The organism is Robertmurraya kyonggiensis (assembly GCF_005116465.1).
GTDB lineage: Bacteria > Bacillota > Bacilli > Bacillales > Cytobacillaceae > Robertmurraya > Robertmurraya kyonggiensis.
This window is the reverse complement of sequence record NZ_SWBM01000004.1, coordinates 230,687-288,357: the sequence shown is the minus strand read 5'-3', so window position 1 is coordinate 288,357 and position 57,671 is coordinate 230,687. Positions and strand designations below refer to the sequence as shown.

53 protein-coding genes, 1 pseudogene and 2 other annotated features (2 of these 56 running past the window's edge) are annotated in these 57,671 nt (G+C 38.0%); of the genes and pseudogenes, 42 read left to right on the top strand and 12 right to left on the bottom strand.

From position 1 onward, the window contains the following. The 4 genes from FA727_RS17340 to FA727_RS17325 form a co-directional block, all read left to right on the top strand. Positions 1–944 carry the 3' portion of an MDR family MFS transporter gene (locus FA727_RS17340; protein WP_136832826.1) on the top strand. The gene continues 250 nt to the left of window position 1, outside the view, so the window shows 944 of its 1,194 coding nt (coding positions 251–1,194); its start codon lies beyond the left edge, outside the window; it ends in the stop codon at positions 942–944. Positions 945–1,080: 136 nt separating this feature from the next. Beyond that, positions 1,081–1,301 (top strand) — a binding site (T-box leader). A 105-nt stretch (positions 1,302–1,406) separates the two neighbouring features. Continuing rightward, a complete protein-coding gene (gene leuS, locus FA727_RS17335) occupies positions 1,407–3,821 on the top strand; it encodes a leucine--tRNA ligase (RefSeq protein WP_136832825.1) in 2,415 nt (804 codons plus the stop codon). A gap of 609 nt (positions 3,822–4,430) precedes the next feature. Further along, a complete protein-coding gene (locus FA727_RS17330; protein ID WP_136832824.1) occupies positions 4,431–4,739 on the top strand; it encodes a rhodanese-like domain-containing protein in 309 nt (102 codons plus the stop codon). A gap of 63 nt (positions 4,740–4,802) precedes the next feature. Beyond that, positions 4,803–4,991: a sporulation protein Cse60 gene (locus FA727_RS17325; protein ID WP_136832823.1), complete on the top strand. Its 189-nt coding sequence runs from the start codon at positions 4,803–4,805 to the stop codon at positions 4,989–4,991. A 17-nt stretch (positions 4,992–5,008) separates the two neighbouring features. Here the strand turns inward: FA727_RS17325 and FA727_RS17320 are convergent, their stop codons facing one another. Beyond that, positions 5,009–6,283: a BaiN/RdsA family NAD(P)/FAD-dependent oxidoreductase gene (locus FA727_RS17320; protein ID WP_136832822.1), complete on the bottom strand. Its 1,275-nt coding sequence runs from the start codon at positions 6,281–6,283 to the stop codon at positions 5,009–5,011. Between the two features lie 263 nt (positions 6,284–6,546). On the opposite strand from FA727_RS17320, the gene FA727_RS17315 reads away from it, so the two are divergent. Then, a complete protein-coding gene (locus FA727_RS17315) occupies positions 6,547–8,166 on the top strand; it encodes a putative polysaccharide biosynthesis protein (protein WP_136832821.1) in 1,620 nt (539 codons plus the stop codon). Between the two features lie 45 nt (positions 8,167–8,211). On the opposite strand, the gene FA727_RS17310 is transcribed toward FA727_RS17315, so the two are convergent. After that, the gene (locus FA727_RS17310; RefSeq protein ID WP_246010404.1) at positions 8,212–8,406 is read right to left on the bottom strand and encodes a hypothetical protein; all 195 of its coding nucleotides are present in this window, start codon (positions 8,404–8,406) and stop codon (positions 8,212–8,214) included. Between the two features lie 149 nt (positions 8,407–8,555). On the opposite strand from FA727_RS17310, the gene FA727_RS17305 reads away from it, so the two are divergent. Beyond that, entirely contained in the window at positions 8,556–9,275 is a 720-nt protein-coding gene (locus FA727_RS17305) for a pseudouridine synthase (protein WP_136832820.1), read from the top strand. A gap of 121 nt (positions 9,276–9,396) precedes the next feature. Here the strand turns inward: FA727_RS17305 and FA727_RS17300 are convergent, their stop codons facing one another. Continuing rightward, positions 9,397–9,618: a DeoR family transcriptional regulator gene (locus FA727_RS17300; protein WP_136832819.1), complete on the bottom strand. Its 222-nt coding sequence runs from the start codon at positions 9,616–9,618 to the stop codon at positions 9,397–9,399. A gap of 388 nt (positions 9,619–10,006) precedes the next feature. Here FA727_RS17300 and FA727_RS17295 point away from each other — a divergent pair, with 388 nt between their 5' ends. The 4 genes from FA727_RS17295 (at position 10,007) to pepV (ending at position 14,741) form a co-directional block, all read left to right on the top strand. Continuing rightward, positions 10,007–11,281 carry a M48 family metallopeptidase gene (locus tag FA727_RS17295; RefSeq protein WP_136832818.1) on the top strand — a complete coding sequence of 425 codons (1,275 nt, stop codon included), beginning with the start codon at positions 10,007–10,009 and terminating at the stop codon, positions 11,279–11,281. Between the two features lie 95 nt (positions 11,282–11,376). Continuing rightward, the gene (locus FA727_RS17290; RefSeq protein ID WP_136832817.1) at positions 11,377–12,090 is read left to right on the top strand and encodes an ABC transporter ATP-binding protein; all 714 of its coding nucleotides are present in this window, start codon (positions 11,377–11,379) and stop codon (positions 12,088–12,090) included. Then, positions 12,083–13,264 carry an ABC transporter permease gene (locus FA727_RS17285; RefSeq protein ID WP_158318907.1) on the top strand — a complete coding sequence of 394 codons (1,182 nt, stop codon included), beginning with the start codon at positions 12,083–12,085 and terminating at the stop codon, positions 13,262–13,264. The genes FA727_RS17290 and FA727_RS17285 overlap by 8 nt, the downstream gene beginning before the upstream one ends. Before the next feature lie 79 nt (positions 13,265–13,343). Further along, a complete protein-coding gene (pepV, locus tag FA727_RS17280; RefSeq protein WP_136832815.1) occupies positions 13,344–14,741 on the top strand; it encodes a dipeptidase PepV in 1,398 nt (465 codons plus the stop codon). A gap of 120 nt (positions 14,742–14,861) precedes the next feature. Here the strand turns inward: pepV and FA727_RS17275 are convergent, their stop codons facing one another. Both FA727_RS17275 and cysK read right to left on the bottom strand, forming a co-directional pair. Further along, the gene (locus tag FA727_RS17275; RefSeq protein ID WP_136832814.1) at positions 14,862–15,743 is read right to left on the bottom strand and encodes a TIGR01777 family oxidoreductase; all 882 of its coding nucleotides are present in this window, start codon (positions 15,741–15,743) and stop codon (positions 14,862–14,864) included. 258 nt (positions 15,744–16,001) lie between these two features. Beyond that, a complete protein-coding gene (gene cysK / locus FA727_RS17270) occupies positions 16,002–16,937 on the bottom strand; it encodes a cysteine synthase A (RefSeq protein WP_136832813.1) in 936 nt (311 codons plus the stop codon). Between the two features lie 186 nt (positions 16,938–17,123). Between cysK and thpR the strand changes: the two genes are divergently transcribed. The 4 genes from thpR (at position 17,124) to FA727_RS17250 (ending at position 20,639) form a co-directional block, all read left to right on the top strand. Beyond that, positions 17,124–17,684 (top strand): RNA 2',3'-cyclic phosphodiesterase, encoded by a 561-nt coding sequence (thpR, locus tag FA727_RS17265; protein ID WP_136832812.1) that lies wholly within the window; start codon positions 17,124–17,126, stop codon positions 17,682–17,684. Between the two features lie 24 nt (positions 17,685–17,708). Next, positions 17,709–18,662: a nuclease-related domain-containing protein gene (locus FA727_RS17260; RefSeq protein ID WP_136832811.1), complete on the top strand. Its 954-nt coding sequence runs from the start codon at positions 17,709–17,711 to the stop codon at positions 18,660–18,662. 15 nt (positions 18,663–18,677) lie between these two features. Continuing rightward, positions 18,678–19,625, top strand: coding sequence for a diacylglycerol/lipid kinase family protein (locus tag FA727_RS17255; RefSeq protein WP_136832810.1), 948 nt, complete (start codon positions 18,678–18,680; stop codon positions 19,623–19,625). A 231-nt stretch (positions 19,626–19,856) separates the two neighbouring features. Then, positions 19,857–20,639, top strand: coding sequence for a phosphotransferase family protein (locus FA727_RS17250; protein ID WP_136832809.1), 783 nt, complete (start codon positions 19,857–19,859; stop codon positions 20,637–20,639). On the opposite strand, the gene FA727_RS17245 is transcribed toward FA727_RS17250, so the two are convergent. Beyond that, positions 20,636–20,905, bottom strand: a complete 270-nt coding sequence (locus FA727_RS17245; protein ID WP_136832808.1) for a YtzH-like family protein — start codon at positions 20,903–20,905, stop codon at positions 20,636–20,638. The genes FA727_RS17250 and FA727_RS17245 overlap by 4 nt on opposite strands. A 157-nt stretch (positions 20,906–21,062) precedes the next feature. Here FA727_RS17245 and trmB point away from each other — a divergent pair, with 157 nt between their 5' ends. The 3 genes from trmB to FA727_RS17230 all read left to right on the top strand — a co-directional run bounded on the left by trmB (position 21,063) and on the right by FA727_RS17230 (position 23,194). Then, positions 21,063–21,701, top strand: coding sequence for a tRNA (guanosine(46)-N7)-methyltransferase TrmB (trmB, locus tag FA727_RS17240; RefSeq protein ID WP_136832807.1), 639 nt, complete (start codon positions 21,063–21,065; stop codon positions 21,699–21,701). A gap of 158 nt (positions 21,702–21,859) precedes the next feature. After that, positions 21,860–22,255 (top strand): hypothetical protein, encoded by a 396-nt coding sequence (locus tag FA727_RS17235; RefSeq protein ID WP_136832806.1) that lies wholly within the window; start codon positions 21,860–21,862, stop codon positions 22,253–22,255. Between the two features lie 99 nt (positions 22,256–22,354). Continuing rightward, positions 22,355–23,194 (top strand): YtnP family quorum-quenching lactonase, encoded by an 840-nt coding sequence (locus FA727_RS17230; RefSeq protein ID WP_136832805.1) that lies wholly within the window; start codon positions 22,355–22,357, stop codon positions 23,192–23,194. A 227-nt stretch (positions 23,195–23,421) separates the two neighbouring features. Here the strand turns inward: FA727_RS17230 and FA727_RS17225 are convergent, their stop codons facing one another. Next, entirely contained in the window at positions 23,422–23,736 is a 315-nt protein-coding gene (locus tag FA727_RS17225; protein ID WP_136832804.1) for a PepSY domain-containing protein, read from the bottom strand. Positions 23,737–23,908: 172 nt separating this feature from the next. Here FA727_RS17225 and FA727_RS17220 point away from each other — a divergent pair, with 172 nt between their 5' ends. The 8 genes from FA727_RS17220 (at position 23,909) to murC (ending at position 33,345) form a co-directional block, all read left to right on the top strand. Continuing rightward, entirely contained in the window at positions 23,909–24,976 is a 1,068-nt protein-coding gene (locus FA727_RS17220) for a M42 family metallopeptidase (RefSeq protein ID WP_136832803.1), read from the top strand. Between the two features lie 18 nt (positions 24,977–24,994). Then, positions 24,995–25,501 carry a DUF84 family protein gene (locus FA727_RS17215; protein WP_136832802.1) on the top strand — a complete coding sequence of 169 codons (507 nt, stop codon included), beginning with the start codon at positions 24,995–24,997 and terminating at the stop codon, positions 25,499–25,501. A gap of 172 nt (positions 25,502–25,673) precedes the next feature. After that, positions 25,674–26,183 carry a hypothetical protein gene (locus FA727_RS17210; protein ID WP_136832801.1) on the top strand — a complete coding sequence of 170 codons (510 nt, stop codon included), beginning with the start codon at positions 25,674–25,676 and terminating at the stop codon, positions 26,181–26,183. A 178-nt stretch (positions 26,184–26,361) separates the two neighbouring features. Continuing rightward, the gene (locus FA727_RS17205; RefSeq protein ID WP_136832800.1) at positions 26,362–27,384 is read left to right on the top strand and encodes a PTS sugar transporter subunit IIC; all 1,023 of its coding nucleotides are present in this window, start codon (positions 26,362–26,364) and stop codon (positions 27,382–27,384) included. Continuing rightward, complete coding sequence (locus FA727_RS17200; protein ID WP_136832799.1) at positions 27,381–27,692, top strand: thioredoxin family protein; 312 nt, start codon at positions 27,381–27,383, stop codon at positions 27,690–27,692. Before FA727_RS17205 ends, FA727_RS17200 begins: the two co-directional genes overlap by 4 nt. 102 nt (positions 27,693–27,794) lie before the next feature. After that, positions 27,795–28,595 (top strand): DUF1444 domain-containing protein, encoded by an 801-nt coding sequence (locus tag FA727_RS17195; protein WP_136832798.1) that lies wholly within the window; start codon positions 27,795–27,797, stop codon positions 28,593–28,595. A gap of 172 nt (positions 28,596–28,767) precedes the next feature. Continuing rightward, the gene (locus FA727_RS17190; protein WP_136832797.1) at positions 28,768–31,425 is read left to right on the top strand and encodes a DNA translocase FtsK; all 2,658 of its coding nucleotides are present in this window, start codon (positions 28,768–28,770) and stop codon (positions 31,423–31,425) included. Positions 31,426–32,037: 612 nt separating this feature from the next. Then, positions 32,038–33,345 carry a UDP-N-acetylmuramate--L-alanine ligase gene (murC, locus tag FA727_RS17185; protein WP_136832796.1) on the top strand — a complete coding sequence of 436 codons (1,308 nt, stop codon included), beginning with the start codon at positions 32,038–32,040 and terminating at the stop codon, positions 33,343–33,345. 504 nt (positions 33,346–33,849) lie between these two features. Here murC and FA727_RS17180 read toward each other — a convergent pair. Further along, positions 33,850–34,965 (bottom strand): aminopeptidase, encoded by a 1,116-nt coding sequence (locus tag FA727_RS17180; RefSeq protein WP_136832795.1) that lies wholly within the window; start codon positions 34,963–34,965, stop codon positions 33,850–33,852. 205 nt (positions 34,966–35,170) lie between these two features. Between FA727_RS17180 and FA727_RS17175 the strand changes: the two genes are divergently transcribed. Genes FA727_RS17175 through ytxJ form a run of 3 tightly spaced genes read left to right on the top strand, consistent with a single transcriptional unit; the run spans position 35,171 to position 36,463 of the window. Then, positions 35,171–35,635 carry a DUF948 domain-containing protein gene (locus FA727_RS17175; protein ID WP_136832794.1) on the top strand — a complete coding sequence of 155 codons (465 nt, stop codon included), beginning with the start codon at positions 35,171–35,173 and terminating at the stop codon, positions 35,633–35,635. Positions 35,636–35,665: 30 nt separating this feature from the next. Further along, a complete protein-coding gene (locus FA727_RS17170; RefSeq protein WP_136832793.1) occupies positions 35,666–36,109 on the top strand; it encodes a YtxH domain-containing protein in 444 nt (147 codons plus the stop codon). A gap of 24 nt (positions 36,110–36,133) precedes the next feature. Next, on the top strand, positions 36,134–36,463 hold the full coding sequence (gene ytxJ, locus FA727_RS17165; RefSeq protein WP_136832792.1) for a bacillithiol system redox-active protein YtxJ: 330 nt from the start codon (positions 36,134–36,136) through the stop codon (positions 36,461–36,463). Here ytxJ and FA727_RS25105 read toward each other — a convergent pair. Both FA727_RS25105 and FA727_RS17160 read right to left on the bottom strand, forming a co-directional pair. Beyond that, positions 36,456–36,536: pseudogene (locus tag FA727_RS25105) on the bottom strand (hypothetical protein); the annotation flags it as partial. The gene ytxJ and the pseudogene FA727_RS25105 sit on opposite strands and share 8 nt — an antisense overlap. After that, on the bottom strand, positions 36,499–38,661 hold the full coding sequence (locus tag FA727_RS17160) for a cell division protein FtsA (RefSeq protein WP_136832791.1): 2,163 nt from the start codon (positions 38,659–38,661) through the stop codon (positions 36,499–36,501). The pseudogene FA727_RS25105 and the gene FA727_RS17160, both read right to left, overlap by 38 nt. 232 nt (positions 38,662–38,893) lie before the next feature. On the opposite strand from FA727_RS17160, the gene FA727_RS17155 reads away from it, so the two are divergent. Further along, complete coding sequence (locus FA727_RS17155; protein WP_136832790.1) at positions 38,894–39,970, top strand: bifunctional 3-deoxy-7-phosphoheptulonate synthase/chorismate mutase; 1,077 nt, start codon at positions 38,894–38,896, stop codon at positions 39,968–39,970. A 216-nt stretch (positions 39,971–40,186) separates the two neighbouring features. Continuing rightward, positions 40,187–41,185, top strand: a complete 999-nt coding sequence (ccpA, locus tag FA727_RS17150) for a catabolite control protein A (protein ID WP_136832789.1) — start codon at positions 40,187–40,189, stop codon at positions 41,183–41,185. A 56-nt stretch (positions 41,186–41,241) separates the two neighbouring features. Here ccpA and acsA read toward each other — a convergent pair whose 3' ends face one another. Beyond that, the gene (gene acsA, locus FA727_RS17145; RefSeq protein ID WP_136832788.1) at positions 41,242–42,960 is read right to left on the bottom strand and encodes an acetate--CoA ligase; all 1,719 of its coding nucleotides are present in this window, start codon (positions 42,958–42,960) and stop codon (positions 41,242–41,244) included. A gap of 219 nt (positions 42,961–43,179) precedes the next feature. Here acsA and FA727_RS17140 point away from each other — a divergent pair, with 219 nt between their 5' ends. From FA727_RS17140 to FA727_RS17125, 4 genes are all read left to right on the top strand, one after another. After that, on the top strand, positions 43,180–43,812 hold the full coding sequence (locus tag FA727_RS17140; RefSeq protein ID WP_136832787.1) for a GNAT family N-acetyltransferase: 633 nt from the start codon (positions 43,180–43,182) through the stop codon (positions 43,810–43,812). A 40-nt stretch (positions 43,813–43,852) separates the two neighbouring features. After that, positions 43,853–44,500 carry an acetoin utilization AcuB family protein gene (locus FA727_RS17135; protein ID WP_136832786.1) on the top strand — a complete coding sequence of 216 codons (648 nt, stop codon included), beginning with the start codon at positions 43,853–43,855 and terminating at the stop codon, positions 44,498–44,500. Then, positions 44,497–45,666, top strand: a complete 1,170-nt coding sequence (locus tag FA727_RS17130; RefSeq protein ID WP_136832785.1) for an acetoin utilization protein AcuC — start codon at positions 44,497–44,499, stop codon at positions 45,664–45,666. The genes FA727_RS17135 and FA727_RS17130 overlap by 4 nt, the downstream gene beginning before the upstream one ends. Before the next feature lie 289 nt (positions 45,667–45,955). After that, positions 45,956–47,365 (top strand): tetratricopeptide repeat-containing diguanylate cyclase, encoded by a 1,410-nt coding sequence (locus FA727_RS17125; protein ID WP_136832784.1) that lies wholly within the window; start codon positions 45,956–45,958, stop codon positions 47,363–47,365. Between the two features lie 196 nt (positions 47,366–47,561). Here FA727_RS17125 and FA727_RS17120 read toward each other — a convergent pair whose 3' ends face one another. Beyond that, positions 47,562–50,450: a transglycosylase domain-containing protein gene (locus FA727_RS17120; protein ID WP_136832783.1), complete on the bottom strand. Its 2,889-nt coding sequence runs from the start codon at positions 50,448–50,450 to the stop codon at positions 47,562–47,564. Positions 50,451–50,586: 136 nt separating this feature from the next. Then, positions 50,587–50,816, top strand: a binding site (T-box leader). Between the two features lie 51 nt (positions 50,817–50,867). On the opposite strand from FA727_RS17120, the gene tyrS reads away from it, so the two are divergent. The 8 genes from tyrS to spoVAC form a co-directional block, all read left to right on the top strand. After that, positions 50,868–52,124: a tyrosine--tRNA ligase gene (gene tyrS / locus FA727_RS17115; protein WP_136832782.1), complete on the top strand. Its 1,257-nt coding sequence runs from the start codon at positions 50,868–50,870 to the stop codon at positions 52,122–52,124. A 179-nt stretch (positions 52,125–52,303) separates the two neighbouring features. Further along, positions 52,304–52,843, top strand: coding sequence for an NfeD family membrane protein (locus FA727_RS17110; protein ID WP_136832781.1), 540 nt, complete (start codon positions 52,304–52,306; stop codon positions 52,841–52,843). A gap of 27 nt (positions 52,844–52,870) precedes the next feature. Next, positions 52,871–54,391 (top strand): flotillin lipid rafts scaffold protein FloT, encoded by a 1,521-nt coding sequence (floT, locus tag FA727_RS17105; protein ID WP_136832780.1) that lies wholly within the window; start codon positions 52,871–52,873, stop codon positions 54,389–54,391. A gap of 261 nt (positions 54,392–54,652) precedes the next feature. Beyond that, the gene (locus tag FA727_RS17100; protein WP_136832779.1) at positions 54,653–55,534 is read left to right on the top strand and encodes a helix-turn-helix domain-containing protein; all 882 of its coding nucleotides are present in this window, start codon (positions 54,653–54,655) and stop codon (positions 55,532–55,534) included. A 49-nt stretch (positions 55,535–55,583) separates the two neighbouring features. Next, the gene (locus FA727_RS24135) at positions 55,584–55,736 is read left to right on the top strand and encodes a hypothetical protein (protein WP_158318906.1); all 153 of its coding nucleotides are present in this window, start codon (positions 55,584–55,586) and stop codon (positions 55,734–55,736) included. A gap of 1,167 nt (positions 55,737–56,903) precedes the next feature. Beyond that, the gene (locus FA727_RS17095) at positions 56,904–57,110 is read left to right on the top strand and encodes a DUF1657 domain-containing protein (protein ID WP_136832778.1); all 207 of its coding nucleotides are present in this window, start codon (positions 56,904–56,906) and stop codon (positions 57,108–57,110) included. An 80-nt stretch (positions 57,111–57,190) separates the two neighbouring features. After that, entirely contained in the window at positions 57,191–57,646 is a 456-nt protein-coding gene (locus FA727_RS17090) for a YhcN/YlaJ family sporulation lipoprotein (RefSeq protein ID WP_136832777.1), read from the top strand. Between the two features lie 17 nt (positions 57,647–57,663). Then, a protein-coding gene (gene spoVAC, locus FA727_RS17085; RefSeq protein ID WP_136832776.1) for a stage V sporulation protein AC crosses the window boundary here: on the top strand, positions 57,664–57,671 show its start. Its footprint extends 472 nt past the window's final position; 8 of the gene's 480 nt are visible here — the first part of the coding sequence; the start codon lies at positions 57,664–57,666; its stop codon lies beyond the right edge, outside the window.

The window sequence follows — 57,671 nt, the reverse complement described above, 5'->3', positions numbered from 1 at the left end:
CAGGGTTAACGATATGGCACGATTGGTTACCATATGTTATTTTACTTACGATTATCGGATTCGGATCTGGGATTATCTTTCCTTCCATGTACGCGATGGCGGGTTCAGTTTGGAAGGAAGGGGGAAGAAAGGCTTTTAATGCCTTATATGTTGCACAAAACTTAGGTGTTGCGGTAGGGTCAACACTCGGTGGGATCGTTGCCTCTTTTTCATTTGAATGGATCTTTTTAGCGAATACACTCATGTATTTCATCTTCTTATTCATTGCCCTTTTTGGATATAGAAAAATTAAATCAGGTTCTCAAGTGCAGCCAACAGTTTTTTTAGAGAGACAACCAATTAAGGATTACACGAAGCTGTACGCAATACTCACACTATGTGTAGGCTATCTTTTATGTTGGGTCGGATATGTTCAATGGCAAGCGACGATTTCTACGTATACACAGGAGCTGAATATTTCTTTAAAGCAATATAGCTTTTTGTGGACTGTGAATGGTGCTTTAATTGTTTTAGGTCAGCCGATTTTAAATCGTGCATTAAAATCGTTCGAGAAAAACTTGAAGTTGCAAATGGTTATTGGAATGCTGATTTTTATTGGGTCATTTATGGTAGCTGCGAAAGCAGTAGCCTTCTCTGGCTTTATGACTGCAATGGTGATTTTAACTATCGGGGAAATGCTTGTATGGCCTGCTGTTCCAACAATTGCTTCTAAGCTTGCTCCAAAAGGGAGAGATGGCTTTTATCAAGGAATTGTAAATAGCACTGCCACAGGGGGAAGAATGATAGGGCCTGTACTCGGTGGTTTGTTAGTGGACTTATACGGAATGCCAATGCTGTTTACTGTACTGATTTTCTTAATGGGGATATCCATAGTGACGACTGTATTTTACGACAGAAAACTTAAGGTGACGTCACAGAAAGAGCCGGTCGTTTTTCGAAATTGATTCGATTTTTCCAGCATTCATGTATATTTTTCCGAAATTCTTGGAAAAAAGATTAACAAGGTAAGAACATTCTCGAAGAATTCGACATACACTTGCATATGTAACGTAAATTTAATACAATATTTTTAAATAAATTTAAATGACAGTGATAAGGAATAGTAATGGTGTAAGAAACCCGTATTAGAGAGTTGACGGCTGGTGAAAGTCAACCGGGACCATCATGAACTCGCCTTTGAGTCGCAAGTGCGAATTTTTAGTAGTGCTTGCCGTTGGCCGCGTTAAGGATGAATGAAGCGAGTGACATGGTCACTAATGTGGGTGGTACCGCGGGAGATATATAATCCTCTCGTCCCTTTTAGGGATGAGGGGTTTTTTTGTACAAAAAATTCTTGTAGTCGACTACAGCCTGTCTCGTCAGTACATATGGCAATATATTTTATCTATTTTTAGGAGGAACGAAAGATGAGCTTTCATCATCAAGAAATTGAAAAGAAGTGGCAAAACTTCTGGGAAAACAACAAAACATTCAAGACGAGCGAAGAAAAAGGGAAAAGAAAATTTTATGCCCTTGATATGTTCCCGTATCCATCAGGTGCCGGTCTTCACGTAGGTCACCCTGAAGGCTACACAGCAACTGATATTCTTTCAAGAATGAAGCGTGCTCAAGGCTATAATGTCCTGCATCCAATGGGGTGGGATGCATTCGGTCTTCCAGCAGAGCAATATGCTTTAGATACAGGAAATGACCCAGCAGATTTTACAAAGCATAATATTGAAACATTTAAGCGCCAAATTAAAGCGTTAGGCTTTTCTTATGATTGGGATCGTGAAGTGAATACAACAGATCCTGAATATTACAAGTGGACACAATGGATCTTTTTAAAGCTATATGAAAAAGGTCTTGCTTATATTGATGAAGTTGCGGTGAACTGGTGTCCAGCTCTTGGAACAGTTCTTGCAAATGAAGAAGTTATCGATGGAAAAAGTGAGCGCGGTGGACATCCAGTTGAGCGTCGTCCTATGAAACAATGGATGTTAAAAATTACGGCTTACGCTGACCGCTTACTTGAAGACTTAGAAGAATTAGATTGGCCAGATAGCTTAAAAGAAATGCAACGTAACTGGATTGGACGTTCTGAAGGTGCTGAAGTGACTTTCCAAATTGATGGTCATAATGAAACATTCACGGTGTTCACAACACGTCCGGATACATTATTTGGTGCTACTTACGCTGTTATTGCGCCTGAGCATGATTTAGTTAGTAAAATTACAACGGCTGACCAAAAAGTAGCGGTAGACACATACTTAGACCAAGTAAAAACAAAGAGTGATTTAGAGCGTACGGACTTAGCGAAGGATAAAACAGGTGTCTTTACTGGTGCATATGCGATTAATCCTGCTAATGGAGAAAAAATGCCAATCTGGATCGCCGATTATGTCCTTGCAAGTTACGGTACGGGTGCGATTATGGCAGTTCCAGCTCATGACGAACGTGACTACGAATTCGCACAAAAATTTGATTTACCAATTATTGAGGTTGTTGCTGGTGGCGATGTCACAAAAGAAGCTTATACTGGTGACGGAGAGCACGTAAATTCTGATTTCTTAAATGGTTTGAATAAAGAAGAAGCCATTGCAAAAATGATTTTCTGGCTTGAAGAAAAAGGCATTGGAACAAAGAAAGTAACCTACCGACTACGTGACTGGTTATTCAGCCGTCAGCGTTATTGGGGTGAGCCAATTCCAATTATTCATTGGGAAGATGGCACAATGTCAGAAGTCCCTGAAGAAGAGCTTCCATTAACGCTTCCTGTGACAAAAGAAATTAAGCCTTCTGGAACAGGTGAGTCTCCTTTAGCGAATATCGCTGACTGGGTTAATGTAGTAGATCCGAAAACAGGTAAAAAAGGTCGAAGAGAAACAAACACAATGCCACAATGGGCAGGTAGCTGCTGGTACTATTTACGTTATATTGATCCGAAGAACGATCAAGCATTAGCGGATAAAGAGAAATTAGCAGAATGGTTACCTGTTGATATTTATATTGGTGGGGCAGAACATGCGGTACTTCACCTTCTATATGCTCGTTTCTGGCATAAGGTTCTTTATGATATCGGTGTTGTTTCAACAAAAGAGCCGTTCCAAAAGCTATTCAACCAAGGGATGATCCTAGGTGAAGGTAATGAAAAAATGAGTAAGTCTAAGGGGAATGTTGTGAACCCTGACGATATCATCGAAAGCCATGGTGCAGATACGTTACGCCTTTATGAAATGTTCATGGGTCCATTAGATGCATCGATTGCATGGTCAACGAACGGTCTTGACGGCTCACGTCGTTTCTTAGATCGAATTTGGCGTTTGTTAGTGGAAGAGGATGGCAGTTTGAGTCCGAAGGTAAAAGATAGTGAAGATACCCTTTTAGAAAAGGTTTATCACCAAACTGTGAAAAAGGTTACTGAGGATTTTGAGGGATTACGCTTTAACACAGCGATTTCACAGCTTATGGTCTTCATTAATGAAGCTTACAAGGCAACAGTTTTACCAAAACGCTATGTGGAAGGCTTTGTGAAGATGCTTGCTCCAATCGCTCCTCATATTGCGGAAGAGCTTTGGTCGAAACTTGGTGGAACTGAAACGATTTCTTATGAAGCATGGCCAGCTTTTGATGAAGCGAAGCTTGTAGATGATGAAGTCGAGATTGTTGTCCAAATCAACGGCAAGGTAAAAGCGAAGTTGATGGTTCCAGCCGATGCGAACAGAGAAGCCCTTGAAGAGATTGCAATGGGTGATGTAACGGTGAAAGAGCAAATCGACGGAAAAACAGTACGAAAAGTAATTGCCGTTCCTGGAAAGCTTGTAAATATCGTAGCGAATTAATAAACCAGAAATGCAGTCCGATTGGGGCTGCATTTTTGTTTGGATGAATATGTCATAAGTACAAGATTTCTGTGGAGTTGAAAAAAGCTGTTTTCATGGGGAGCGTTCATGCGGACACTAATTGAGGTCGTGCTTGGATTAGTGTCTTCATGGACTCTTCATGCGGACACAAATTGTGTGCTGACTTGGATTAGTGTCTTCATGAGCACTTCATGCGGACACAAATTGTGTGCTTGCTTGGAATAGTGTCTTCATGAGCACTTCATGCGGACACAAATTGTGTGCTTGCTTGGAACAGTGTCTTCATGGACTCTAATTGTGGTCTGGCTTGGATTAGTGTCTTCATGAGCTCTTCATGCGGACACTAATTGCTGGTCGGCTTAGATTAGTGTCTTCATAAGCTTGTCATGCAGACAAGAATCTATTGAAAAACAAAGACCTTGTCCTCATGCCAGCTCCTATGAGAAGATTTCCCCAAAAAAGGTATCTATTCCTTCACTGGAATCACTACACAAGCGTATGATTTTTTTCCATTCGACACTATGTGATAAAATAATCCTACCGTTTACAAAGTGAAAAGATTAGAAAACAAAAGGAGCTTATAAATAAATGGAACCAATTAATATCATCACAACAGAAGAGCTAGAAAAGAAAATCGAAAATGGCGAGGAATTGAACCTGATCGACGTTCGTGAAGACGAGGAAGTTGCAGAAGGAATGATTCCAGGGGCAAAGCATATTCGCATGAACGATATCCCAGCACGCCTAGATGAACTTGATAAAGACAAAGAGTATATCTTCATTTGTCGCTCAAGTAGACGAAGCGAAAATGTTTGCTATTATTTACAAGACCAAGGATATAAAGTTACTAATATGGTTGGCGGTATGCTTGACTGGAATGGCGAAATTGTATTTTAAGCAAGTTATAGAACTCTTCTAATCTGTCCATAATGGTTAAAAAAGGATTGGGAGAGAGGAACAATGATCCAGGTTAAATTATTTGATCAGGAACATGAAAAAGACTTAGAGAAAGTAATGAATCGTTTTTTAGAACGATTAGATGAAAAAAAGCTACTCGATATTAAATACAACATTGCAGCATTACCTGAGGATGATGAATCGCCAGAACAGATTTATTGTTTTTCGGCAATGGTCATCTATAGAAAATAAGGAGTTTGACATAATCGTCAAACTCCTTTCGTTTTCGCAAAAATAGCTGCATTCGTGCCAGCCAATCTTCCAGTCACGAGGGCAGATGTAATATTGTATCCTCCTGTATACCCGTGGATATCGAGGATTTCACCGCAAAAATAAAGTCCGTTCATTTTCTTAGAAGCCATTGTTTGCGGCTCGATTTCTTTGACAGAAACACCACCACCTGTGACAAAGGCCTTTTCGATTGGTAACGTACCATTTACCTTAAATTCAAACTGCTTACAGCTATGTGTAAAGGCACGAATTTTCTCAGCGGATAGATTAGCTCCTTGAGCAGCCGGGTCAATGCCGTTTCTTTCTAAAAGGAATAATAAATATCGTTCAGGGACTAGCCCTTTTAAAATATTCTTTATACTTTTTTTCGGTTCGGCTTTGACAAGAGCCATGAATTCTTGGAAAAGGGGTTCCTCTTTTTTATCCGGAAGGACATCTAGACTCATCGCCACTTCTTTTAGGTCCCATTTTTTCTTCGCCTTCACGATAAATTGGCTACAACGAAGAACAGCTGGACCGCTCACGCCAAAATGAGTAAAGATCATATCCATTTGATGCGTAATAAGAGCTTTTCCTTTTGGGTTTAAAACACTTAAAGCTACATCTCGCAAAGATAATCCTTGTAGTACTTTTTCTTTGATAAACGGCTCGGAGGAAGTTAAGGGAACTTCGGTCGGATATAAATCAGTTATCGTGTGACCGGCCTTTCTCGCCCAATCATACCCGTCGCCTGTAGAGCCCGTGTGTGGGACAGATTTGCCACCTACGGCAATAACAACAGCTTTTGTCTCATAGCTGTCTCCATCTTTAAAATGAACAGAGGCAGTGTGATCATCCTGATATTTAACATCGGCAACAGGAGAATTCGTTTTAATATGTACCTTTAGGTCCTTCAACCGATTCAGCATGGCATCGACAACAGACTGAGCTTTATTTGAAACGGGAAACATTCTACCGTGGTCTTCTTCTTTCAGCTCTACCCCTAGCTTTTCAAAGAAAGAGATAATGTCTTCATTATTAAAGATCGAAAATGCGCTGTGTAAAAAGCGACCGTTCCCAGGAATATGCTTGATGATTTCATCAATCGGAAGTCGATTGGTAACGTTGCATCTTCCTCCACCTGATATGGCTAATTTTCGGCCGAGCTTGTCTCCTTTATCGACTAAAAGTACCCGTGCACCTTGTTCACCCGCAGCGATGGCCGCCATTAGACCAGAGGGACCACCACCGATTACTATCACGTCATATTGCATACATTCTTCTCCTTAAAAATTTATGTAAATAGCCATTAGACTTTTTCTAATTTAAATCCAATCATTATATTATAAAACAAGGATTATTGTAATGAAAGTCTGCCCGTTTATCTTAAAACGGGTTTTATGGAAAGAATAAAGATAATATGTTTTTAATTTTAGTAGCAGTTATTCTTAAAGAAGTGTAAACTGTTTAGTTGTATAATTTATTTATTTATTTATTTATTTTGATTCTAGCTGATTTCTAATTAGGATGGGATGTTATGTCTTCAAAGCTGTTAAGAGGAACTTTTATCTTAACCTTAGGTACTTTTATATCAAAATTTCTAGGCTTGTTCTATGTTATTCCGTTTTTTGCATTAGTAGGTGAGGAAGGAACAGCCCTTTATAATTACGCTTATATCCCTTATACGATTTTTATTAGTATTGCCACCGGAGGGATTCCGGCATCAGTTTCTAAATTTATTTCAAAATATAATGCGATTGAAGAATATGAAGTTGGAAGAAAGTTATTTAAGACAGGACTCCTTTTGATGGGGATTACCGGCATCATTTCCTTTCTTATTTTATATGCAGCTGCCCCAAGCTTAGCAGGCACGGTCATCACGGATCCTGCATTTTTGGCTCATAAGGATGATGTGACAACTGTTATTAGAGCGGTGAGTTTTGCTTTAATCATCATTCCTTTAATGTCCATTATTCGTGGATACTTTCAAGGGCATCAATCGATGGAACCGACAGCTATCTCTCAGGTTATCGAACAAATCGTGCGGATTGTATTCGTTCTTGTAGGGGCATATGCCGTTTTACATTTGCTTAATGGATCGCTTGTTACAGCAGTTAGTGTCTCCGTTTTTGCGGCCTTTATTGGAGGATTAGGGGGGCTCGTGGTTCTCTTATGGTATTGGTATAAGAAGAAGCCAGAGTACGATGCACTTTTACTAAATGATAAAAGAACTGTTGATATCTCGGTCAAAGAGATTTACAAAGAAATTCTCTTGTATTCAATCCCGTTTGTCTTAGTGGGAATTGCCAATCCACTATTTCAATTTATTGATCAGTTAACTTTTAATAAAACGATGGTTGCCATTGGATATAAATTTAAGGATGCAGAATATGCATTTTCGATCTTAAACTTCCAAGCACAGAAGCTCGTGATTATTCCTGTTTCTCTTGCAACGGCCTTTTCTCTAACATTAGTGCCGGCAGTTACAAGATCCTTTACGGAGCAAGACCAGCAGGGGTTGAATCGTCAATTAAATCAAACGTTCCAAGTACTTATGTATTTGACATTGCCAGCTACTTTAGGTCTTTCTTTATTAGCAGAACCTTTTTATACGGTGTTCTATGCGGCTGATGCGTTAGGGACGGAAGTGCTACAGGCATATGCACCAATTGCAATTTTATTTGCTCTATACGCGGTCACAGCAGCAATTTTACAAGGGATTGACGCGCAAAAGTTTAACATCCTTAGTTTATTAGTTGGTATTCTCATTAAGCTAAGCTTGAATATTCCGTTGATCAAATTAATGGAAACGAAGGGTGCGATCTTAGCAACAGCGCTGGGATACGGAGCAGCGATACTAATCAATTTATTTGTTATCAAAGCATTTTCAAAGTATCGATACCGTCTTGTATTTAGAAGAGGTATGTTAATCGTTATTTTCACTGTCATTATGTATGTTGTGACAATGCTTGTGTACAGACTACTTTCTATGTTCTTATCGCCTGAAGTAAAATGGGAAGCACTAGTGATGATCATTATTTGTGCGGCAGTTGGAGCTGGAATTTATTTTTACTTAGGCTTAAAGACGAAACTAGTGAATTTCTTATTTGGTTCGCGAGTCGATCGGATTTTAGCAAAATTACGAATAAAAGTGTAGCAAACTTTTGCAGGTCCCCACTTGAAGTGGAGACCTGTTTTTTCACTAGTAATTATCACTGTAAATTCCTAGTCTTCTTTCGATTCGCTCCACTCGTCGCTCAAGACGTTCTAATTGACGTTCGAACCTTTCGTTTTGACGCTCTAATTGATTAAGACGGCGCTCGATATTTCCGCCGCCACCTCCTGGAAACCCAGGAAATCCTGGGATAAATTGTTGTCCCTGTTGTCGATAGTACAAATTGCACACCTCCTAAGTGGGGGATTAAGGATAGGGATTTCGTTATGAGGATGACTAAAAATACGCTTAGTCGTGATAATAGTCTATGAAAAGCAGATTTAATTGTAAGGGCTCTTGCCCACGATATACGAATGAAATGAGGGCTCGTTATGAGAATTGATAAAATGTTGGCCAACCTTGGTTTTGGCAGTCGAAAAGAAGTGAAAAAGCTTTTAAAAGATGGAGCGGTTAAGGTCAATGACCGAGTCATAAAGGATGCCAAGGAGCATGTGGAACCTGAGAAAGATACAGTTACCTTACATGGTGAGGCTGTAGAATATAAGGAATTTATTTATTTGATGATGAACAAGCCTCCAGGTGTCATCTCTGCAACAGAAGACAATCACGATCAAACAGTGATTGATTTATTAGAGATGGAGGACGCCGTTTATTCACCTTTTCCAGTAGGTCGATTAGATAAGGATACGGAAGGACTGTTGCTGATAACAAATGATGGACAGTTATCTCATCGCTTGTTATCTCCAAAAAAGCATGTTCCAAAAACTTATTTTGCGGTGATTGATCAAGAGGTAACGGATGAGGATGTTGAAGCATTTAGACAAGGTGTCGTCTTGGACGATGGGTATGAAACAAAGCCAGGTGAGCTGAAAATATTGAAGTCTGGCCCACGTTCTGACATCGAATTAACGATTACAGAAGGAAAGTTCCATCAAGTAAAAAGAATGTTTGAGGCAGTTGGAAAAAAAGTCGTCTATTTGAAACGTTTATCGATGGGACCGTTAGAGCTTGATGAATCATTAGAACTTGGTGAGTATCGTGAGTTAACCGATGAGGAGATTCAAAGTTTGATGGAGTATGAAGTGAAATAGAGAGTTCTGGAATTCGGCAAAAGATACTAATATAAATACCGAAAATCCCCAAAATTGAACCAAAAAAATCGCCTACCATTTCGAGTAGGCGATTTGAATTTAGAAGTATCAATTGAGGTCATTAAGAGGTTATTCTTACTTTCTTCTGTGTCGTTGTCCACTTGCCTCGGCTAGGACTTTTTACTAAGTCATTGTAAGCCAAGACATTCAAATCTCGTTGGATCGTCCGAGGAGTTGTACCAAATTCTTCTACAAGCTCTTGCGTTGTGACAATTCCCTGCTGATTAATAAACATGTAGACGGATTTGATTCGGTTTATCATCCGGTTAGTCGAAGGTTTCAAAAAACCACTCCCTATCCTTTTTTCAAACCAGTGGCATATCCTACAGTTGACAGCTTATTATGAGAACTGCTTCTCATACATATGTAATCTTCTTCTCCCTAGACAACCCCTTTATTCATTTCTACTATTAGGTTAAACCCTTAAAAACAATTCTAAACTTATTTTCAAATAATTTCTACTTTATTACGAAAATTTTACATTGTGTTAAATCTGAAAATTCCCTCCTTTGTGTTAGCCTCAGTTATACATATGGCGTGAGACAGGCTAAATATGAACGAAAATTGAATATTCTTATAATTTGACGAATCATTTTTTCCTCTATCATATTTTCGTTTGCTAATATATAATGGATGTCATATTTGTCATTTATTAGGAAAGGGAGATGGGTTTGGACTCGACTTTAGAAAATCAACTCGTTCACAGGAAAGAAAATATTTATTTAGGCTTTGTTATGCTATTTAGCATCCTCGCGTATTTATTTTTGGCCTTTTCAATTGTAGGTTTAATCGTTATTGCACTTATTTTGTTTTTTTCTCTTGTTCTCCATGGTTTTTATATGGGAGGAGTTAGACGTAATGGCGTCAAACTAAGTGAAGAACAATTCCCAGAACTGTATCAAAAGGCGGTTACCGTTGCAAAGGATATGGGATTATCGAAAATCCCTGACATCTATGTGATGGAATCTGAAGGTGTTCTTAATGCGTTTGCCACAAGATTTTTCATGAAGGACATGGTCGTTCTTTATTCGGGTATTTTTGATTTGATCGAAAAACATGGGGAAAAAGAAGTTCTCTTTGTACTGGCTCATGAATTTGCTCACTTGAAACGTAAGCATGTTCTTATAAGTCTATTAATATTACCGGCGTTATGGGTACCTTTTTTAGGAAATGCTTATTTAAGAGCTTGTGAATATACGTGTGACCGTTATGCAGCTTACTATATTCAATCTTTAGAGGCTGCAACAAATGGCTTATTAATGCTGGCAATTGGTAAAGAACTTTACTCAAGGGTGAATAAAGAGGCTTATATGAGACAGCTACAAACAGAATCTGGCTTTTTTGTATGGTTCAATGAAAAAATGTCAACGCACCCACATTTACCAAAAAGGGTGTACGAGCTTTCCAAATGTTTCACTCCTGATACAACAGAAGTATTAAAAGAGCCTAAGGGAAGAGTTTGGCTTGGTCTTGGAGTGGCAATTCTCTCCATTATTATCGTGATAACGGGTGCGTTTTTTGCTGTCAAGGCAGTAAAGAATATTGACCTATTTTCTCAACTGATGATGGAAGTGGAAGGAACCACGCCTCTTATGAATGCGGCAGTGGATAATGATGTAGAACAACTTAGTCTGCTTCTTGAAGAGGGAGAAGATATCAATGCAACTGATGTAGATGGTTCGACAGCCCTTCATCTTGCAGTCACTAACTTTTCCTATGAAGCTGCAGAATTTCTCTTGGAGCAGGGGGCTGATCCAAATACGATTAATGTTTACGACACAACGCCTCTGATGGACGCTGTATTTTATGATGATGTGGAAATGGCCCGAATTTTAGTAGAAAACGGTGCTGACGTAAGTATGCAAGATTCTTATGGTTCGACTGCTTATGACTATGCTGTTGATTATGAGAATGAAGAATTAATAAAAATGTTAGAATTAAATTAGTTGGTATAAGGCTGTCCTTAGGGATGGCTTTTTTCTTTGAAAAAGCAAACTTTTTCCATTTCTGTTCGTATATAAAATATAGGAGGAGAGTTGCTATGAGTTTACTAACCGTAGATATAAAGCAAGCGGGTTATGAAAAAGAGAAGTCAGTCATACAAGATATTCAATTCTCATTAGAAAAAGGAGAGTTGATCGGCTTAATTGGACCAAACGGCGCTGGAAAAAGTACGACCATTAAAACAATATTAGGATTAATGGGATTCGTGGAGGGAGAAGCTGTTTTTCAACAAGAGGAAAAATATGCTTACATTCCAGAAAGACCGATTTTTTATGATGAACTAACCTTATGGGAGCATTTAGATTTTGTTGCAGCTGTGGAACAATTAGATCAAAAAGAGTATCAACAACATGTTGTGGAACTTCTCCATTTGTTTAAGTTATATGATGTTGCGCACCAGTTACCTTCCACTTTTTCGAAGGGAATGCAACAAAAGGCAATGTTAATTTTAGCGTTAATCACTAAGCCGTCTGTATACATCATTGATGAACCATTTATTGGACTTGATCCAAGTGCTGTTAAGATGCTTTTAACATCGATTGAAGAAGAGAGAAAACGTGGTGTGGGGATCATTATGTCTACGCACGTACTAGATACTGCAGAGAAGGTATGTGATCGATTTTTACTAGTGAACGAGGGGAAATTAGCTGCTTCAGGAACATTACAAGAAATCCAACAACAGTGTGGACTAGAGGATGCGTCGTTATTTGATTGCTTCTACCACATTTCAGAGGGACAAAATAATGACTAGTTTTCAATTGTTTCGTCGCCGTTTGACGCAAGATTGGTTGTTTCAGATAAGGACGTTTCGTTCCATTGCAGATTGGACAATTTGGCTATATTTGATTATCCCTACGATTGTGGTATCTATTTTCATTTATCGTTCATGGTGGATTGATGGAGCACCAACGTGGATGGCATGGATGCCAGTAAGTTTCATTTTTCTTCTGGGGTATTTTTTCTCCTGGACGGGAGCGTATCGGTTTTATACGGATGAAGCCGACATGGTGTTTCTCATTAAGAAGGATTCACTATTTTATGGCCTTAGAAAATGGGGATTCTTTTACTCTTTGATTTTTCAAGCAATGAACACCCTTGTAGTAGTAATCGCACTACTTCCATTTTTAATTCAGTATTCTCAATTAACATTCAAGCATGCATTCTATTATTTTTTCTTTTTGCTGGCGATGAAATATTTTGTTATGTACTTGAAATTTTATCTCAAGAAAATACAAAGTAAAATGAAAAGGATCATCGTGACAATACTAGCGTTTATTTTGTTAAGCTGGTTTGCTAAAATCATTTCATTCCTTTGGATAAGTGGGAATTTTGGGATTGTAATTATCATTTCGATGGTGGTTGGTTTCGTCAGCACGTACTTCTATTATCCTTTGGTAAAGAAAAAATCGTTGTTTAGTATAGAGCTAGCAATTGAACAAGAAGAAAAGTTAAAACTCCTTCAGGCTATCCACCAAATGTCGTTTGATATCGAAAAAACGAAAGTGTATTCAAGAAAAAAGCCATGGTTATTTCGAAATTCCAAACGGATTTTCAAAAAGAGAACTTCGAGAAATGGATTTCTCGAGTTATTTATCAAAGTATTCATTCGAAACACTTCCTACATATTAACTTATATGCAAATCTGCTCGGCAACCGTGGCTGCGCTAATCATTGTACCCCCTATTTGGATGAAGGTTATCATTTTCATAGGGTTTCTACTAATGATGTGGATTTGGTTAGGGATTACATGGGAGCGTGTTGTTCTTTCGCATCCTTTTTCGAAAAAATATCAAGGTTATGATGCCTATTTTTTGGCAAGGAATTGGGCTATAGGAGTATTGTTCATCTGTGCAATTCTCGTAGTAGGATTGTTTGCGGGGAGCGGATATTTCTTGGTCAATCAAATTTCGTTTCCACAAGTATAAGATTAGCGGATACAAAGTTCGATTTTTCACCTGAAATATGCCATATTATAGATATAGATTGATGTTTGGAGGAATTACGATGGATTGGATGAAGGAAGTTACTGATAGAAAAGAAGCCATAATAAAAGATACTCAGGAGTTATTGAAAATTAAGAGTCTTTTAGATGAAGAAAATACAACGCCAGAGGCTCCACTTGGAGAAGGGGTCAAAGAAGCATTGCAATTCATGCTTGATCTAGGCGAGAAAGATGGATTTACAGCGAAGAATGTAGGCAATTTAGCGGGGCATTTGGAATTTGGGCAGGGAGAAGAGCTCGTGGGCATTCTTTGCCATGTCGATGTCGTTCCTGAGGGAGATGGCTGGACAAGCGATCCTTATGCAGCTGAGATTCGTGATGGGAAAATATTTGCTCGTGGCGCGATTGATGACAAAGGACCGACAATGGCTGCTTATTATGCAATGAAAATTGTAAAGGACCTTGGTTTGCCATTGAATCGTCGTGTGCGCATGATTATTGGAACTGATGAAGAAAGCAATTGGCGTTGTGTTGATCATTATTTTGAAAATGAAGAAATGCCATCATTCGGGTTTGCTCCAGATGCCGATTTCCCAATTATTTATGCAGAGAAGGGAATTGCAGACTACGATTTAGTGCAAACAGCTCAAGATTTTGAGCTGAATGCCCCGATTGTGGTGGAATCTTTCGAGTCGGGAAGACGTCATAATATGGTCCCTGATTATGCGAAAGCTGTGTTAACAGGGGAAATGAAAGATTTACATAAACGTTTTGAAAGCTTTTTAGAAGAAAAAGGTCTTGTAGGTAAACTTGAAGAGCAAGACGGACGAGTAACTTTAGAGGTTGAAGGCGTTTCTGCTCACGGAATGGAGCCGAACAAAGGGAAAAATGCTGGATTATTTTTAGCCTTATTCCTGGCAGAGGAAGAAATTGATGCAAAGGCTGCACACTATTTTCAATTTGTGAAAAAATTCTTTTTTGAGGATTCACGTGGAAAAGGATTAGGAATTGCTTATACAGACGATATTACAGGTGATTTAACGATTAATGTTGGGAAGCTTTTTTATAGCAAGGAGCTTGGAGGAAAGCTAGGACTTAACATGCGTTACCCTGTCACAACAAACTTACAAGAAACAAAGGCGAAGCTTGAGGACAAGGTTGCTGGCGAAGGTTTCAAAATTGAGAACTTCTCGAATTCTAAGCCACATCATGTGGATGAGAGCGACTTCCTCGTTCAAACTCTAAAGAAAGTCTATGAGGAGCAAACGGGAGAAAAAGCCGAGCTTCTTTCAATTGGTGGAGGAACCTATGCCCGCTCATTAAAATCAGGTGTTGCGTTTGGCCCGCTGTTCCCAGGAAGAGAAGACATTGCTCACCAAAAAGATGAGTATATGATTATTGATGACCTTCTTAAAGCCACGGCTATTTATGCTCAAGCGATTTATGAGTTGGCGAAATAAGTAGCAAACAAGATCGCTTGGATAAAAATCCAAGCGGTCTGTCTTTAGGTCATCTTGTTTAACTAAAGTTGTTTGTTATAAGTTTAACCCTTCACAATCTAATTTATAGAACATCTCAATTTACAAAATGTCTTGCAAGGTCTTATCAAGAGTTCCAAAGGTAAACGTGTAACCTTCACGTTCTAACCGTTCTGGAAGAACCCACCGACTTTTTAATACCAATTCTGTTTCAGTTTTAATTAGCAATGAGCCAATTTCCAACATCCATTTGGGTGATGGTATACCAAATGGAACATTCATAGTTTTTCTTAGTTCTTCCATCAATTTACGATTACTAACAGGTTGTGGTGAAGAGCAATTAAAAACACCACTTAAACCTTCTTTATCTTTCAAAAAGAGAACGATTTGAAACAAATCCTCAACATGTACCCAGCTAAACTTTTGGTTTCCCGTTCCCTGAACACCTCCAAGTCCCAATTTCACTAAATTTCGATAAGGCATAATTACTCCGCCATTCTTACCTAATACAATAGCTATGCGTAATGCGATTTGTCTCGTTTTTGGTAAGTCAAAGGAAAAGAAGGTTTTCTCCCAGTTTGTTGCAACATTAACGGAGAATCCAGAACCAATCTCTCCATTTTCCTCTGTCATTGGCCGATCCTCTGCGTGTCGATAAATGGTTGCCGTACTGGAGTTTATCCAAATTTTAGGTGGATTATTACATGCCTGTATAGACTCTCCAAGGATTGTAGTGGTCTGAATCCTTGAATTCATAATTTCATTCTTATTTGCTTCATTGTATCTACAATTCACAGATTTACCAGCAAGATTAATAAGAAGTTCACTATCCTCTAATGCCTCTATAATCCCTACTTGATCTTTCCAAGAAATATGTTGTTTTTGCCTTGATATGATATAGACCTCATATCCTAATTCCTTAAATTTTTTATTAAAATATTCACCAATGAAGCCTGTTCCCCCTGCTAAAACTACTTTTTTCATAAACAAACTCCAATCTATTATAAAATCTTACTTATTCTGATAAAATATCCTTCTATTAGATTTGTTTTATAACTTCTACAAAAAAGCCGATAATCCTTTTTGGACTATCGCCACCCGTTGGAAGTAACAGTCGTCTTAAAACTTCATTTTAAACAAATTGACCAAATCATCTGAGATTTGGTCTGGTAATTACTATGTTTCTTCATGTATTTCTCCACAGAAACGGCACTCCTAAATCAGACGGCCGATTTCTTATTTTTATGAGTGGAATTGAAAAACATCTGTAGATAAGTATCTTTCACCTGTGTCTGCAGTCATACATACAACCGCGTCATTCGGTCCTAATGTTTTTGCTACTTGAAGGGCTGTGTAGCAAGCTGCACCAGAAGATGGACCAACTAGTATCCCTTCTTCACTTGCTAGGCGACGCGTAATGTCGTAAGCATCCTCATCTGTGACCAAGTGAATTTCATCGTACACATTTGGATTTAGGGTGTCTGGTACAAATCCTGGGCTTGTCCCGACGAGCTTATGCTTACCGGGCTGACCTCCTGATAACACAGGCGAACCAGCAGGCTCGACCACGTGGACTTTAATATCCTCATAGTGTTCCTTTAAAACTTCACCAGTTCCTGTGATTGTTCCACCTGTACCTGATGTTGCAACAAATGCCTTTAGTTCTTTGCCAATTTCCTTCATTGCCTCGATAATTTCGACTGCGGTTGTTTGACGATGGGCATCGGGGTTTGCTGCGTTTTCAAATTGCATTGGAATAAAGCTATTTGGAATTTCCTTTGCTAATTCTTCAGCTTTTTTGATTGAACCTGGCATTTTTTCATCCCCAGGGGTTAACACTACATCTGCACCATATGCTTTTAAAATATTGATTCTCTCTTGTGACATCGTGTCTGGCATGACCAGGATTGCTTCATATCCACGAGCTGCGGCGTTCATGGCTAGTCCGATTCCAGTGTTGCCGCTCGTTGGCTCGATGATCGTGGAGCCTTCTTTTAAAAGTCCCTTCTTTTCTGCTTCAATAATCATATTGTAGGCAGCACGGTCCTTGACACTGCGACTTGGGTTAAAATATTCCAACTTTAAATAAACGGAAGCGCCATTTTCAGGAGCCAAGCGATTTAGCTTTACAAGTGGCGTATCTCCGATTAAATCAGAGATATTTTGAACGACTTTCATAAAATCTTCCTCTCTTTATTACATGAGGCATTTGCTTAAGCCTCCAATTCGTTGTTCTTCATTATTATCATATCGAAAATAAACTATTCTGGGCAACTATTCGGACTACAAAACATTTGGCCCGAGTCCCTTTCCAACAAAATATCTGTTAAAATAATGTAAATGATTCTCAGAAAGGACGATATAATGGAAAAGAAGACACATTACTTTTATGCGTTGAAATTGCCTCACGATGTGAAGCTTCAATTAGGGAAGATATGCAACCGGCATCAGTTTCCTTTCGATCGCTGGGTTCACGAAGAGGATTATCATATTACCTTGGCTTTCTTAGGCTATGCTAATATGGATCAGCTTCATGCCTCACTCCATTTTGTGAGAGAAATGCTCGCTGAAAGCCATTCTTTTCCGTTAACAATCGATCACTTAGGGGTATTTGGAAAAAAGGACTCACCACGTATTTTCTGGGCAGGAACAGAACCTGAAGAGCGTTTATCGAAATTGAGAAAATTAGTCTATGATGCATGTCAGACAGCTGAATTTCAACTTGAAACAAGACCCTTTCATCCACATATAACGTTAGCGAGAAAGTGGACGGGAAATACTCCTTTTTCAGATAATAACCTTACTCAAAAGAATCCCTTTGTGGAAGAAGCAATTAAATTTCAAGCAAATGAAGTTGTTTTATATAAGACAAATTTAGTAAAAGTGCCAAAATATGAGGTAGTAGAGTCATTTAGATTAATCTAGTAGTTCTTTAAGGATGGATAATAAATGGGACAGTTAATAAAATTGCAGGATTATGTTTCGCGGTACGAACAGGATATTTTTCTATATCCGTCTCGTTTTGTGAGATTGAAAAAGCAGCAATGGGACAAACTTCATCGGGCTTGGGAAGAAGGGGGATTTCCACAAGCAGTAGAAGAACCACAGACACAAGAGTGGTTTGATGAGGAAAAGGAACCTTTTTTACATAAAATTAAGGGGTTCTTGAAGAAAGGAAAACAGGAAGTTGAGCAAGATGAAGTCGTCGAGTCAGAAGAATCGACTTTTGCACCTTCTTTCACTCATCGGCCAACAACTGTGGATGAACTAAAACGACACTTTTTAGAGCAATTGTTTCATTTTCAAATGAAGTGGGCGAGTACAACTTTAGCAGAGAAAACCTATGTTAATAAAAAGTATTATTACGATGATCGGCTGAAATATTTTTTACAAAGGTTTCCGGACACGTTCCTTGTGTTGTATCAGCCAATTTTTCTGTTGAAAAAAGCTCCTGTTGAGGTTGAGCCAATTGTGATTACGCCAACTGATATTTGGTGTATTTCTTTCTTAGAGCAAGAGGAGTCAGCAGTATTTGTAGGTTCCAACGACCATTTTTGGACCAAACGAAATCAAAAGCAGGAAGAAAAGGTGTTAAATCCATTACTAGGCTTAAATAGAACGGAAAAAATTGTGAAACAAGTCTTAAAGATGTACGAAATTGAGCTCCCAGTTCATAAAGTGGTTTTATCTCGGAACGGATATATTGATTTTCCGGCAGTGCCTTATGATATAAAACTGATCGAGAAACGAAATTATGAACAATGGTTTCAGCAAATGCGAGCACATCGTTCACCGTTAAAACATGTACAGCTTAAGGCTGCTCAGTCTCTTCTACAATATTGTCTTACTACAAGTGTTCGTCGAGTTGAATGGGAGTCGGAATCTGAACAAGAATCTGAATAAATGTAGGTTGATGGAATGAAAAATTTATATGTAATCATTAATCCTCAAGCAAAAAATGGCTACTCAAAAAAGGTCTGGCTGGATGTCGAAAAGGAGTTGCAATCAAGGCAGATTCCTTATACGGCTTTTAATACAGAATATCCTGGACATGCAAGAGAGCTAGCGAGGTCCATTTGCAAGGAAACCAAGCATGAGGATAAAGCGGTAATTGTTGTGATTGGTGGCGATGGCACCTTACATGAAGTAATCAATGGAACTGTGGGTGCAAAAAATGTCTCTGTCGGTTTTATTCCAGGAGGTTCTGGTAATGATTTCAGCAGAGGCTATGGCATTCCGAAAAATCATCTCTCGGCTTCGAACTTTTTATTAAAACAAATCGATTTGCAGCCGATATTAGTAGATGTAGGTGAAATTGTACATAGCGAAGAAAAAACGACCTATTTTGTGAATAATATGGGGGCAGGATTTGATGCCCTAATTACAAAAGAAGCGAACCATTCAAAACTAAAAAAAGTGATGAATCGGTTTTCCCTTGGGAATTTAATTTATGCTTATTTTGTTCTGAAAAAGCTTTTTACGTTTAAACGCACTGTAGTAAATATGACCATTGATGGGAAAAAATATAAATTTGAAGAGACGTGGTTTGTTACTGTCTCCAATCAACCGTACTACGGTGGAGGAATGAAAATTTCTCCGAAGGCATCGGTTCGTGATGGATTATTAAATGTCACGGTCGTCCAAAATCTTTCAAGAATGAAGTTTCTATTTGTCTTTATTACAGTATTTTGGGGTGGACATGAGCGAATGAAAGAAGTGAAAAATTTTCTTGGAAAAGAGATTTTCATAGAATCCAAGGATCCACTTTTTGTTCATGCTGATGGCGAATTTATCGGGGAAACACCAGTTAGTATCCAAGCTTGTCCACAAGTTCTACCTTTAGTAACTAGGGAAATAGATAAATAGGGTACTTGACGATAAATGGTATTTGGAGATAAAATTTAAAAGATTACTGAATGAAATAGCTCTTATTTGTATTTAACAATGATTCGATTTTTGATTAGGTATCTTTATTATGAAGTTTACACAAGATAGCTATTGTTGGGTTCTTGCTTCAGTAGCTGTCTTTTTTATTCTTATGTGATTTTAGTACTCTACTTTGCAAAGCTGAATTGCATCAAATGAAGGTGAACAATTTTGGAACACTTATTTGGACAAGAATGGGAAATTGTCCCTGCTGGAGGGGCAACAGGAGAAGCATTTTTTGCACAGCATGATGGACAAAGACTATTCTTAAAGCGAAATTCCTCTCCATTCCTTGCCGTTTTATCAGCAGAAGGAATTGTTCCAAAGCTTATTTGGACAAAAAGATTAGAGAGTGGAGATGTAATTACAGCACAGCAATGGTTAGAGGGAAGAGAGCTTAAGCCCCCTGAAATGAATTATGAAAGGGTAGCCAAGCTTCTTCACAAAATCCATTGTTCAGACCCACTCTTAGGTATGTTAAAAAGAATGGGAAAATCTCCATTACAACCTAATTATCTCCTTTATTCAATTGAGGAAACATTGGATCAAGAATTACTTGCTCACCCAATTGTCACGTCTTCCTTGCAGTTTTTGAAACATGAACTTGCGAATATTCCAACGGATCTTCAGGTTGTGTGTCACGGGGACGTCAACCATAACAATTGGCTCTTAACAGAGGAAGATGATCAGTTGTATTTAATCGACTGGGACGGTGCGATGATTGGAGACCCAGCAATTGATTTAGGGATGTTGCTGTATTGGTATATTCCACAGGATAAATGGATTGATTGGGTTCGTCTTTACGGCATTGAATTAACCGACCATCTACGCCTACGCATGAAATGGTATTTTGTTGCTCAGACGTTAAATTCGATTCAATGGTTAAAAGATAAAGAGCGGACCGAAGAAATGGAGAAGTCGCTCCATTTTATCGGGGAACTTCTCACTTTTTAAGAGAACTGGTCAACGTCACTAACCCACTGGGACAATTGCTCTTGATGCGATTCAATATGTTGGTCTAAATTGTTAGATTGTATTCCATTCTGACTATAATTGTGGATTTGCTCTAATACATTTGGATTGAGATTAGAACCTGCTTTTAAAGATTGAACAAGTCGTTCTAGTTGTTCAAGTTCGGATACAGACCCGCAGCAATCCAATTGATGATTGCTTAAAATATCTTTTAATAAGTCAACTTGGTTTTGTTGATTGAGAGGCATTGGTACCACCCTTTCGATACGGACAAATTTTTAAAGGAATTCACATCTAGCATGTGAATTCCTTTTCTTGATTATGCATCGTGTCATACAGGTGCTTGCGCTTTTTTTATACACATGATATGTTGTTTTGTATGAATATTTTTTTAGGGGTGTACAAATGCGTGTAAGACATAAGCCGTGGGCAAGAGAAATGCTGGAGTCACATCCACAGTATGTTGTCTCTTCTCCTGAACAATATAAAGGCAATTGGGAAGCTGTTTTTGAAAACGATCAGCCGCTGCATATTGAGGTTGGTACGGGGAAAGGTCGTTTTATTACGGAAATGGCCAAAGCCAATCCTCATATTAATTATATCGGGATTGAATTATTTGAAAGTGTAATTGTAACGGCACTGGACCGTTTAATAGAAGCGAATTTACCGAATCTTAGACTGTTAAATGTGAATGGAGAAAAATTAACAGAGTACTTCGCGAAGGGCGATGTCAGTCGAGTGTATTTAAACTTTTCCGATCCATGGCCAAAAACTCGACATGCGAAACGTCGTTTAACCTATAAGACCTTTTTGAAGCTGTATGAGGAAATCCTCATTGATAAAGGTGAAATCCATTTTAAAACAGACAACCAAGGATTATTTGAATACTCATTAATGAGTTTTTCAGAATATGGTATGCTGCTAAAATTCGTCAGTCTAGATTTGCACAATAGCGATTTTGAAGGAAACATTATGACTGAGTATGAAGAGAAGTTCTCAAATAAAGGCTTTCGAATTTATCGCTGTGAGGTTCAATATCAATAGGTCGACTCTTTTGGAAAAACACATATATAAGCAACAAAATTAGCAGAGCTATTTCATATATGAAACAGCTCTGTTTTTTGTTCAGAAATTATATGTAGCCTACTTTCTAATCCTCATAGATCCTTAATGGTTGAATATATTGCATTGAGGAGGGAGAAATGAAAAAATTAATTAGCATTAGGCTAGCAAGTAATTTAATAATCACTATTAATACCACCGCCCTTCTGATGCATGTCCTAATACTTTTAAAAATTGTGCCATATGATTTTGTATGGGGAGGACGATTAAAGAGTGAGTCAGATTTAGTTATTTTTGAAAGCATGTCGATTGTAGTACAAATTCTATTCATTACAATTATTGCTGTAAAAGCAGGCTATATTTTCAAAGGAAAGTTTAAAAGAACTGTGAACGTTGGTACATGGGTCATGTTTGGACTTATGGTGCTTAATACAATAGGCAATTTATTCTCAAACTCAGGCTTGGAAACGATGGTAATGACTCCGATAACCTGTTTGCTTGCACTATTGGTATTCAGATTAGCAATTGAAAAATAAAATCGTTTTTACATTTGAATTCAAAAGAGACGGGTTCATCCATTTTATGTGGGTAACCTTTTTTAATATGGTAAAATAACTCAAAAGGGGGATTTTACCATGGAAACTTTGCAAATCGGGCAATATTCACTGACTTGGTTAAAAGGAGGCGTGACCCATTTAGATGGAGGTGCCATGTTTGGAGTGGTTCCTAAGCCTTTGTGGTCAAAAAAATATCCTTCCAATGAAAACAACCAGATTGAACTCAGAACGGACCCTATCCTCATTCAAGGGAATGGAAAAAACATTCTCGTGGAATCAGGGATTGGAAATGGAAAGTTAACAGATAAGCAAAAGAGAAATTTCGGTGTCCTAGAGGAATCTGAAGTGGAGCAATCCTTAAGCGAGCTTGGATTGTTGCCAAATGATATTGATTATGTCATTATGACTCACCTTCATTATGATCATGCCAACGGACTGACAAAGCTTATCGATGGAAAGTATGTCTCGGTTTTTCCTAATAGTAAAATTATGACCTCTCAAGTCGAATGGGATGAAATGAGAAATCCCAACATCCGTTCTCAAAATACATATTGGAAAGAAAATTGGGAGCCAATTGTGGAACAGGTGCAGACATTTGATCAAGAATGGTCGCTCGGTCCGATAAAAATGTTTTACACTGGTGGCCATAGCGACGGTCATTCGATTTTTGTTATTGAAGACGGTGGAGATATCGCCGTTCATATGGCTGATATTATGCCAACCCATGCCCATCAAAATGTGCTATGGGTGATGGCGTATGATGATTACCCAATGAAGTCAATTGAAGCAAAGCAAAAATGGCTAGAATACGGTCTTGGGAAAAAGGCTTGGTTTACTTTTTACCATGATGCCTACTATCGTGCGGTGAAGTGGGATGCCGACAATCAGCTGGAGCAAGTGCTGAAGAGAGAAAGATAACAAAACAGTCTAGCTGGGGGAGTATTGCCCCTTGGCTAGACTGTTTTGTTATGGGTATATATCTAGTGATTGTTGGTGCAGACAAGGTTTTGTGCAAACAAACTGTTTTGATTGACAAATATTGATGGAGTTCAGGTGATTTTGTCAATCAAAAGGTAGATGATTGCCAACTATAGCTTGATTTTAGTGAATATTGTCAATCAAACCTCTCTCGCATGGCTGTTTCTTTATGTAAGACTTACAGAATCAATAATTGCTCCTGTTTTCGCATCAGCGATAAATTCATATTGAACGATTTCGTGGCCAACGGACCTTGATATGCCGCCACGATACACATCATAAGTTAAGCCTTGTTTTTCGTAGGATTCTGGTTTCATATGAATCCATGAGCCACTAATTGGTCCAGATTGTTTAAACAACGATTTGGCATTAGATAATGCTTTTTCAGGTGAAACATTTGTATTTGTTTCTAATAATTCCTTTGCGACAAATCCGCTAACAAGCCCAACGCTTAGTCCTAAAACGAATGATTTCCAATTCAACTAAATGCCCCCTCATCAAGAATGAATTGTCTTCTAGTATGAACATATTTTATCACAGTTACAACATCGAAGGTGGCAAGATGAAACAAAGTTCTGTAAAATAAAGTTCATACAAATCAATCAATTTCATAATGACAAAATTGATAATACATATTGGCAAGGAGACGAGACCATGAACGAAAAAACAAGAGAACTGTTTAAAACATTAACAGAATTACCTGGGGCACCTGGAAATGAACATTTAGTCCGAAAATTCATGCGTGAACAGCTAGAGAAGTATAGTGATGATATCGTTCAAGACAAGCTTGGTGGCATCTTTGGAGTACGTAATGGTGACGGACCAACGATAATGGTTGCTGGTCATATGGACGAAGTTGGATTTATGGTAACGGCCATTACGGAAAATGGTATGCTTCGTTTTCAAACGCTAGGTGGTTGGTGGAGTCAAGTTCTTTTGGCTCAACGTGTTCAAATTATTACGGAAAATGGTCCTGTCGTTGGAGTGATTGGTTCCATTCCACCTCATTTATTAGATGAAGCGAAAAAAAATAAGCCAATGGAAATTTCAAATATGCTTATTGATATTGGAGCAGATGATCGGGAGGATGCGATTAAAATCGGGATCAAGCCTGGTCAGCAAATTGTACCTATTTGTCCATTTACACCAATGGCAAATGAAAAGAAAATTTTAGCAAAAGCATGGGACAATCGTTATGGTTGCGGGTTAGCGATTGAATTATTAGAGGCTGTTAAGGATGAGAAGCTTCCAAATACGCTTTATTCAGGTGCAACTGTACAAGAAGAGGTTGGCTTGAGAGGAGCGCAAACGGCAGCAACCATGATTAAACCGGATATTTTCTTTGCCTTAGATGCGAGCCCTGCCAATGATATGACCGGGGATAAAAAAGAATTTGGTCATCTAGGAAAGGGTACTTTATTAAGAATTTTGGACCGTTCGATGGTTACTCATCGTGGGATGAGAGAGTTTGTGCTTGATACGGCAGAAAAACATGACATTCCTTATCAGTATTTCGTTTCTCCAGGAGGAACAGATGCAGGTCGCGTGCATATGACGAATGAAGGTGTTCCTAGTGCCGTTGTTGGAATTTGTTCACGTTATATTCATACACATGCGTCGATTGTTCATGTGGATGACTATGCAGCGGCAAAGGAATTAATCGTAAAATTAGTTAAAGCTTGTGACCGTACAACTGTAGAAACAATTAGACAGAATTCATAAGGGAAGGGCTTAACAAAGATGAAAGTTGTAATAGGTACAAAAAATCCTGCCAAAATCAAAGCAGTAGAAGCTGCTTTTGAAGGCTATGAAGCAGAATTCGTCTCTGTGAACGTAGCTTCAGGGGTAAATGAACAGCCTTTTTCCGATGAAGAAACGATTAAAGGTGCCGTAAATCGTGCATTAGCAGCCTTGGAAGAAGGCGACGTGGGGATTGGCTTAGAAGGTGGCGTACACGAACATGAAAGTGGACTCTTTCTTTGTAATTGGGGAGCACTTGCTGTAAAAGGAGAAGTTCCTTATATTGCAGGTGGTGCAAGAATCCCGTTACCGGAGGAAATCGCTTCTAAATTACGTTCTGGCAAGGAGCTTGGGCCTGTGATGGATGAATATGCTCAGAAAGAGAATATTCGCAAGCAAGAAGGGGCAGTTGGCGTTTTTTCTAACGGGCGAGTTGATCGAGCAGAAATGTTTTCTCATGTCATGAAGCTTTTAGTTGGACAGTACGAATATAAACTTAAAAACTAGTTATTTTGCACCTGATCATTTGCGATCAGGTGTATTTTTTTTCGATATATAGGAAAATGGGCACGGTTGCCAGAACTTGAAATAGAAGGGTATGATAGAAACCAATGTGTTTAAACAATTGATTCATGATTGTAAAACAACATGTGCTTTTTCGTGCAAGGAGGAAATAACAATGAAACTTAAAGCGAAGGCGTTAGTAGTAAGTGTGATTGCATTTGGATTAATGAGTGGCTGTTCGGCTTCATTCGATGAAGCGAAGGATGAAGCATTGGTTGCAGTTGAGGAAACTTTTAAGGAAACACCAAAAGATACGAATAATAAAAATGATGATATAAAATTTTATTTACCATTCGGATTTGAAGTAGAAGAAGAGACACCGAACAATATAATTTTGAAAAATGGCTCGAAGACTTATATTCTTTTTTATAATCTCCAAGAGGAGCCGAAAAGTGAAGTTGTGTTAAATGCAACTTTACAGCAAAAAAACTATGATATTACGGAACGCTTTCAACAGGATGACAAGCTCAGTTATGTTCTCGTGAACAAGAGTAATGATGAAGAGAATGAGGTTGTCGTAGGGATAGGTGGAGTGAAAATTACAAGTGAGGTAAAAACCTCTAGCCTAAAGTCAGAAGCAGAAACCATGATGAGAATTGTGAAATCAGTAAAAGCTAATAAATAAAATCTGGTGTCAAGATTTGTTAGGAGAACCCTACAAAATTTTTGACACCTTTTTTCATACTATAAGAAATTACTAGAAATACTAAAAAAGTGTTCCATTTTTACAAGAGCCGTTATACAATGAATCTTGTCACATGTGTCAAGACACCTGTAAATACAGTGGAGAGGAACAATGAGAGATGAAGAAATTTTTAGAGAAGAAAGGGGTAAGTCTTTCCTTAAAGGCTTATTTTATCGACTCATTAAATGGTATGGCGCTTGGTCTATTTTCATCCTTAATCATAGGGTTAATTATTAAAACAATCGGAGAACAACTAGATATAGCCTTTTTAGTAGAAATTGGTACGATGGCGATGGGCTTAATGGGACCAGCTATTGGTGTGGCGGTGGCTTATAGCCTTAAAGCACCTCCTCTTGTTTTGTTTGCGGCAATTTTTAGTGGGGCAGCCGGTGGAACTTTAGGTGGAGAAGCAGGAGCCTTTGTCGCTGCTCTTATCTCTGTTGAACTGGGGAAGATAGTTAGTAAAGAAACGCGCATTGATATTATTGTCACACCTTTAGTGACGATTTTAACTGGATTTGCTGTAGCTAAAGTCGTCGGTCCTGCTGTTGATTATGCAATGAAAGCAGTCGGTGATCTCATTGTATGGAGTACAGATCAACAGCCAATCCTAATGGGAATTGTCATTTCTGTTGCGATGGGACTTGCGTTAACTTATCCTATTTCAAGTGCAGCGATTGCCATGATGTTGGATTTAAACGGCATAGCTGCTGGAGCTGCTGTCATTGGATGCGCAGCTCAAATGATTGGCTTTGCTGCAAGTAGTTATCGCGAGAACAAAATTTCTGGTCTGATATCACTTGGGGTTGGTACATCGAGCTTACTTGCCCCAAATTCGATCCGAAATCCATGGATTATTATTCCGCCAACAGTAGCCGGTATTATTCTCGCTCCGATTGGGACAACTTTGCTGGATTTTCATAACAATGCGGCGGGTGCAGGCATGGGGACGAGTGGATTGGTTGGCCCAATGATGACTTTTACAACAATGGGATTCGGTCCGGATGTATGGATTAAAGTAATCTTGTTGCTTTTTGTTGGACCTGCTGTAATTAGCCTGTTATTATCAGAATATATGAGGAAAAAAGGTTGGATCAAATCAGGTGATATGTTGATCCAAATAGAAGGAGCAAGAGAATGAAAAAATTAGAAAGCATGGAACAGTTTGAGCAATTGAAAAATGATGGAAAGCATATCTTTATGTTTTCAGCTAACTGGTGTCCGGATTGCCGTTTCATTGATCCGTTTTTACCAGAAATTCAAGAAAAGTACCAAGAGTTTACGTTTGTGTACGTGGATCGTGACGAGTTCATTGATTTATGTGGACAAGTGGATGTCTTTGGAATTCCGAGCTTCCTTGCTTATGAAAACGGAAAAGAGCTTGGCCGTTTTGTAAGCAAAGATCGTAAGACGAAAGAAGAAGTAGAAAAGTTTATCGAAAGCTTATAATAAATATTAAGAGCCCTTTATCTTGATTCTTTGAGATAGAGGGTTTTTTGTTGTAATATAAATAGGATTGGAGAATCTCCTAATCGTGAGGAGGAAACAATGATGAAAATGGATAGTATTAAGATGAAACGAGAGCTTGAAAAGCGATTACAACGTCCAGGACGGACTTTTACTTATGATAAAAAGAATGACCAGCTTCGGATTGTAAATGAAGAAACCGGCAAAGGAATTACCATTTCTCTTCCAGGGATAGTTGGGAAATGGGAGGAGCAAAAGGAAAAAGCTATTGATTCAGTCGTCTATTATGTAGAAGAAGGACTGCAAGCAATGGTCGAACCGCTGAAGCTTGATGGACATGAAAAGAGGATTTTTCCTGTTATTCGTTCTACATCTTTTCCAACGAGCTCTCAGGAAAATGTTGAACTTCTATATGATGAACATACGGCGGAGACTAGAATCTACTATGCTCTTGATTTAGATAAAACGTATCGATTGATTGACGAGCAGCTCCTTGCAAAAGAAGGATGGGATCGCAATCGGATTAAAGAGATTGCCCTCTTCAATGTTCGTTCTCTTTCTACTGAAACGAAAGTAGATCAGGTAGCTGGTAACACCTTTTATTTTTTGAACAAAAATGATGGGTATGATGCGAGTCGTATTCTAAACGAATCTTTCCTTAAGGAAATGGAACAAAAGATTACTGGAACAATGGCTGTAGGCGTTCCCCATCAAGATGTACTCATTATTGTTGATATCCAAAATGACACGGGCTATGATGTCCTTGCCCAAATGATGATGAGCTTCTTTGCAAGTGGAAGGGTACCAATCACAGCTCTGTCCTTTATTTATGAAAATGGCGAATTAGATCCTATCTTTATTTTAGGGAAAAATAAGAAGAGATGATGAGGAGGTTCCACCAATTGTGGTGGGCCTTTCTTCTTTTTATAGTGAAAAATATGTAAAAACAGGTAAATAGCCCTGTTCCTTCATATTTATCTCGAAATTTTTATATTTATTGCTAAAATAAAGTATATAGAAAAACTAGAGAATTGTATTTTAGAAAGAGTGATTTATTTTGAGTTGGTTTAAAAAACTATTTCAATCCCATAACAGTGAAGAAGATGATTACATAGAAGAGGCTCGCCCAGAACATAAGGAAGGACGTCCAGATGTAGATGCGAGAGTTATCTATCAATATCCAAAAGGACAGTTTCGCTTTCCTTTAATTCCTGATGAGGAGCGAGGGGGGAAGAGAACTAGACCAACTGGAGAGAGCAGGAGAACGACACAGCCTTCCCAAGAACCAAAAAGGCCAGAACGACGAGCACAGCCGTCTTTGGAAAAAGGTCAACCAAGTGTAAAAAAAGTTGTTACTCCGCCTAAAGCAAAGCCTGTGCAAAAGAAGAACTATTCGAATGGGCCATTTCGTCCGACGGAAATTCCATCTCCTATTTATGGGTATGAAAGACCTCCAAGAAGAACGAAACCAGTGGAAGTTGAATTAAATGGATTTACAAGTGTGAAAAATGAAGAAGAACAAGTTGTTCCTGTGTCTAAACCAATCAGTGGGGGAGAATCTAATTCTGTACAAAGAATGGAACGAGATTCTTTGGTACCATCTCAAGTGGTGAATGAGCCAAAAATTGATATTGTGGCCCAAACGCCAGTAGATCATGAGAATACAAATGAGTTCGAGCGTGAGTCGATTCCATTTACTAAAGTTGAGCCTTCTCTTGTCGTTGAAATTGACTCGAAGCCTGAGCTACCTACGTACAACGAGAATGATTTTGTAACTGAAATTGATAGTGTGGTAGAACAAGAACATGAAGTAATTGAACTAGTGGAAGAGATTGTTGAAATTGAAGATTACTATGATGAGTTAGAAACTATTACTGAAGAGCATGACGAAGTAGCGGCGCTAGAATTTGAGAGGGAAGTTACTACTGAAATTGTTTATGAAGTACAGGAGACTCCAATTCAGACTACAGAAGCCATTCTTGAGGACAATGTTATTTTACAATCTGAATTAGAGGTTGAAGAGCAGGACGAACAAGTGGAGGATTTAGAATCCGAAAGACCTGTAGAGAAAAAACGCTCTCACATTCCATTCAATGTCCTCATGCTTTCACAAGATAAACGTAAGCTTGAAAACAAAGCGAAAGAAACGTTTGCTCCTGCTATTTCTGAAGTAAGCGTGACATTAGAAGAATCGAAACCAGATGAAATTGTTACTGAACTCAATACACAGGAAGTTAAATCAGTAGAAACCCTTGTATTAGAAGATACAGAGGAAGTCAGTGAGGATAGCTCAGAAGAAGCTTACTATGTCTTCCCATCGGTCAATTTATTAAAGCCTCCTGTTTTTAAAAGTGTGGACAAGGAATGGCTTGAATTACAGGAGCACCAGTTGAATGAAACATTATTTAACTTTAATGTTCGAGCTAGTGTAGCCAATGTGACGCAAGGACCATCTGTTACTCGCTTTGAAGTTCGTCCTGAGCCAGGGGTTAAAGTAAATAAAATCACGAACTTAGCGGATGATATTAAATTGAGCCTTGCTGCAAAAGATATTCGTATGGAGGCACCGATTCCTGGAACGCATATGATTGGAATCGAAGTACCAAATGAATCAAGTCGTCCTGTGTTTATTAGTGAAATCATTAATAGCCAGGAATTTATTGAATCCCAATCGCCTTTAACAGCTGTACTCGGTTTAGACATTTCCGGGGAACCAATCGTCACTGATTTACGAAAAATGCCTCACGGACTCATTGCAGGGGCGACAGGTTCAGGAAAAAGCGTTTGTATCAATTCGATCCTTGTGAGCTTGCTTTATAAGGCCAATCCAAATGAAGTTAAGCTTTTGCTTATCGATCCAAAAATGGTTGAGCTTGCACCATATAACCAAATCCCGCATTTGGTAAGTCCAGTTATCACTGATGTGAAAGCTGCGACAGCGGCACTTAAATGGGCTGTTGAAGAGATGGAACGCCGATATGAGTTATTTGCTCATGCAGGTGTTCGAGACATTTCTCGCTTTAATGAAATTGCCGAACAGGAAAAAAGGTATTCTGTAAAGCTTCCATATATCGTTATTGTAATTGATGAGTTAGCCGATTTGATGATGATGTCTCCGGCTGATGTAGAAGAGGCAATTTGTCGAATTGCTCAAAAGGCACGCGCATGTGGAATTCATTTAATTATCGCGACACAGCGTCCATCTGTCGATGTTATTACTGGTTTAATCAAAGCAAACGTACCGACAAGAATTGCTTTCTCTGTGTCATCACAAATTGACTCTAGAACGATTATTGATATAAGCGGTGCAGAGCGATTACTTGGTCGAGGCGACATGCTATTTTTAGAAAATGGTTCATCGAAGCCTGTAAGACTACAAGGAACCTATGTGACAGATGAGGAAATTGATGCAATTGTGAATCATGTTCGTAGGGAACAAAGTCCTCAGTACTTATTTGAGCAAGAAGAGTTATTGAAAAAAGCTATTGTTTCTGAGGAAGAGGATGAATTATTTTATGAAGCTTGCGAGTTTATCATTGAACAAGGTGGAGCTTCAACATCTAGTCTTCAAAGGAAATTTAAGATTGGCTACAACCGTGCGGCGAGACTAATTGATATGATGGAAGAACAAGGTTTTATTTCAGAAGCAAGAGGTAGTAAGCCACGTGATGTATTAATCACCGAATCAGAATTAGAATCTTTTCAGGATGAATAGAATTTTTCATCTAGGTTGAAGACATGGTATTCTAGATTTGTTTTATACTAAGATATAGTTCTAAAGATGGTTATAAATGAGTATGATCGGATTGGTATTTACAACAGGAATCCAACCTTGTACCATAGTTTTTAAAATGAAATGGTGCTATAATGGTTGAACATGAGTCAATACGACATACATACAAACAGTTAGAAACCCGGGGAATCGTATGATTCAAGGAGCTAGTTTCGCGTTTTTGCCAAAAATGAGCAAAATTGATTATAACTCATATACTGTTTTACAGATGACTTTCTTCACTGTTCCAATGAAAATGCCAATAGTGAAAACAACAATGTAACGAAAACAGCTATTGTTTTCTAATTAAAAGTGCTTAAAGCATGATTATAAAGATAATGAAAACAGTCACTGTTTTCTGTATCAAAGTGCTTAAGGCATCATTATAAGATAACGAAAACAGCTTACTGTTTTCTATTCAGAGAAAATTAATCTTCAAAGGCAGATTCCATTCGTTATGATGATTTTCTTATGAGAATTTCTTGATGGAGTTGGCAACAGCAAAAGTTGATAAAATTTCAGCCTTGCAGATAGAAGATGGTTGGAGGTTCTATTATGACGATTTACCACTTTGTAGGGATAAAGGGTTCAGGAATGAGTGCACTAGCACAAATTCTTCACGATATGGGATTCGAGGTTCAGGGCTCTGATTATGAAAAGCGTTTTTTTACGCAAATAGCACTTGAAGAGGCTGGCATCAAAATCCTCCCTTTCCAAAAAGAAAATATACAGCCTGGCATGACAATTATTGCGGGAAATGCGTTTCCTGATACACATGAAGAAATTGTTCGTGCGATGGAATTAGGATTGCCAGTTGTTCGTTATCATCGTTTCTTGGGTCAGTTCATGGATCGGTTCACGAGCATCGGAATTACTGGTGCTCATGGTAAAACATCGACAACTGGTCTATTAGCCCATGTCATGAAGGGGGCAGAACCTACTGCCTACTTAATTGGGGATGGTACAGGAAAAGGAGATAAAGAAGCGGAGTTTTTCGTTTTTGAAGCATGTGAATATCGAAGACACTTCTTATCGTATTTCCCTGACTACTGTATCATGACGAATATTGATTTTGATCATCCTGACTATTTTGCAAATGTAGAGGACGTTTTCTCTGCGTTTCAAGAGATGGCCCTTCAAGTTAAAAAAGGCATTATTGCTTGCGGTGACGATGAGAAGCTACAAAAAATCCAGGCGAAAGTACCAGTTCTTTTTTACGGCTTTGGAGAAGAAAATGATTTTCAAGCGAGAAATGTGGAAAGAACAGCTGAAGGTACAAAGTTTGATGTATTTGTTCGCAATACTTTCTACGATACATTTGCGATTCCAACCTATGGTGATCACAATGTATTGAATGCCCTAGCAATCATTGCTATTTGTCATTATGAAGAAATTGATTCTTCCATTGTGAAGGAACAGCTTTTAACCTTCAAGGGCGTGAAAAGACGTTTTACGGAAAAAAGTGTAGGGTCTCAAATTCTAATTGATGATTACGCACACCATCCAACGGAAATTAAAGCAACCATTAATGCAGCAAGACAGAAGTACCCAGATAAGAATATTATTGCAGTGTTTCAACCGCATACCTTTACAAGAACGCAAACCTTCTTAGGAGAATTTGCGGAAAGCTTGAAGCTTGCTGATAAAACTTATTTGTGTGAAATTTTTGGTTCTGCTCGTGAGAATCATGGACAGCTTTCGATTGAAGATTTACAAAAGCTTGTTCCGAATGCAAGCATTATTAAAGAAGATGAAACTGCTAGCTTGAAAGAGCATGAAAACAGTGTCATTCTCTTTATGGGTGCAGGAGATATTCAAAAATTCCAAAACGCATATGAACAAAGCTTAAAGCCACAGTCTTAATGACTGTGGTTTTTTGGTTGGGCAATAGGGTGGTGGTTGGGTAGTCGAGTGACAGTTCTTTCTTTGAAGGTTATGTCAGGAAGACAATGATGATTGAATTCTTATGAATAGTGTCTTTAAGAAGCGGTCATGCGGACACTAATGGCTGGAATCTTATGAATAGTGTCTTCATGAAGCGGTCATGCGGACACTAATGGCTGGAATCTTATGAATAGTGTCTTCATGAAGCGGTCATGCGGACACTAATAGCTGAAATCTTATGAATAGTGTCTTCATGGAGCGGTCATGCAGACACTAATAGCTGAAATCTTATGAATAGTGTCTTTAAGAAGCGGTCATGCGGACACTAATGGCTGGAATCGATGAATAGTGTCTTCATGGAGCAGTTATGAGAACAACTTTCACGAGATTCTTGCAATAGTTGTCTTCATAAACCGCTTATATAACTAAATCCCCTCTCCAAAAAGTCCCCACGGCTCAGCCATGGGGACCCAAAACAAATATTTACTTCAAATTCTCAGGGTTTAAAGACTCAAGCTCTGCAATAACGAAGCGTCCGTCCTTACGAATCAATACATCATCAAAATACATTTCTCCGCCGCCGTATTCAGGTCTTTGGATGTTGACCAAATCCCAGTGGATATTGGAATGATTGCCGTTAAAGGCATCGTCATAGCATTGACCTGGGGTGAAGTGGAAGCTTCCATCTATTTTCTCATCGAATAAAATGTCTTGCATGGGATGAGAAATATAAGGGTTTACCCCAATTGCAAATTCTCCAACGTAACGAGCGCCTTCATCCGTATCGAAAATTTTGTTAATTCGATCCGTGTCATTAGAAGTAGCTTCCACAATTTTTCCATCCTTAAACGTAAGCTTAACGTTTTCGAAGGTAAAGCCTTGATATGGAGAAGGTGTATTGTACGTAATGACTCCATTAATCGAATCACGAACAGGTGCTGTATACACCTCACCATCAGGAATATTCATTTGACCAGAGCATTTAATCGCTGGAATATTCTTAATAGAGAAAGACAAATCTGTTCCAGTTCCTGTAATACGAACCTTATCTGTTTTGTTCATTAGTTCCACTAGGCTATCCATCGCCTTGTCCATTTTGCCATAGTCTAAATTACAAACTTGGAAATAGAAGTCTTCAAATCCTTCTGTGCTCATTTTTGCAAGCTGAGCCATTGAGGAATTAGGGTAACGTAGAACAACCCATCGTGTTTTTGGAACACGGATGTCACGGTGTACTTTTTTCCCAATTGTAGAACCGTGGATTTTCATTTTATCGTCTGGAACATCAGCATGTTCATTAATGTTGTCTCCAGTACGAAGACCTATGTATGCGTCCATATTGCTCATGACATTGGCTTCAAACTCTGCCATCATGTTGTACTGTTCTTCCCCAGCTCCAAGAAGTAGAGCACGATCTACAATGTTATCTTTTAATAAAACAAAAGGGTAACCGCCAGCTTTATAAGCTTCATTCACAAGAGCAGTGACTAGCTCACGCTGTAGGCCAAAGTTTTCAATTAATACTTTCTCACCCTTTTGTAGTCTTACTGAATAGTTTATTAAGTTTTTTGCTAAAGTCTCAATTCGAGGATCTCGCACAATTTTTCCCTCCGATGATCATTTTTATAAAAATAGACAGCGTATATTGTGAAATAATTCCGTCCATTCCTTATTGTAACCGAACCGACGTGTTTTGTTGAATAATAATCTCTCTTAAACCGAAAGAGGAAACTAGATTTGATTTGTGTTAAGATTTGTATATAGAGGGAAAACATAGAATAGATAGTCCGCGGAGGTGCACATTTTGGAAATAATTCTTTATTTAAGCGCAGCACTAGCTGCCATTGCATTTTTGGTATTAGTCCTTTTTATTGGGAGAACATTAAAGTCTGTCCAAGTGACTTTAGATAGTGTTTCTAAAACTTTGGTGGGGCTAGAAAAGCAGCTTGATGGAGTGACACGAGAAACAACGGAGTTATTACATAAAACGAATGCTTTAGCTGAAGATATACAAAACAAATCAAATAGCTTGAATACAGTTGTAGAGGCTGTGAAGGATGTCGGAACAACCATTAAGAAGTTCAACGGGACCATTCAAACGGTTACTTCTTCTGTCGATCGACAGGTTGAACAAAATAAGGACAAGGTATCTCAAATCGTTCAATGGACGAATGTTTTTTTAGAGCTTAAAGAAAAATGGGCTGCAAAGAAGCAATCGAAGGAAATGGATGAGAAGAAAGTGGAAAGAGTAAGAGCTAGAGGCAATTAATTTTCATAAATGAACAAAGGAGGATGTAAAATGGGAAACCGTGAAAACCAATTAAACGAAAAGGAAGAAAATCAATTAAGTACGAAGGATTTTTTACTAGGAGCATTAATTGGAGGAATAGTTGGAGCGGCTACTGCTTTGTTCCTGACTCCGAAATCAGGAAAAGACATTCGTGATGAACTATCCCAGCAAGCCATTACATTAAAAGAAAAAACAGGTCATATTCGTGAAACGGCATTGAATAAAGGTACAGAATTAGCAGAAGTGGCAAAGGAAAGAACCATTTCCCTAGGACAATCCGTATCAAAGCAATCAAACGAGTTAGTAAGCAAAGTAAAAGCTCTACGTCCTCAAACAGATGAAGAAAGTAGTGACACAGGGGCAGCTTTTGCGAGTGGAGATTCTGACATTCAGAGAAAGCTAGAAGAAACGAAAAAAGCTTTTGATGAAACTGAACAGCAATTGAATCATTAATACACCTTCTGGGAGGAACCATAAGTGATTAAAATAGAATCGATTGAGGAATTTAATCAGATTATAAAAGAAAATGAGCAATTCTATTTCTTGAAGCATTCCTTGACGTGCCCGATTAGTCAGGAAGCTTTCGAAGAATACGAAAGCCATGAGAATAGCCATGGTGAAACAAAACACTACTATTTGGCGGTGCAAGAGGCAAGAGCACTATCTAATCATATTGCTGAGACATTTCAGATCAAGCATGAATCTCCGCAAGCATTTTTATTTAATAAAGAAACTGTTGCATGGCATGCTTCTCATTGGAAAATCACAAACAAGTCATTGACTCAGGCAACTGAAGAAGTTAAATAAAGAACAAAACCTCCACGAATGGAGGTTTTGTTCTTTTAAGCTTCACTTTTTCGATTTTCCCAAACGATTTGAAGGTGGTCTCCAGCATCAATTTGGTCATAGAAGGTGGTTTGTTGATTATTTTTTAATAAACGGAAATTCCCTTGTGCTCTTGCTGGCATTTCCACTTCAACAAAGTTGAATAAGTCTTGAAAGATAAAAGGCTTGAATCGTTTTTGTTGATGCGTTAACACATCGCCATCTTGGATGGTGTCTTCTTCTGAAAGAATTTGATCTTTTCTTCTAAACTCGGTAATGGTTTTCTTCAGTTCAAGCTCCTGTCCATTAAAGAAAACAGGAAGAGTGTGATTCAGCATCATTTGCTTTTTCTCTGCCAATTCTCTCACTGTGATCGGCCGTTTCTTTTCAACTACAATCTCATCTAAATGTTCAAAGCTACTATGCAGCTTTACTTCCATTCCATTTCGGAAGAGCCTTCCTGAAAAGGTTGGAAGAAAGGTTTCTTTGTGGTCTAATGTGACTCGAAAAGGCTTGAGAGATTGAACTAAGTCTCTTAAATTTAACGAAATGAGGACTTCGTCAATTGTTTCTGGTATTTTGCATTCAATGCTGTCTCGGTCCTCTATCAAGACATCTGGAGACACGACTTTTCCATTTTGCGTAATCGTCGTTGTAATTTGATACTCTTCACCGTTTATTGACACCGTTTTTCTAGGGACTTCATCAAGTAATTCTTTGATTTGAAGGGTATTCTTTTCTCCATCCGCCCCACTAACAACAGTGAGCTGATCACCATTTTGAACTTCGTCATCTAACGAGCAAATAGACTCATTTTTTAATAGCTTTGGTGGACCGCCATGTTCTCCCGGAATCGTAATCTGTTGGCCATTTAAAGTCACGATCATCGCTAAACCCGGTTTCCCATAAAGCTTATTCATTTTAATACCAGCAGCCAATAGGCAATCTCCAACAGTTAATTTTTTCACTTCAAACAATCGCACTGGCTGTTCATTGACATACACTGTTACATAATGAACTGGTGTTTTTTGAGCTGCAATAGCAATACCGATTGGGGTCACCAACTCAGGACCTTTTGTAATCTGTTCGTCGATCGTTAAGGATTGAATCGCATCAATTCCTCGAATGGCTACACGATTTTCAGGAAGATTTAACTTTTCGGCAATCCTTTTTGGCAACTCTGGAGTTTGACTTCCTCCACCTACGAGCATGACTGCTTTAGGTGACTTATGGCCATTTAAATTGTAGATTTCTTCACAAATTGATTCTGCTAATCGGTCAATGGCTGGTGAGATTTGTGCGATAACATCTGACTTAGAGAACTCTGTCTCAAATCCTAGGATGTCAGTTACCGTAATACTGTCATTTGTATGGAGCTCTCGTTTTGCTGTTTCCGCCAGTGGGAAATCCAATAAAAGCTGGTCACTAATTGCTTCTGTGATTTCGTCTCCCGCAACAGGAACCATTCCATAGGCAATGACCGTTCCAGAATCTGTAAGGGCAATATCTGATGTTCCTGCACCAATATCAACAAGTGCTACATTCAATCTTCTCATCGTTGGTGGGATAAGTACATTGATCGCAGCAATTGGCTCAAGGGTCAGGGCTTCCATTTCAAGGTTTGCCCGATGCAGAGCCGAGATTAATGATTCTACAACAACCTTTGGTAAAAATGTCGCGATAATCTCAACAGATGCTTCGTCACCCTGCTGGTCAATTAAGTTCCCGATTTCCTCACCATCTAAGCGATAATAAAGGACAGAGTAGCCGACACAGTAATAATAATGACTGCGTTCTTCATCGTGCTTTTCAGCCACACTACTCTGAGCTTTTTGGACAGCACTTAATTCAATATGAAGAATATCTTCCTTTTGAATCATCGGCTTTCCTTTAATATCAATGATGACTTCAGCTCTTTCTGTTCGCAGGGCTCTTCCTGCTGCAGCTACGCTTACTTTATGTAAGGGACCATGCTTTTTCTCAAGCTGTTGCTTGATTTCGGTAATGATTTTCGAGACTGACAGAACATCATGAATTTGTCCATCAAGCATCGCTCGCTCCGAATGCTCAATCGCGAGCATATCGACAACATGATATTGTTGATTGTGCTCTTCCAATATGATTCCGACGACTGAACGGGTACCGATATCTAAGGCAAACAATTTCTTTTTATCTAGCAAAAGGATACACCTTCTTCAAGTTATAATCGTAAATGTTTTAAATCGCTTTATCGCTTAAAAGCGTTTAATTATTAAAGAAAAATACGTGACATTAAAATGAAATTCATATATAATAACTCTAATTATACAGAAATGTTTCATATTTCAACAGAGATTCCCTGACAATCTGTGAAAAAATCAAATGCAGATTCGAAAGGAAGCATATACTATAATTCGAAAGGACGGGAAAAAGATGAGCAATATGAAGCTAGAAGAACTACGTGATCGTGTTGACGAACTAAATGTTCAGCTATTAAATCTCATTAATGAGAGAGCACGACTTGTACAAGAAATTGGACGAGTAAAAGAAACACAAGGTGTCAACCGATATGATCCGGTTCGTGAACGTAAAATGTTAGATTCGATCTTAGAAAAAAATGATGGTCCTTTTGAAAAATCAACTTTACAACATCTTTTTAAAGAAATTTTTAAAGCAGGTCTAGAGTTACAAGAGGATGATCATCGTAAGGCGTTACTTGTTTCACGTAAAAAGCATCCAGAAAACACAATTGTGGACGTGAAGGGAACAAAGGTTGGTGCAGGAGCACAACAACTTATTTTTGGTCCTTGTGCAGTTGAATCCTATGAGCAGGTCGCAACTGTGGCAGCTGCTGTAAAAGCAAAAGGATTAAAGCTTTTACGTGGTGGTGCTTATAAGCCAAGAACTTCACCGTATGACTTCCAAGGTCTAGGTGTAGAAGGCTTGAAAATTTTAAAACGTGTTGCTGACGAGTACGATCTAGGTGTAATTAGCGAAATTGTCAGCCCGGCAGATATTGAAATGGCTGCACAATATATAGATGTTATTCAAATTGGAGCTCGTAACATGCAAAACTTCGAGCTGTTAAAAGCAGCAGGAGCAATTAATAAACCAATCCTATTGAAGCGTGGTTTAGCGGCAACAATTGAAGAGTTCATTAATGCGGCAGAGTACATTATGGCTCAAGGAAATGGACAAATTATTCTTTGTGAACGTGGAATCCGCACATATGAAAAAGCAACACGTAACACATTAGATATCTCAGCTGTTCCAATTTTAAAGCAAGAGACACACTTACCTGTCCTTGTTGACGTTACTCACTCAACAGGTAGAAGAGATCTATTACTTCCAACAGCGAAGGCTGCTTTAGCAATTGGTGCTGACGGTGTTATGGCAGAGGTACATCCAGACCCAGCAGTAGCTCTTTCTGATTCAGCGCAACAGATGGATTTAAACCAGTTCGACGATTTCATGGAGCAATTACTTGCTTCACAACTTGTTCGTGTTTAATATTTTTCTGCTTGAAAAAACCTTCTGCGGATTTAGCAGAAGGTTTTTTGATGTCTGAGAGTCGAATTTTCAACTTTTTTGTGAAAAAAGTTAGCTTGACATTTGCGAGAGATGGCGGAGTGAAGTATGATTATGTACATAATAATAAACTAAAGTGTGTTATGATAGGATAAAATAGTAGATAATTAACCGTTTTAGAATAAGGAGTCGATTGAATTGAATATCACAATATACGATGTGGCACGTGAAGCGAATGTGTCTATGGCTACAGTTTCACGGGTAGTGAACGGAAATCCAAATGTAAAGCCTGCCACACGAAAAAAAGTTTTAGAAGTTATCAGCCGTTTAGGCTACCGTCCAAATGCTGTTGCGCGTGGACTTGCAAGTAAAAAGACAACGACTGTTGGAGTTATCATCCCTGATATTTCAAGTACGTTCTATGCAGAGCTTGCACGAGGAATTGAAGATATTGCGACAATGTATAAGTACAATATCATTTTAAGTAACTCGGATCAAAACATAGATAAGGAATTGCACTTATTAAATACAATGCTCGGAAAGCAAGTAGATGGAATCGTGTTTATGGGCGGAAATATTTCTCAAGAGCATGTAGAAGAGTTTGAAAAGTCTCCAGTACCAATTGTTTTAGCTGGTTCTGTTGAAGAGACTGGCCAAGTTCCTTCTGTAAATATTGATTATGAGCAAGCTACATATGATGCGATTACTTCCTTTATCGAAAAGGGTCATAAGGAAATTGCTTTTGTCATTGGACCATTACATGAACCAATGAATGAAAAGAACAAGCTAAATGGTTATAAGCGTGCTTTAAGTGAAGCTGGAATCGAATATAAGGAAGACCTTGTTGTTGAAGGAGATTATACGTATGATTCTGGTATTGAGGCATTCGATAAATTGGCTGAGCTTGATAATAAGCCAACTGCCATTTTTGTAGGATCAGATGAAATGGCTCTTGGCGTTGTTCATGGAGCACAGGATAAAGGATTTGCAATTCCAGAGGATTTCGAAGTGATCTCTTCTGATAATACTAGACTTGCAGTGATGGTTCGCCCTCAGCTTACGGCTGTTGTCCAACCATTATATGATATCGGTGCTGTTGCGATGCGTTTATTAACAAAGCTGATGAACAAGGAAACAGTATCTGAGCAAACAGTTCTTCTTCCACACCGTATCGAGCTACGTAATTCAACAAAATAAGAATAGATCTAAAAAGAACCTCTGCCAGTGTTTGAGCAGAGGTTCTTTCATGTTTTTTAGTCTTCCATGGTAGACAAGTCACCAGTTGGCAAATCAAGTTCCCAAGCTTTTAGGACACGACGCATGATTTTTCCGCTTCGTGTTTTTGGAAGCTTTTCACGGAATTCAATTTCGCGTGGAGCGGCATGAGCAGCCAGCCCTTTTTTCACAAACAAACGAATGTCATCCTTAAGTTCATCAGTTGCTTCGTATCCATTACGGAGGGCAACGAAAGCCTTAATAATTTCACCACGAACAGGATCAGGTTTTCCGATAACCCCGGCCTCTGCAACAGCAGGATGCTCTACCAGCTTACTTTCGACTTCAAATGGACCGACACGCTCTCCAGACGTCATGATGACATCATCGACACGGCCTTGGAACCAAAAGTAGCCATCTTCATCCATATAAGCCGAATCCCCAGAAACATACCAATCTCCTGGCATGAAGTAGGATTGATATTTTTCTTCATTGTTCCAAATCGTTTTCATCATAGAAGGCCAGCCTTTTTTAATCGCTAGATTTCCCATACGATTTGGAGGAAGTTCGTTTCCTTGATTATCAACGATTGCTGCTTGAACACCCGGAATTGGTTTTCCCATGGAACCAGGTCTAATTTCCATACACGGATAGTTGGAAATCAATTGTGCACCTGTTTCGGTCATCCACCAGTTATCATGAATACGGCGGTTGAATACTTTCATGCCCCATCGGACAACCTCAGGATTTAATGGTTCACCAACACTTAACACATGACGTAATGCGCTTAAATCATAGTTTTTAATAATTTCATCCCCTGCCCCCATTAACATCCGGAAAGCGGTAGGAGCACTGTACCAAACCGTAACACCGTACTCCTCTAACATTTGGTACCATGTTTGGGGTGAAAAGCGTCCACCGACAATTACGTTTGATGTGCCTGTTAGCCATGGTCCAAAGATTCCGTAAGACGTTCCAGTTACCCAGCCTGGGTCAGCTGTACACCAATACACGTCATCATCTTTTAAATCAAGCACCCATTTGGCTGTTTGATAATGCTGAAGCATTGCGTTATGAACGTGAAGGACACCCTTTGGCTTGCCTGTTGAGCCAGATGTATAATGCAGAATTAATCCATCTGTACGTTCCACCCATTCAATCTGCAAATCCTTGCTAGCATTCTGCAGCTTTTTATTGAAATCTACTAATTTCTCTGTTTCTTCAATATTATCTCCAACAAGGAAAATATATTTCAATGCAGGTAGAGCATCAATTGGAACACGATCTAGTAATTCTGGAGTTGTGACAAGGACCTTTGCTTCACTATCCTCTAAGCGGTCACGTACGGCACCTTCCATAAATGCTTCGAATAATGGTCCTACGATTGCTCCAAGCTTAATCGCCCCTAAAACCGTGAAATAAAGCTCTGGAGAGCGTGGCATAAAGACAAAGACACGATCGCCTTTCTCAACATCGCCATAGGTTTTGAGGATATTTCCGGCCTTATTGGAAAGCTCCTTCATTTCCTTAAAAGTATACTTTTCATTCCGTTCACCCTCACGGTAATACAGAGCAACTTTATTTTTTCGATAGGAGTTTGCATGTCGGTCAATTGCTTCATACGCCATATTTACAAGTCCAGTTTCAGACCAAGAGAATTGCTTTTCAACTTCTTTCCAATCGAAATTCTCATAAGTTTCTTCGTAATTTGGTAAGTTGTAATCCCCTACAACAACTGATAGCGTTTCCAATTTCATTCCTTAAGTATCCCCCTTTTTGATAATGATGTTATTATTATATTACAAATAATTACTTTTCACAATTTTAAAAATATTCTTCTGAAGGATAGAACTCTATTTTTATAAAAAAGTAGCGTTGCGGCCTTTAATGCTGAAAATTTTGTGAAAGCGCTTGTAAATAATGACTTTCATGTATAATAGAAGTAACTTTTGCAAGATTTATTAGGTGGTGGATCGATGGAACATAAGAAAACGTATAATGCTAAAAAACTAATAACTCCGCATGGAGAGCTAATGATTGAAGGACCGATTACGCCAGAGGCTTTGGCACATTTAGAATTTCATGAGGATTTAGTAGCTTTTCGTCCTCCTACGCAGCAGCATAAAGCTTTGATAGAAATTGCTGGTTTACCTGAAGGGAGAATCATTATTGCAAGACACCACCATACCATCGTAGGGTACGTGACCTATTTATATCCAGATCCCCTTGAAAGATGGTCTGAAGGAAAAATGGAAAACCTGATTGAATTAGGTGCCATTGAAGTCATTCCGAAATTTCGTGGCAGTAAAGTAGGGAAGAATTTGTTGATCGTTTCGATGATGGACGATTGGATGGAGAATTATATTACGATCACGACAGAGTACTATTGGCATTGGGATTTAAAAGGAACGGGCTTGAACGTTTGGGAATACCGTAAAGTAATGGAGAAAATGATGAATACAGGCGGACTTGAATGGTATGCGACCGACGATCCTGAAATAAGCTCACATCCTGCGAATTGTCTTATGGTAAAAATCGGACAAAGAGTTGACCAGGAGTCGATTCAAAAATTTGATCAACTGCGTTTTATGAATCGCTTTATGTATTAGGCGAACAATCCCTAAAGCGGTACTTTTAGGAGGGTTACACATGATTGTTGAGGAAATTATGAACGCTGATGTCTTCACATTAGATAGTGAAAATACAATTGGAGATGCGATTCAATTAATGGCTGAAAAAAGAATCAAGCATATCCCCATTATCGATGGAGAACAGCGTCTAATCGGAATTGTCACTGATCGGGATATAAAAGAGTGCACACCCTCGATTTTTTTCGATGAAGGTCGTATGGAAGCATTGAATATGCCTTTGGCGGAGATTATGACAACTGATCTGATTACTGGGCATCCTCTTGATTTCGTTGAAGATGTAGCAGCCATCTTTTATGAGAATAAAATTGGCTGTTTACCAATTATCAAGGATCATAGATTGGTAGGAATCATTACACAAACAGATTTGCTACACACTCTAGTAGAATTAACTGGAGCTCATCAACCTGGTTCTCAAATTGAAATTCGTGTTCGTAATAAAATGGGCATGCTTTTTCGACTATTCTCAGATATTCAAAATTGTAAGGTTAATATATTGAGTGTCCTCGTGTATCCTGATAAGAAGGATGAGGATTTTAAGATTATTGCTTTACGAATTCAAACGATGAATCCTTTACGGTTAATTGAAGAACTTGAAAAATCGGGGCATCAGGTTCTCTGGCCGAATCTTCCGGGGATGGAAGCATGATGCAGGATGCTAAGTTCATTTTTTCAGAAGAACAATTGAAGTATAAGTTTAACAAGGATCACCCTTTTAATCAGTTAAGATTAAAGCTTACTTTAAGTTTGCTTCAAGAGATGAATGCCATATCTGAAGAAGATATCGTCCCACCTAGAATGGCCACTGATGAAGAGCTTCAGCTTGTACATGATCCCAATTACGTAAATGCCGTGAGGAAGGCAGGGAATGGAGAGTTATCGGAGGATGTAGCGGAAGGCTATGGATTAGGTACGGAAGATACACCTATTTTTCAAGGAATGTATGAAGCAAGTGCCCTTTTAGTAGGTGGAACCTTAACCGCGGTCGATTATGTGATGGAGGGAAAAGCGAAGCATGCCGTTAATTTAGGTGGAGGCTTACACCACGGCTTTAGAGGAAAGGCATCGGGGTTTTGTATCTACAATGATAGTTCTGTAGCGATCAAATATATTCAAGAGAAGTATGGGGCAAGAGTGCTCTATATTGATACTGATGCTCATCATGGGGATGGTGTGCAATGGGCGTTCTATGATGATCCCGATGTCTGTACTTTTTCTATTCATGAGACTGGAAGATATTTATTTCCAGGTACGGGAAATGTGAATGAGAGAGGGCAGGGAAAAGGGTATGGATATTCATTTAATATCCCAGTTGATGCTTTTACAGAGGATGAATCTTGGTTGGATGCTTATATTACATCTGTTCGGGAAATCGCAGCGTTTTTTAAACCAGATGTAATTCTAACGCAAAATGGTACGGATGCTCATTATTTCGATCCGCTCACACATTTGTCCTCGACGATGAAAATTTATCGTGAAATTCCAAAGCTCGCTCATGAAATTGCGCATCAGTATTGTGATGGAAAGTGGATTGCAGTAGGTGGTGGAGGCTATGATATTTGGCGCGTCGTCCCACGGGCATGGAGCCTCATTTGGTTAGAAATGACTGAAAATAGGAATTGTTATGGAAATTTACCAGGGGAATGGGTAAAACAGTGGCAAGCGGAATCTCCTGTGAAATTGCCTTTACAGTGGGATGATCCAGAAAACCTATATCGACCAATTCCTAGGAAACCCGAGATTACGGAGAAAAATGCCCAGACCGTAAAAAATGCTTTGTATCCGATTAGAGGAAAGAAGAGTGAACGAACATAATTTATAAAACAAAAGAGGAACATCTAAAGGTAAGCTATGAGCATAAGAGCTAGAATCCAATTGTGAGGACTACATCATTTTATGATTGGTCTTCACTTTTTATTTGATTCTACAATTTTTACTCGAGCAACTTTTTGTCATCAAACTTTTTACATTTGGTATAACAAGTTTTTACAAAAAATACAGTCAAAGGAACTATAAAATACTTTAAGAAAAGAGAGGAACCAGCTAAAATATTTTATATTAGGATATTATTACGCTTTATATGAATTGTTTAAGGAGAGAAATCATGACGACAGTAGATTTAAAGACTTTACAACAAGAAGTATCTCTTCTTAGAGCAGAAGGGAAATACAAGGAGACCATTGAAGCTTGTTACAATCTACTTAATTGGGCAACAGAATTAAATGATTATAAAGCGATGCTAACAGCACATATAAATAGTGCAGCTTCATTCTATTGTATTGGCGCTATTGAAGAAGCATTTCAAAGTATTGAATCGTATGACGAGATTTGTATTAAATATGGTGATGAAGCTGATGCTTTACATTTATACAATGTGTTGTTCTTACTATATGACTATAATAAGGATTATGAAAAAGCAAAAGAGACTCTATCAAAAAGTATTGAACTTGGAATGAAATTAGAAAAATTCAATATTGTGAGCAATGGGTATAGTAATTTAAGTCATGTTTGCCTAGCGGAAGGAAATTATTTGGATGCTCTAGCAATGGCAAGTAAAGGGCTTGAAATGGCAAAATTGCATGAACCACAAAGTCGAATCCTCGAATTAAGGGTTACATTGAATATTGCCCAAGCTTATATTGGTTTGGGAAATCAAGGAACATCGAAACAACTAATTGATGAGATCGTTCATGATCCAATATTAGATTCTTTTATAAGGGAAAAATCTCAAGCATTTATTTTGCAAGGAAATTGGTTATCCAAACAAAAGTTATATAAAGAGGCTTTTGAATCGTACTCATATGCCAAAGAGTTAGTAGAAAGCTATAATGATGTGTATTTATTAAAAGTGATTCAAGAAGAAAGAAGTAATATATGTGAAAAAATGCAGGATATTCAATTAGGGTATAAAGTACAAAAAGAATATATTTCCTTGCTCAATGAAATAAATGAGCGGGAATTAGCATTAACAGCATTAAAGCTAGATGTAACACATAACTTATCATTGATAGAAAAGAAGGCGAATACGGATTATTTAACCGGTTTATATAATCGCAATCATCTAGAAACTGTAACAAATGATTGGCTACGACAGGCTTATGAAAACGATGAAAGTATTGTATGTATCGTATTTGATATTGATAATTTTAAATCGATTAATGATAAATATGGGCATCTTTTTGGAGATGAAGTAATCAAAGAAGTTGCTAGGACCTGTTCATCTAAGATAGATGATAATGAAATGATTGGACGTTATGGTGGCGATGAGTTTGTCATAGTCCTAAAGAATACAACCCTTGATAAAGGGAAGAATAGAGCAGAGAAATTAGAAAAGATGATTAGAAACTTGCAAATCGATAGAGATGGGAGCATGATTTCAATAACTTCTAGTATTGGAGTTACAAGTAATTCAAATGGTTCTATTCTAACTTTTAATGAATTATTTCATGAAGCTGATGTGGGTCTTTATAGGGCTAAAAAGAAGGGTAAGAACCAAATTTATGTAACCTCATAATAAGAAGATAAGAACTTGATAGAATAATTTTTCCTTTTATTAGGCCAACATTTAATTTTTTGAAGATGTGGATATCACTTCTGTCATCCTAAGTTTCGTTGAAAAATTTATAAAAATTCATTTATAATGCAAGAAGAGGGTGTACCAAAGATCAACTTTGGACACCCTCTTTTTGTATTATTTCGATTAACCTTAGTTATCCACCATTATTTTCAGAAGAATTTCCGTTATCCTTTCCGTCTCCTGGTGGGTTCGTAGGTGGAGGATTAGGAACGGTTGGTTTTCCAGGTTGTTCTGGATTTCCTTTTCCTGGCTCTTCCTTCCCGGGTTGTTCGACTACAGGGACTTCTTCAGGTCCAATTCTAACTTCAGGTGATGGTGCTGATTCCTTTCCAGCGATATCGACAGCTGTTACATAGTATAAGCCGTTTCCGCCATTAAAGGATAGCGTTTCTCCGGTTTTAATAGAAGCGACCTTGCTACCGTCTTTATATACTCTGTATCCGACGACATCCTTTTCTGGATGGTTTGCCCAAGTGATTGTCGAGCCTGAAACTTTTGCAGATAGAGCAGCAGGAACTTTATCGTTATCCTCGATTTTATCATCTGGTAAAAGTATTTTTGACCAACGATCCTTCTCTGGAATTAATTGTTGAGGATTAACATTTACCCCAAAGAGCTTTTCTATATAATCCGGGTTTAAGATTAACCCAGCCTCAGCAAATTCATCTGGTGTTGAATCTAAGGCAAGATATTTTTTATCTCCAATTTGAACATACTTACCTTCGACTAAACTATCATCGACCTTGCTAGGTACATATTTTGCATTAAATAGATCAGTCTCAACAAGACCAGCCTTTGTACATGCATCAGAAGGTAACAAGCCAGAAACGGCACAGAAGGAGCGTCTCACAATTCCACCGGGCATCTTAATTGTCTCTGCTGGGTCAACCAATTCTGGTGCCACATCATAGGCTGCATTCATCATTTGAGCCCATAAGTAAATATTTCGGTTAGAGTAAGATAGCCCTTTGTAATTCAATTCTAAAGGCTTTGGTGTATCGTAACCCAGCCAAGTTCCGAAAGAGATATTCGGATTTGTAGCAACAAACCAAGCATCTTTATAGTCTTGTGCTGTACCTGTTTTACCTGCCCAGTCAGAACTGAACTTAAGTCGGCTATTTAGAGATGCCGCTGTACCTGATTTAATAACATCACGCATCATGTCGTATGTTAAATACGCTGTTTGCGGACTAAATACATCTACTGGTTGTACTTCATGCTGGTAAACCGTATTGCCTTCTTTATCTACAATTTTTTCGATTAAGTAAGCGTCGATAAATTGACCGTTATTCGCAAAGGTGCCAAAGGCATTGACGTTTTCTTCAACAGTGATGCCGTTTGTTAATCCCCCAATCGCTGTAGAACGGTTCGTATAATCTTCAGGTGTTAAGGAGGTAATGCCCATCTTCGTTAAATACTCAGCCGGACGTTGTCCTAAAATATCTGTATACGCTTTAACGGCTGGAACGTTATAAGATTTCGCTAATGCATACCTTGCTGAAACTAAACCACTATAGCCTCCACCGTAGTTTTTGGGCCAAGGGTTAGGATTTGTAGGATCTAATCTTAATGGTAAGTCAGGTAATATCGATCCAGGAGCAAGACTACCCAACTCAATAGCTGGAGCATATACAAGCAAAGGTTTCATCGTTGAACCATTAGAACGCTTACCACTTGTTGCATGGTTTAATTGCTCTTGATTAAAATCTCGACCGCCTACAAAACTAAGGATCTTTCCTGTTTTGTTTTCAATCATCATCGCCCCAACTTCAACAGGCTTATTAACTGTAACCTCTTCACCAGTTTCAGGGTCCGTTTCAGTTACTTGAATATCACTACCATAAAAAGTGAATTCATCCTTCACTTTTTGCATAGCATCATAGATATCCTTTTTAATCGTTGAATGAATCTTATATCCATTTTGACGTAAATCTCGATCGGCCAATGCTAAGTATTCGCCTTTTAAATTTTCGTCATTCTGTAAATCCTCTGCTGAGTATCCATCTTTTTCAGCTAATATCGTAGATAAAATATCAATTGCTCGTTTCTCAATTTCGAAAGTGAGCCATGGGTATTCCTCTTGAGGACTAGTACTTGGTGGAATGAAGTCTTGAGTAATGTCATAGTTGATAGCTTCATCATATTGTTCTTTTGTAATAGAGCCTTTATCATACATTCTCTCTAAAACAGTTTTCATTCGAGTCATTCCTGGCTCGAGATTATTTTTGATTTCTCCTTTATTTGTAAAAGGAGTGTAACCGAATGGACTTTGTGGGAGACCTGCGATAAAGGCTGCTTGTGGAAGCGTTAATTCCTTTGCAGTCACTCCAAATACCCCTTTTGCTGCTGCTTGAACTCCGCCAATGTTTCGTCCTGTTGAATTTCTACCAAAGGTTGAAACATTTAAATAGGCCTCTAGAATTTCTTTTTTGTCAAAGAATTGTTCTAGCCTAAGCGCTAACAAAATTTCTTTTGCTTTCCGTTCAAATGAGACCTCATTTGTTAGAATTTGATTCTTGATTAATTGCTGTGTTAACGTACTACCACCTGTTTGCACAGCAGAGTTTGTTACTTCTTGAAATAGTGCACGCATGATAGCTTTTGGAACAACTCCATCATGCTCGTAAAAATATTCATCCTCCGTTGCGACAACCGCTTTTATAAGATAATCTGATACGTCCTCTAGCTTAACTTCCTCTCGTTCTAAGTCAGTACGAAGCTTTCCTAAATAGACGTCATCAGCGAAGTACAAATCTGATGTTTCTTCATAGTTGTAAATATCCTTCTTCATACTATCGTAGGAGCGAATTGGTTCATCTTTAACCATTGAGGCAAAGTAACCAGCTCCTACACCACCTGCAAATGCACCGCCAAGGATGATAACAACAAAAAAGATAAGCACTAAATTCCAAACCACATGATAAGTAATGCTTGCGCTTTTTTTAGTCTTTTTACTTGTGAAAAAAGCTTGGCAAGACTGGATAAGTTGCTTCCAATTTAATTTTTCTTTCAATCGTATCATTCCCCCTAGAATCACATACATTATAGCATAAAGCGTAAGACAAGTATTAAGATAACGTCAATTTTCTAACAATCCTGTAATGTGGTTTGACAAGATGCATGGTTTTATGATAAAAATTCCTTAAATCAATTTTTATAATCAAGCTATGATGGGAATGAAACTTCGTTCAATAGTAGTGCTTCTATCTCTGTTTCAGAAAGCTGACGGTTGCTGCAAGTCAGTACACATAGAATGCATGAATTACCTCCCTGAGCTTTTACTGTGAACCATTGTGTACTAGCAGTAAACGGCATGTCCGTTATCTATTTGAGTGGAGAACTTTATAGTTCTCAAGTTGGGTGGTACCGCGTATAACACGTCCCTTCGATTTAATCGAAGGGGCTTTTTTTATGTAAAAAAATTGTTGGAGGAATAGTCATGAATTTATTACAAGATTTACAGTGGCGTGGAATTGTATATCAACAAACTGATGAAGCAGGGCTAACAGAATTATTAGCGAAAGAAAAGATTTCTTTATACTGTGGAATGGATCCAACTGGAGACAGCATGCATATCGGACACTTGCTGCCATTTTTAACACTTAGACGTTTCCAAAATGCTGGCCACCGTCCGATCGTACTTGTTGGTGGGGCAACTGGATTAATCGGTGATCCGAAGGCAACTGAAGAGAGAGTACTTCAAACCGTTGAAACGGTTCAGAAAAACGTTGAAGCATTAACTGAACAATTAAAGACAATCTTTAATTTTGAAGGGGAAAACGGCGCGATCATGGTAAATAACTATGATTGGACTGCTCCGATGAATGTGATTACTTTCCTTCGCGATTATGGCAAACATGTCGGAATCAATTACATGCTTGCAAAGGATACGATTGCTACTCGTTTAGAAACGGGTATTTCCTTTACGGAATTCGCATACACAATCCTGCAAGGTATGGACTTTAAACATTTATATGAGCAGCACAACTGTAAGCTCCAAATCGGCGGAAGTGACCAATGGGGGAATATTACTACAGGTTTAGAGCTTATTCGCAAAATGACCGATGAAGATTCAAAAGCATTTGGACTAACTATTCCGTTGGTAACAAAATCAGATGGAACGAAATTTGGTAAAACAGAAAGTGGTGCTGTTTGGTTAGACCCTGAAAAAACGTCTCCATATGAGTTCTACCAGTTCTGGATTAACACAGCTGATGCGGATGTAGTGAAATACCTAAAATACTTTACGTTCCTTTCTAAAGAGGAAATTGAAGGGTTAGAGCAATCTGTTCAAGAAGAAGCTCATCTACGTAAAGCACAAAAAGCTTTAGCGGAAGAACTAACTCGCATGATTCATGGAGAAGCAGCACTTCAACAAGCAATCAAAATTACAGAAGCTTTATTTAGCGGAGATATTCGTAATTTAACTGCTTCTGAAATTAAGGAAGGCTTCAAGGATGTTCCTTCTCACGAGCATAAAGAGGGTGAAGAACTTGGCATTGTCGACCTTTTAGTAAATGCAAAAATTTCTCCATCGAAGCGTCAAGCACGAGAAGATGTGGGGAATGGAGCTATTTATGTAAATGGAGAAAGAATTACAGAAGTAGAATATGTGCTTTCTGATAATGATCGTATCGAAAATCAATTTACGGTGATACGCCGAGGAAAGAAAAAATACTTCTTAATCAAATACTAATTGATTTGAGAGCAAGGGTGATTCATTTCATCTTTGCTCTTTTTTTGTCGTAAGTTTGTATAATTTTGAAACTTTTTACAAATTCCTCCGTATTTAAGATAGGCCACAAACTTACATATAAAATTTTTGGAAGGAGGGTGTAACGTTTCTTCTTTAAATTATGAAAGAGGGTGACACGCATGGAATTGTTCGGGAGCTCCATTCAATCCATTTATTTAACAACTCTCATTATTGCTGGTGCATTAACAATCCTATACATTCTTTTCAATGACCTCCTTGATGGATTTGCAGAAATGATTCCATTTCTAAATCCAGCTCTTATTCTTGCTTTTATCACATTTTTTTCTGCAAGCGGATACTTATTTGAAATTCTGACTTCATTTAATAGCTATCTTATCGTTGCTTTCTCCATCTTAATAGCTCTTATTCTTGATACTTTACTTCATATTTTTGTACTTGTACCTTTGTCTTCAGCAGAGGAATCACTCGTTTATACTACAAATTCTTTACGTGGAAGAGTGGGAAAGGTGATCATTCCTATTCCAGTTGGGGGCTATGGGGAGGTTCTTTTGAAGAGCGCAAGTGGCTCTGTAGCAAAATCAGCTGTGAGTTTTAAAGGAGAGTCAATTGAGGAAGGAAAGAATGTTTTAGTTGTGGAGGTTAAAAGTGGTGTTCTCTACGTAGTCCCACACGAAAGCCCAGAGGATTTCTACTTTTAGATAAAAATTGTTTGAGGGGGAATTATGATGACAATGCCGGTTATCATTATTATTGGAGTAGTTGCTTTTCTACTAATCGCTTTATTACTTGTATTTATTACAAAGTATCGGACAGCTGGTCCAGATGAAGCACTAATTGTTACGGGGAGTTATTTAGGGAATAAAAATGTAAATGTAGACGAATCAGGTAATAGAATCAAGATTATTCGTGGTGGCGGTGCATTTATCTTACCGGTCTTCCAACAAGCGGAACCACTCAGCTTATTGTCCAGTAAGCTTGAAGTAACAACTCCAGAAGTGTATACGGAGCAAGGTGTTCCAGTGATGGCGGATGGTACGGCCATTATTAAAATCGGTAGTTCTATAGAGGAAATTGCAACAGCAGCGGAACAATTTCTTGGCAAGCCGAAAGCAGACAGAGAAAATGAAGCAAGAGAAGTACTAGAAGGTCATCTTCGTTCCATCTTAGGTTCGATGACGGTAGAGGAAATTTATAAAAATCGAGATAAGTTCTCACAAGAAGTTCAACGAGTTGCCTCACAGGATTTAGCAAAAATGGGTCTAATGATCGTTTCTTTTACGATTAAGGATGTAAGAGATAAAAATGGCTACCTTGAATCTTTAGGAAAACCGAGAATCGCCCAAGTAAAACGTGACGCTGATATTGCTACTGCTGAAGCAGAAAAAGAAACACGAATAAAGCGGGCAGAAGCAGATAAGGATGCGAAAAAAGCTGAGCTTGAACGAGCAACTGAAATTGCAGAAGCAGAAAAAGAAAATCAAATGAAAATAGCTGATTATCGTCGTGATCAGGATATTGCAAAAGCCCGAGCTGACCAGGCTTATGATTTAGAAACGGCTCGTGCTAAGCAGGAAGTTACTGAGCAAGAAATGCAAATTAGAATCATTGAACGTCAAAAGCAAATCGAGCTAGAAGAAAAAGAAATTCAACGTCGTGAAAAACAATACGATTCAGAAGTGAAGAAAAAAGCAGATGCGGATCGTTACTCGGTTGAGCAAGCAGCTGCTGCGGACAAGGCAAGACAACTAGCAGAAGCAGATGCCAACCAGTATCGTATTGAATCGTTAGCAAAAGCTGAGGCAGAAAAGGTTCGCTTAGATGGTCTTGCAAAAGCGGAAGCAGAGCGTGCGAAAGGTACTACCGAGGCGGATGTTATTCGTCTGAAAGGTCTTGCGGAAGCAGAAGCAAAGAGAAAGATTGCCGAAGCGTTCGAACAGTACGGAAATGCCGCTGTTCTAGATATGGTTGTTCAAATGTTGCCTGAATACGCAAAACAAGTAGCAAGCCCACTAGGAAACATTGACAAGATCACTGTTGTGGACACTGGTGGTAATGGTGAAAATAGTGGAGCCAACAAAGTAACAGGCTATGCAACTAACTTAATGTCAACCTTACAGGAATCTTTAAAAGCTTCTTCTGGAATAGACATGAAAAATCTCCTAGAGAACTTCTCAGGAAAAGGAAACGTGCGGGAGAGTATAGAAGAGTTGACTAAAGAGTTAGTAAACGCAGAGACAAAAGAATAAACAATAAAAAATAAACATTCTTTCCTTAAAAAAAGAGGTAGAGAATGTTTATTTTTTTCTGAGCATTTATTAGTATTTTAACTTTGAATTGTTTAAAAAAGCTATTTTTAAGATCAATGTAAGAAAATTTTTGATATACTCATATTATAGTAATTATTTAAAAATTCTATCAGAAAATAAATAATTGAGAAGTAGTAGAAAGTACATATGTAATATTTCTTAGCTAACAGATTACATAATGTTTATAAAGGAGAATGGTTTATGAACTTGGAGGAGTTGTGCTTTGGAGATATTCTCAAGTCGATAAGAATTCAAAGAGGCTATACTGTAGAAAGTCTTTCTGATGGAATTTGTACTCCTGAAGAATTAGACGAATTCGAAAAGGAAATTAAATATCCCACCATTGACCAATTATTTAAAATGTCTCAAAAATTAAATGTGAACTTAAGCAATTTTTTCGATTTCGGAGCAACGAGTAGTTTTCGGTATGATATAGCGGTTATGGAGCTAATTAAGAAGTTCAAGTATGAAAGAGATTACCATTCTATTTTGGAAGTAGTGGTAAAAGAAAAAGATAATGCATTTTTTAAGCATACGTCTTATCAACAATTTTTGATATGGCATGAAGGGATATGTAAATACTACTTACAAAATAAAAAAGATGAATCAATTGAACTACTTCAATATGCATTGGGTCTAACAAATCCTGCTAGAACTAATTTAACTGAAAGGGAAATTGAAATTCTAACTAGTATGGCAATAATAGAAAAGGATTTTGGTAATTTTGAATTATCGAAAGAAATGCTATTAGATGCTTTAAATCATACTGATAATTTACCACATTTGTTGGATCCGAGGGTTAAGGTGAGAATTCTATATGCGATAGCTCAGGTTCTGACTAAGCAAGAAAAATATGAGGAATCCTTGAAATACTGCAAAAATGGAATAAATCATTGTATTAATTCTCAAGATATGTTGTTATTTCCAGACTTTCACTATCAAATAGGAGAAAATCTATTAAAATCTGGTGCAATATTAAAAGGAAAGCAATATATAGCGGACGCAATATACATTTTTAAATTACAGAAAAATGATAAATTTGCAAAACTAGTAGAAGAAGAGTTGGAAAAATTATTAAAATAGTGATAATATTTAATTGAAACAAATTTTTGAAAAAGGAAGGAGATTAGCTATGAAAAGTTTAAAAAGACTTTTAGCAATTTCAGCACTTGGGCTAGTTCTTGTAGGAATTGCAAGTGTTAACAATGATGCGCAATTGGCAGATTTACCATCTCTTCATAAGTCTGATAGAGTAACTACTCTAGATTTACCTTCCCTACACTAATTACTAAAATATTGTTTTTTTTTAATTAGTTTAGAATTACATAATCATATCTTATGAGAAGACACACAAAGAAAATGTGTGTCTTTTTTCTGTGAAATAAATAAAAAACCCTAGAGAATTTCTCTAGGGTTTTAATCGTTAAACTATTAACGAGAGTAATATTCAACGATTCTTTCAACCCTTGATTTAATTTATTAGCTGGAAGTGCAAAATCTGCAGGTGAAGATATTGAACAGCTTTTCGATATGATAAATCAAAAGGAAGTATAAGTTGAACGATGATTACGTCCATAAGAATGTACATTTCTGACATGTTTTTCATCAGCGATTGTCACAAATAATGAAACGTTTAAAGTGAATAAAAAGGATTGAAATTTCGCAAAATATTATCAAAGAGTCTTCAAAGGATCCCCTTTATATAAATGGGGTTTATATGGCCTTGAGTGTATGTGGGTGGGACATAGGGTATTGTCCCTATAGGCTACTCAAACACTTAGGATAATACTATTCCCCTTAAACAAACAAGTATCCTTTCACCTTGTCCCTCGTTTACTCAAATTTTTGAATGAAGTTGCTATATAAATGAATGATGCTTATATTAATGTATCCTGTCCCAAATCCTGCTTAGATCTAAGGGAACGGATACTTTTTCACCATGAATCTCTCTATGTATAATAGGATTAGTAAAACTTTGTTCTAAACTATCTATTTGTTCCTTATGTCTAGCTCTTAGTTTTGTTCCTGAAATTATTTCTCTATAGTCCTTATACATACTTCTTAAACCTCGCTTTTATTATTCACCATTTTTTTATTAATTTAAAATGAATAGGACATACTGAATCATACCTTATTTCTCAAATAAAAAAGCCTATCCGATTATGCTTATAAAAGTGGAATATACCTTGTATTTGGATAAAAAATAATGTGCAAAATTGCTACAACCCCCTGTAATCAAAAACATAGGTATATATTAAAAAATTTTTAATTGCTCAATTCCCAATTTTCACTCCCTCCTTTAGATTTTTCTTGCAAAATGTATTTTTACCAAAAACATTAAAAAATTACATATTTTTAAATTCTCAAATATTCAATTTAAAATTTAATTAAAATGGATAATAATTTGTTTATTTAGCACTATAAAAAGGTCAAATCATAGGAGGTGTTATTCATGACAGTCATAAATGACGTTAAGACAGCTTTAGCAGGATTAAAAAGTGCGCAGGCTAGCTTTGAAACATTTGCTCTTAGTACAGATAATCAACAAGCTAAGCAACTTTATCAGGACGCTGCTACACAAACCCAATCCGTTATTGACAGCATTGAACCACGCGTTCAACAAATCGAACAAGAAGAACCTCAATACAAACAACAATAATGAGTATGGTGGAAAGGTTGGTTGAGGGGCCAACCTTTTTTTAAGCCTTCCAATGCTGGTGAAAACATGGAGGTGATGTCATGAAAGTAAAAATAATATTTTTCATTTTAATAGTTATCGGATTGGGATCAGGATGTAACGGAAACCAAAATCAGTTAGGTAATAACAATAATTTGAGTATTTCACAAGTACATACAAGTAAGCCAATTGATCAATCTGTTGCCAATCATGCTAAAGAAAAGATTATCACAAAGGAAGAAATTTCGGATGTAAAGGCTGTGAATACAGATAAAGAGCTTTTAGTAGCGATAAAAGTCGGAAATTTCGACCGTTTCCGATTAAAAAATATCGAGAAGTCAGTAAAATCTGACTTGGAAAAAATGTATCCAAATCATAAAGTATTTGTTTCAAGTGATAAAAAAATGTTCTGGGAACTTGAAAAAAAAGAACAAAGACTGAAAAAAAACGATACGAATAAGAAGAATTTAAAAAAGGATTTGAACAAACTGAAAAGTCTTATGAAGGAACAAACCTAAAAAGGAAGGATCGAGTTATGTCTAA

What these genes read in the sequence shown, in the direction of transcription:
- FA727_RS17095 (WP_136832778.1), top strand. Translation starts at nt 56,904, where the DNA reads ATGACAGTCATAAATGACGTTAAGACAGCTTTAGCAGGATTAAAAAGT.
- FA727_RS17110 (WP_136832781.1), top strand. Translation starts at nt 52,304, where the DNA reads ATGGAATTGTTCGGGAGCTCCATTCAATCCATTTATTTAACAACTCTC.
- floT (WP_136832780.1), top strand. Translation starts at nt 52,871, where the DNA reads ATGACAATGCCGGTTATCATTATTATTGGAGTAGTTGCTTTTCTACTA.
- FA727_RS17195 (WP_136832798.1), top strand. Translation starts at nt 27,795, where the DNA reads ATGAAAATGGATAGTATTAAGATGAAACGAGAGCTTGAAAAGCGATTA.
- FA727_RS17220 (WP_136832803.1), top strand. Translation starts at nt 23,909, where the DNA reads ATGAACGAAAAAACAAGAGAACTGTTTAAAACATTAACAGAATTACCT.
- FA727_RS17200 (WP_136832799.1), top strand. Translation starts at nt 27,381, where the DNA reads ATGAAAAAATTAGAAAGCATGGAACAGTTTGAGCAATTGAAAAATGAT.
- FA727_RS17235 (WP_136832806.1), top strand. Translation starts at nt 21,860, where the DNA reads ATGAAAAAATTAATTAGCATTAGGCTAGCAAGTAATTTAATAATCACT.
- FA727_RS17290 (WP_136832817.1), top strand. Translation starts at nt 11,377, where the DNA reads ATGAGTTTACTAACCGTAGATATAAAGCAAGCGGGTTATGAAAAAGAG.
- FA727_RS24135 (WP_158318906.1), top strand. Translation starts at nt 55,584, where the DNA reads ATGAAAAGTTTAAAAAGACTTTTAGCAATTTCAGCACTTGGGCTAGTT.
- FA727_RS17245 (WP_136832808.1), bottom strand. Translation starts at nt 20,905, where the DNA reads ATGCCTCTCAATCAACAAAACCAAGTTGACTTATTAAAAGATATTTTA.
- FA727_RS17255 (WP_136832810.1), top strand. Translation starts at nt 18,678, where the DNA reads ATGAAAAATTTATATGTAATCATTAATCCTCAAGCAAAAAATGGCTAC.
- FA727_RS17305 (WP_136832820.1), top strand. Translation starts at nt 8,556, where the DNA reads ATGAGAATTGATAAAATGTTGGCCAACCTTGGTTTTGGCAGTCGAAAA.
- FA727_RS17120 (WP_136832783.1), bottom strand. Translation starts at nt 50,450, where the DNA reads ATGATACGATTGAAAGAAAAATTAAATTGGAAGCAACTTATCCAGTCT.
- FA727_RS17260 (WP_136832811.1), top strand. Translation starts at nt 17,709, where the DNA reads ATGGGACAGTTAATAAAATTGCAGGATTATGTTTCGCGGTACGAACAG.
- murC (WP_136832796.1), top strand. Translation starts at nt 32,038, where the DNA reads ATGACGATTTACCACTTTGTAGGGATAAAGGGTTCAGGAATGAGTGCA.
- FA727_RS17325 (WP_136832823.1), top strand. Translation starts at nt 4,803, where the DNA reads ATGATCCAGGTTAAATTATTTGATCAGGAACATGAAAAAGACTTAGAG.
- FA727_RS17205 (WP_136832800.1), top strand. Translation starts at nt 26,362, where the DNA reads ATGAAGAAATTTTTAGAGAAGAAAGGGGTAAGTCTTTCCTTAAAGGCT.
- FA727_RS17130 (WP_136832785.1), top strand. Translation starts at nt 44,497, where the DNA reads ATGATGCAGGATGCTAAGTTCATTTTTTCAGAAGAACAATTGAAGTAT.
- FA727_RS17170 (WP_136832793.1), top strand. Translation starts at nt 35,666, where the DNA reads ATGGGAAACCGTGAAAACCAATTAAACGAAAAGGAAGAAAATCAATTA.
- FA727_RS17315 (WP_136832821.1), top strand. Translation starts at nt 6,547, where the DNA reads ATGTCTTCAAAGCTGTTAAGAGGAACTTTTATCTTAACCTTAGGTACT.
- pepV (WP_136832815.1), top strand. Translation starts at nt 13,344, where the DNA reads ATGGATTGGATGAAGGAAGTTACTGATAGAAAAGAAGCCATAATAAAA.
- FA727_RS17320 (WP_136832822.1), bottom strand. Translation starts at nt 6,283, where the DNA reads ATGCAATATGACGTGATAGTAATCGGTGGTGGTCCCTCTGGTCTAATG.
- FA727_RS17135 (WP_136832786.1), top strand. Translation starts at nt 43,853, where the DNA reads ATGATTGTTGAGGAAATTATGAACGCTGATGTCTTCACATTAGATAGT.
- FA727_RS17230 (WP_136832805.1), top strand. Translation starts at nt 22,355, where the DNA reads ATGGAAACTTTGCAAATCGGGCAATATTCACTGACTTGGTTAAAAGGA.
- cysK (WP_136832813.1), bottom strand. Translation starts at nt 16,937, where the DNA reads ATGAAAGTCGTTCAAAATATCTCTGATTTAATCGGAGATACGCCACTT.
- FA727_RS17275 (WP_136832814.1), bottom strand. Translation starts at nt 15,743, where the DNA reads ATGAAAAAAGTAGTTTTAGCAGGGGGAACAGGCTTCATTGGTGAATAT.
- thpR (WP_136832812.1), top strand. Translation starts at nt 17,124, where the DNA reads ATGGAAAAGAAGACACATTACTTTTATGCGTTGAAATTGCCTCACGAT.
- FA727_RS17155 (WP_136832790.1), top strand. Translation starts at nt 38,894, where the DNA reads ATGAGCAATATGAAGCTAGAAGAACTACGTGATCGTGTTGACGAACTA.
- FA727_RS17090 (WP_136832777.1), top strand. Translation starts at nt 57,191, where the DNA reads ATGAAAGTAAAAATAATATTTTTCATTTTAATAGTTATCGGATTGGGA.
- tyrS (WP_136832782.1), top strand. Translation starts at nt 50,868, where the DNA reads ATGAATTTATTACAAGATTTACAGTGGCGTGGAATTGTATATCAACAA.
- FA727_RS17100 (WP_136832779.1), top strand. Translation starts at nt 54,653, where the DNA reads ATGAACTTGGAGGAGTTGTGCTTTGGAGATATTCTCAAGTCGATAAGA.
- FA727_RS17125 (WP_136832784.1), top strand. Translation starts at nt 45,956, where the DNA reads ATGACGACAGTAGATTTAAAGACTTTACAACAAGAAGTATCTCTTCTT.
- FA727_RS17285 (WP_158318907.1), top strand. Translation starts at nt 12,083, where the DNA reads ATGACTAGTTTTCAATTGTTTCGTCGCCGTTTGACGCAAGATTGGTTG.
- FA727_RS17215 (WP_136832802.1), top strand. Translation starts at nt 24,995, where the DNA reads ATGAAAGTTGTAATAGGTACAAAAAATCCTGCCAAAATCAAAGCAGTA.
- FA727_RS17140 (WP_136832787.1), top strand. Translation starts at nt 43,180, where the DNA reads ATGGAACATAAGAAAACGTATAATGCTAAAAAACTAATAACTCCGCAT.
- FA727_RS17330 (WP_136832824.1), top strand. Translation starts at nt 4,431, where the DNA reads ATGGAACCAATTAATATCATCACAACAGAAGAGCTAGAAAAGAAAATC.
- FA727_RS17210 (WP_136832801.1), top strand. Translation starts at nt 25,674, where the DNA reads ATGAAACTTAAAGCGAAGGCGTTAGTAGTAAGTGTGATTGCATTTGGA.
- trmB (WP_136832807.1), top strand. Translation starts at nt 21,063, where the DNA reads ATGCGTGTAAGACATAAGCCGTGGGCAAGAGAAATGCTGGAGTCACAT.
- leuS (WP_136832825.1), top strand. Translation starts at nt 1,407, where the DNA reads ATGAGCTTTCATCATCAAGAAATTGAAAAGAAGTGGCAAAACTTCTGG.
- acsA (WP_136832788.1), bottom strand. Translation starts at nt 42,960, where the DNA reads ATGAAATTGGAAACGCTATCAGTTGTTGTAGGGGATTACAACTTACCA.